Genomic DNA, 41,892 nt, shown 5'->3' with positions numbered 1-41,892 from the left:
TTGACGTGGTAGAGCGAGTTCTGGGACGGCGGCGTCCCACCTGCTTGCAATTGATCGTAATTGAGTACGTAGACGAGGAAAATACTTATCTGTGTCTGATTGATGTGACCGAGAGATGACAATGACAGGCTTGCCACGTTTTACTCACGAGGTCGAGTACTTGGACGGTCTCCACTTCTTAATTGATGTGGTTGAGCGGAAGCCAGAGGCGGCGCCCCCCCCCTACTGACCTGCCTGTTCCTGTCCGCTTCCAAATAATAACTGCATTTCAGCAGTTATTTTAGCCGATTTGCTCCAATAAACGAACAATAACTGCCTTTTTGCAGTTATTCAGGACGACTACGCCCATTCTTGGGGCCAATCTGTCTGAGTAACTGCAATTTGGCAGTTATTTATATTAATTGACTATTTAAGCCCGAAAATAACTGTAAAATTGCATTTATTTTCGGGCAACAATGCAACGGACGAGTTGCAATGGACAACACGCAACACTCAACGAGCAACTCACAACTAAAAACACGCAACAGATAACTCACAACTGAGAATTCGCGACTCGCAACGGACAACTCGCAATGGGCAACTTACGACTCGCAACTGGCGCGATTTCAGCATGCTCGCGCACACTTCACTCCGCTCCACGAATTTCCTTAATCCAGCGCCGGACCTCGTTTTGGAAGCTGCTTCACGTACAGATCTGATATCTCCATAAGCTTCAGCACATAGTCGTAATCGTCTCGATATTGATCTAGGCTTTCCCCGGAAATCAGCTTCATCGTTTTCAGCGAGTATGCCTTTCCGTCGTCAAAGCCTTTACCAGGAATAAACAAAATATCGTTGTTGAAAAACGAGCCTGTCGGCAAATAATATCTCATACCGAAAACATTGCGATCAATGTTCAGCAAATCATGCCCAAACGTCACAACGCCTTCCTCAAAAGGAACGATACCGAGCAAATTGGCGATCGTCGGCATCATGTCGAGCTGACCGCCCGGCTGCTCCACGACTTCTCCAGTTGGTTGATCCGGATTGTGGACGATAAACGGAATGTTAAAACGGCTCAGCCGATCATCATACGTAATGCCAAGCAAGGAGCTGATCTTGTCGGCAGGCGCCTTATCCGGCTGCAGGCCGAAATGGTCGCCATAAACCGCCAGAACCGAATTGTCCCACAGTCCATTAGCTTTCAATTGATCAATAAACGTCCCTAACGCATAATCCGCATAGTGGACAGCCCTCAAGTAATCGCCCAAATGAGTACCGTCCAATTCGTCCGGCAGCTCCAGCTTCTCGAAACCGTCTGGTACATGGAACGGAAAATGGCTCGACGCGGTTACAAATTGAGCGTAAAACGGCTTACCGGATTTCGCCAGCTCGGAAAGCTCTGCAATTCCGGTTTTGAACAGCTGCTCGTCGGAAGGTCCAAAATCGTTAAAATGGTCGTTTTCAAAAAACGGCTTGTCGTAAAAATGGTCAAAGCCTAGCGCCGGGTAAAGCTTGTTTCGGTCCCAGAACGACACATCATTCACATGGAAGGTAACTGCCTCATACCCACGAGACTGCAGTAGCTTCGGTAAGCTGGGAAGCTCGCGGTCCCCATAGTTCGAAGACATCGCCTTTTTCCCTTCCGGGTAAATCGACGTATTGGACATAAATTCAGCATCAGACGTATTCCCTTGACCGATCTGCTGATAAATATGCGGAAAATAGTAGCTCGCTTCTGCAAGCTTATTCAATACTGGCGTAACTTCCCGACCGCCGACAGTCAAATGGAGAGGAAAGTTTTGAAATGCTTCAAGCTGTACAACAATCAGGTTCTTCCCTTGCGCCGAACCGAACTCTCGCGAGGCACCCTCAGAATCCCGGTAAGGATAGGAGGCTTGCAGCGTCATTGCTTCCGAAGTCGTTTCTTCCAAACTTCCCAGTTGGAGAGCAGCAGCTGCACTTCCCGCTTTCCATGCTGCGGCCGCCTGATAATTCAGAAAGCCTACGCTCTCGGCCTGAGCCAGTTCGTTTGGAATGGCGTTCGCCGTATATACAAACCGGGAAGAAAGCAGCACACAAACGAGCATCCCGGCTGCGAGCCAACGAATTTTGAAAAGCCGACGGCGGCCAGCCAATCGCTTGCCTCTTATTTTTCTCACAACATACCAAAGCGCAATCAGAGCCACATCAGCAAAATAAAGGAAATACACGCCTTGAATTAGCGCATTAACGCTCGCCCCAATCTGAGGCAGTTGATTCAGCGCCTTTAATGCCGTGTAGGTCGGAATGGAACCGTAATAGTCGCTATAGATGGTCGAAGCGAACAACACGAGTGAATAAATAACGTTCAGCAGCCAATAGGCTGCTCCCTTAATGCGAGCCGGAACGACAATTTCAACCAGCAGCAGCAGCGACAACACCGCAACCGCATCGGCAAATGCTGCAGAGCCGGTTTCGCCTCCGAATACGAACCATCGAAACAGCATCGACTTCAACAAAAACAAAATAAAAACCGCGATGAGCGGCGAACGTCCGTAACGGTCATCGATGAATCGAATCATAACAATCACCCCACTAATAAAAAGAAGCCATCATCGCATGACGGCCTTCTATCGTTCTATCAATCTATTCTACTATAGTAATGCAAATTGAGAGAAATAGAAAGCGAAGCTGCTACTCTTTGACATGCCAATGCCTGCCTCGAATGCCTCAAATCTATTCATTTATTATAACGTTCAACTATTTAAAAGTATTTATTTTAATGTTAAAATAAAAGCAATAAAAAAATAGATTTCAGTGGAGTGGAAGCTTGTTGGAGAACAACGAAATACTGCATCTCATCCGTTCGGTTGAAATGCTGACGAATGAAGCCGTCGTCAAATGGACGAAGATGTTCGATCATAATATCGGCATCTCTCCTATCCTCGTCCTTCAGGAGCTGAAGGCGGAAAGTCCGCAAAAGCAGACGGTTCTGGCTGAAACGCTAGCCTATACGCCGGGAGCCATAACGAATATTTCTGGAAAACTCGTCAAGTTGGGCTATGCCGAACGCATTTACAACGACGAGGACAGACGGCAAATTTTGCTCGGCATTACGGAAAAGGGCTTGTCCTTTCTTGATGAAGTCCAAGAAAAAGGCGATCAGCTGCGGATGGAGCTCTTCCGTGAATTGAATGATGAGGAAATCAAGCAATACTTGGCGATCAACGAGAAGCTGCTGCAAGCGCTAAGGAAAACAACCTTTACCCCATAAGGAGCGTGTTCAATCATGTCAGAATCCAAAGTTGTCGTTATTACAGGTTCCGCAACCGGTCTCGGCCGTTCCCTCGCTATTAAAATGGCGGAGCAAGGCTACCGTCTCGTGCTCGTCGATTTTAACGAAGCTGCCGGGGCTGAAACGCTGGAGGCTGCAAAGGCGCACGGCGCGGAAGCGATCTTCGTCAAAGCTGACGTTTCATCCGAAGCCGACGTGCAAAATTACGTTAAGCAAGCCGTGGAAGCGTTCGGAAAAATTGATATGTTCGTAAATAACGCCGGCATCATGATTCCGATGCGTCTCCTCCACGAATATGAAAGCAACGAGTTCGACCGTCTCATCGGCGTCAATTTTAAAGGCGCTTTCCTCGGCCTGAAATATGTCATTCCGGTTATGATCGAGAACGGCGGAGGCAGCATCGTGAACACGGTATCCTCCAACAGTTTCAAACCGACCGCCTACAATGGTCTTTACTCTGCGACAAAACACGCGCTGGCCGCTCTAACCAAGTCAATCGGCCAAGACTACCAGGATTTGAACGTTTACGCCGTAGGCGTAGCGCCTAATACGATGAAAACAAATATCGGCGCCAGCGCCGTGACGACGCTGACCGAGGATCGCCTTGCTAAGCTGATAGCTTCAACAGGCCCGAACAATGCGGCTACTCCGGAAGAGATTGCCGACGTCGTTATCTTTGCACTGACTACAGGCGCAGTTATGCTGAACGGTACGGTCGTTAATTGCGCTGGAGGACAGATTTACCAATAAACGATATAATGCTGTCTCAAACTGAGAAGTTCCAGTGAGTCAGTCCTATAAAGGTTGCAAGGAGCCTTCCATACCACGATAAAAGCGGTATGGAAAGCTCCTTTTAAATTAATACCTCGAATGAACATTCCGAAAATAAACTTCTGGGGCAGCTCCATTGTTATTTTCAGCAAGCTAAGTCTAGCCTCAGCAGGATCGAAGGAGCTAGCGGCTGACGCATTTCGTTTCCTTTTAGGAAATCACTTCGCGAATGCGCAAACCTTCCTCTCTGCTTAAATCGACAAACTCGTCGGCTATTCTAACCAAAGGAGTTTCCATGCGATGCGGATTTAGCATGACAACCTCTCCTGTCCGGCCATCCGTTAATATAACTTGCTTCCCGATCATTTTCTTCATCACATTTTCAAGAAATAACGAAACAATATGAGGATTTAACTCTCCGAACTTTCCTCGCGCCATCTGGCTAATGATTTCGTGAAACGGCTCAGGCTCATGATAGGGCCTTTTGGAGGTCATCGCATGAAAAACGTCAGCCACGGCGACTACGGCGCTAAGATAGTCAATTTTATCTCGCTTCAAGCCGAGCGGATAGCCTCCTCCATCCTCACGTTCATGATGCTGCAAAGCGACTCTGGCGACTTTGGGGCTAATGCCAGGGGTTTGCTTCAACAGCTCGTAACCGAAGATCGTATGTTTTTTCACCAGTTCATACTCTTCTTCTGTCAATTTGCCGGGCTTGTTTAAAATTTCAATTGGAATATTGACCTTGCCGACATCGTGCAGAGTCGCAGCAAGCGAAAGGGTCGACAGCTGTTTGTCGTCCATATTCAGCCATCTGCCGATCATGGTCGAGATAACGCCTACGCCGATATTATGCTGATAGGTGTAATCGTCCTTGGCCTTAACCGATTCGAACAATTCAAAAACGCTGGGGTTGGCCGACAGGTCCTGTACAGCGGGAAGAACCTCCGCCCGAATTTCCATTACCGGAACCTTCTTGGAGGTGTATATAGACTCAAACAATTCTTTCGATTTTGCGACGGTACGCCGAACCAGCTTATTAACCGCCTTTTTGTCGGGTTGATTGGCTTCGACTGCGGCAGGGGATGGTGTAAAAGAGAGGGCACGCAAATCGATTTTATGGTTAACGATTAATCTTAACGCTTCATACGTCAGAATGGTATTGGCTGGAACAACTGTCGTACCATAAGCGTTTACAATATCGGTTAGTACCTTTTTGCCGATTAAATGCTCCATATTCCCAGTTCCCCCTAATGGTACTATCTTCACATATAATATACCATATATTGATAGGAAAGCGCTGTCATCAATTTAGGGAAGAAGCCGTTTGTATTTTGCCAAGCTAGAGTAAGTTCTAATCAGTACCTTACTCGAAACGATTCGCAACAAGATAAACCCGCATATAAACAAAATGGCAGCCGACACCTGCATAACAAAGAGGCGGCCACCATTTTTTTATGCCAGTGTCAAAATGCTGTTCTTAACTTGTCTCGTTCTTATGGAATCATCTATTCTCCAAAGCATACGGATGCGCCTGACTCTATAACACCCGCAATATACTTCTGTACTTCCACATGAAAAGGATGGATTAGATAAGCCTCCAAATCCTCCATTGTGGAAAAACGAGTGATTAAGATAATATCATACGAGGATCTTTCATGGCGTATATTCGCCTCAACCTGCAGTCCTTGCAGGACTTCAATTTCACCTTCCATGCTTAAAAGTACAGATCTAGCCTTTTCAATATTTTCAATGCTTTCGTCCTTTAGTTTGATAAGCAAAGTGTTGGTTATCATTTTTTTCCTCCTATTTTTATTTAGTTTCCGTCAACCGCTACTTCGCAATTATACGGAATATAACCTGACGACATCGGGTCAAGTTATTGTTTTTTTATATTTCCCAATCATTTCATCTAATTTACTTTGGATGATTTCGCGTATATTTTGTGGGGCTAAAACTTCGATATCGGTTCCGAACGAGAGGATATAGTGAAAGAGCCACTCGCCTTCCGGTAAAGCAGTTACAATTGTAAAAGAGCCATCTTCATTTCTAGTGATATCCTTTTCATTGAATTCATCAAATACCCGGTAAGCCCCTTGAGGAGCAATCTGCAATTGCAAATCAATCTGCTTTTGGGCACTTTTCACATTTTGAATTTCTGGCTGGGCCTCTGGCGATCTAGTCGTAAAAAAATGCTGTGTTACCCGGATATCGGACATACGTGAAATTTTAAAAGTTCTAAATTCATTTTTTGATAGACAGAACCCTTGCAGATACCATACCTTTATCTTAAAAAGGAGTTTCACTGGCTCTACCTTACGACTGCTTTTTTCTCCAAATGCATTAAAATAACTAAACTCAATGATCTGACGGTTTAGAATAGCGTCTTTGAGAACAGTAAATTGGCTTATGTTATTTTTATCACTGCCCCAAGGAGATAAATCTACTTCGATCCAATTCATATTGCTTTTATTGAACAAGCTGCTTATTTTTGAAAGTACCCTGTCCGTTTCAGGATTTTGCGTTACTGTCAGGCTTTGCAGCGCAAACAATATTTCATTTTGCTCTTTATCTGAAAGAATGGATTTATTAAGAACAAAGCTGTCCATTAACGAAATACCTCCACCTTTCCCCTGGCTTGCATAAATAGGTATCCCCGCCGAAGATAAGGTATCGATATCCCGATAAATTGTTCTTACGGATACTTCAAAACGCTCGGCTAGCTCTTTAGCAGTAGTTATGTTCTTATTTAACAGAATATATATAATCTCAAATAGCCGGTTAATTTGCATATGAATCACCTCAAATACATTATGAAATGTATAACCTGACAACGGCGTGACAAGTATAGCTAATATCAATCATTATGCCCAAGCTGTAATGATGATGAGCCCTAGTTTTGACAAGAATTTGTACCAAATAAAAGAAAAAACCGCATGATATGCGGTCTTAAACGTATTTATATTTGTCATTTGCTCAGCTCATGGCATATTTCACGTTCAACAGGTAATGCAAATTCGCTTTTACTTCGGACCACTCGGTATCAAGGATGCTATAAATAACGTTGTCATGGATCGTGCCGTCAGATTTCATTTTGTGCCTGCGAAGAACGCCTTCTCGGATTCCTCCAAGACGCTCGACGGCTTTTTGCGATCTCACATTGTAACTGCTGATTGAGAACTGCACCCGCAATAGCTCTAGCTCTTCGAAGCAATAATGCAAAAGCAGCGACTTGGCTTCCGTATTGGTTCTGGTTCTCCAAAATTCCGGCGAAATCCAGGTGCATCCAATTTCCGCGTTGCGATGAGCGAGGTCGGGCTGAATGATGCGCGTTGTGCCAATGATACGGCCGGTTTTCTTTTCAAAAATAGTATAGGGAATAGCTGTTCCGTTATTTTTGCTCTCCAGCGCTGCTTCAATTAGCTGCTCCGCCTGCTCCAATGTCGTGATCCTTCTCCAGGTAAACTCCCAAATTTCCCGTCTACCTAGCACCAGAATCAAAGCTGCGGTGTGGCTGGCATCCATAGGAACAAGTTCGATGGACTCGCCTTCAAGTATTCTGGTTTGACTGATATTCACTTCATGCAACGCTCCTTTGTTGAAAGCCGCTTAGGAGCCTATTGTATAACCGCTGCATGAAATAAAAACCTCAATCATGTAAAAATTTGAGTTTACAATTGAACTTACCCTTCTACTACATCAGCACGCAGATCAGTGGCAATTTCAATCATTTTGGGAACGACAGCTTCGTTTGAAACTGCCACATATAAATCGCCCATGTATAGCCGGAAAGGGACTTCTGCGTTCGAAAGCCTCCAAATAAAGAAATCCCCTTCGATCGACATAGTGCTGTCTGCACCTTTTAGAGTAAGTACCTGCGAGTACGTAAAGTCAGGCTTAGATGCAAAGTAATCTTTGCACTCTTCCAAGGAAATGGCTTGCTCCGTTAAATTTTGTTGCATGGATCGTGTTATGCAATATCGCTGACTCATTGATAGGCCTCCTGTTAATGATAAAACTATACAACATTTCTATTTCGTTGCTCACTCTAGTATATCAAAAAAACAACTCGCCCATCTTAGCCTGCTTAGTGATGTACTTATCATTCATTAAAATAAGAGCAGCTTATTAATAAGAAACCCGCACTTCTCTCCTCCACATCATTTTTTTGTACATCCATAGACAAGTGAACGTATATAAAGCTGCCCATAGGGTAGTTAGCGGAAGTGAATGCACAGCTTCCACTGGGAGAATAAACGGAAAAAGCGTAAATGCGTACAACGCTGGCATTCGGACGCGCGTAACGAGCGACAGAAACAACATCAGGAGGATATCCATTAGGATGATCACTGTCCATGAAGAAATAGTTAAATACAACAAGGTTCCGATTGTTGCTGACAGGGTCAAAGTAAAGCCTTGCTTGAAGGCGGTCTGGATACGGTATACCCGCTTATGAATGGCTTCATAGGCAACCACAACGACAGGCGGAATTGCCGCAAGCTGCTCTATGCCAAAGAGCCAACAGACAACAAGCCAGCCGAGCATAATAAGGAGAAAGGCCATAGCCGGACGGCCCTTCGCTGCTTGAGAGTGAGCGCAACTTTGATGAGATATGCCAGCGACAACTGATTAATGGCAAAACCAACTAATGAGGTCATGGTCGGAGCAAGACAAATATACAACGGCTGCCTAAGCCAATTGCTGTCGCGAAATGCCCACATCGCAATTGCCATGGCTGCAAATTCGGGCAAAATAAATTCATGTGTATGGCTAATCTCAGATACCACAACCATTGCAATGATAAAAGCAAATGCCGAGCTATAAGCTAATATTATTCCTCTAGACCTGACGTCACTGCTTCCCATCCTCCTGATCAACATACCTTTTCCTTCTTTCCAATTCGGGCGCTAGCAGCCGGTGTTGTCCTCTTAAGAAGCATTATCGTACCTTGCATTATAAAGTCATTACCTATAAATTAATAATATAGGTTTTTTATATAGGTTTTATTTTTTATATAGAAGGTGTAAAAGATGACATTAAATCTGCATGCGTTAATGCTTTTTCACGCTATCGCTTCGACCGGGAGCGTAACGGCAGCCTCCAAAAAGCTGAAGATTAGCCAGCCAGCTATCTCCGCACAAATCCGCAGCTTTGAACGGCTGCATGAAGTCGTTTTATTTGAGAAAAAAGGAAGAATGCTGGCGTTGACCCCGCTTGGACAAAAGCTGCTTCACCCTACCGAGCAGCTATTCGCGATCGAAGAGCAAATAAGGACTATGCTTGACGATTACCATCGGCACCCGCAAGGAAAGCTCCGTATAGCCGGCAATTACTTGGCAACTAGTACGCTCATCCCTAAATGGGCCTCTCTGTTCAAGCAAAAGCACCCGCAAATTGCGGTACAGATTGCTACCGTCAATTCCGGGCAAGCACTCGAGAGCCTGCTGCAGTATGAAGCTGACGTAGCTATCTTTGGCCATGACAGGCTTTCAGAGGATCGCCTTCAATCCCTTCACTGTGTAGAGCTGTTTAGGGACGAGTTTAAATTTGTCACGGCTCCCTCGCACCGTTTTGCCAATCAGAGCATAACCGTTGAAGAAGTCATGAAGGAGCCTTTTATTATGAGGGAGGAAGGAAGCGCTACCCGGAAGAGGTTGTTTGAATTTTGTCAGCTCGTTAATGTTTTGCCCCCTACAATTGAACTGGAGTTCAACGGCTTAAATGAAACGATTCAGGCCGTCGCAGCCGGCTATGGCCTAAGCTTCGTTTCATCAATTGTAGCTAACCGCTTCATCCGGTCGGGAGAACTGGCGGAGGTTATCGTGAAAGGGATTAAAGGGGTAAATACGACGAACAGGATCATTCTCGCTACACATAAGCCTGCCAAGCTTGAACATTACGTCCGCGATTTTAGTTCAATTGCTCTTCGTAACCGTGAGCTGGATTGAAGTATGTTAAATGAGGAGTGATTTTCTTTGGACATTGTTATTCCTACACGTAGATTAATCTACAACAAAGAACAATTAGAACGCTGGAAAAGCGGGGATCGTAATGATTGTATCGATTCGTATTGTAGGAAACTACCAGGCTCTAAGGGGTTTGGCGAGTATATCGCAGGAAAGTACTACGAATCTTTAGGCTATCAATGGATTCACCACGACTTTAACCTTCTGGGCGGAAACAAATTAGGAAAATATCCCACTGCAGAAATCATTTTACGTAGTCATTTCGGGGATTCAAGATACGAAAGCGGTCGAGCATACTGGCCAACGTTCTCTCCATTTGTAAAAACAGAAGAGCCCGACCTGCTGGTCTATAAACCTGACTATTCAGAAATCCGATTTGTTGAATGTAAACGCCGTGACACGAATGATAAGTTAAGAGAAAGTCAAATTCGAGGCATGGCTATTTTGAAATTGTTATTTAACTGTACAGTTGAAGTAGTCGAGATCGTGGAGGAAAGCAGTCTACATCATTTAGAGGAAGTACAGGCGGTTGTTTGGCGGATGTAAGAGAAAGAAAAGATACATGTGTATCGTAATAGACTCGTCTCTGGGTGAAAAAGACTGAGGCATGATTGAGTTTAACTACAACCAATTCCCAGTCTTCGGTGAATTGAGAATAATAATTTTTGGGCTAGTTAAAACTCCGCTGCCGCAACGCCTCGTACAGCAGTACAGTCGAGGCCATCGCCACATTAAGTGACTCCGCCTGTCCGCGAATCGGAATGATTACCGCCTCATCGGACTGCTCCAGTACAGCGTCAGAAATGCCGTTCGATTCATTGCCGAGCAATATCCAGGAAGGCTGCTTCCAGTCGTACGAATAGCATGTATTCGTGGCCTGGAGGCTGGTCGCTACAAGCTTGATGCCGCGTGATTTTGCTTCCGGCAGCAGCTCCGACAGATCCGCTTCCATAATCGGTAGATGATAAAGAGAGCCCATTGTCGAGCGGACCGTCTTCGGATTGTACAGATCGGCGCAGCCTTTGCCGAGCACGACCGCATCGGCCCCTACCGCATCCGCGCTGCGAATAATGGTACCGACATTGCCGGGATCGCGCACGCCGTCCAGTACAACAACGAGCGAATGCTCACGAAACAGAGCAGATTCGACGCGTTTTAGCTTTTCAGCAATCGCAAAGACTGGCGGCGGCGTATCCGTGCCGGTGCATTTGGCCATCACTTGCGGCGATGCTTGCACCCACCGGATGTTTGGCACATCCAAACAAGGCTCCAGCTCTTTAGGCAGCCCGCGCGATTCGTCATACACAATAGTGTCGACCGCAGATTGCGAACGGATAGCCTCCTGAATGACATGAATGCCTTCGATGATGAAGCGGCTTGTCCGGTCTCGGTATTTTTTATCGAGCAAGGAAGCCCATTGCTTTACCCGCTCATTTTGAATGGAAACGATCGTCTCGTGGTTCATTTCTTCTTTACTCAGCCTTCCGCATAAGCTATTTCCAAATTGGATAAATCTTCGTTTTTGCCTACAATGACCAATATGTCGCTGCTTCGAATCAAGTCTTCCGCGTACGGAGCGATGTTCATATTAGTGCCCGACTTAATCGCCATTACGTTGCACTTGAACTTCTGGCGTATATCAAGCTGGATGAGGCTTTTGCCAATCATTGCTGACGGAGCCTTCAGCTCGATAATGCTGTAATCATTCGAAATTTCGATGTAATCCAAAATATTGGGCGAAATCAAATGATGCGCAACCCGCTGCCCCATATCTCTTTCGGGAAATATGACTTTATCAGCGCCGATTTTGGACAGCACTTTGCCATGCAGCTCGTTTTGCGCCTTCACGACGATAGCCCCGCAGCCTAAATCTTTTAAAATAAGCGTCGTTAATATACTCGACTGAATATCTTGTCCAATGGCGACAACGACGACATCGAAATTGCGAAGGCCAAGCGAGCGCATCGCTTCTTCGTCGGTGGAATCAGCCGTCACCGCGTGCGTTACCTTCTCAACTGCATCCTGAACGCGCTGCTCGCTGGAATCGATCGCCAGCACTTCGTATCCCATGCCGGATAAGGTCGCGGCCACGCTTGAGCCGAACCTGCCCATGCCAATGACGGCGAATTGTTTTTTGGCCATTCGATTCACACTCCCTATTCGCAGTTGCAATCCGCCGGTTCTGCCGCACCGGCCGTTCTCCCATAAAAACTTCCTATATTATAGCACAATCAGCCGCTTCGGATGAAAAACGCCGCTGCCGGACATAGTAAATAAGCGAGCAGTATGCCCGCCCGGCATCGGCTGCACGCACGGTCCGTTAACCTGAAGGAGGGATCTTTTTTGCAACCGCCGATTTTGGATTTGCGATCCGCCATCATTGCCCGAGTTCAAAACAACGACAAGCAGCAGTTGACCGAAGTAATCGAAGGCTCGGTCGGCCATGATGAACGAACACTGCCAGGGCTAGGCGTTTTATTTGAAATGATATGGGGCAAGCTTGACGGCAAAGAGCAGGCAAAACTCGTCGATGTCCTGCATCAGCATCTTAGCCAGCTTGAGCCGGTGCTCAAATCTTAAAACCTGCCCGCCAGGTTCTGCTGCCTTATTAATTGTTGTAAAAGGTATTGGCTTCGTATACCGTACGGCCGCCAACGATCGTTCTCGCTACCCAAGGATGATCATCGAAGCGGTCTACAATAATGAGATCTGCCGCTTTGCCCGTCTCGATGGAGCCGACTTCATCCGCAATTCCGCAGGCCTCGGCCGGATGAAGCGTCGCTAATTTCACCGCTGACGGCAAAGCGGCAATCCCTTCGTCCGCCAATTGAAAAACAGCCCGCAGCAGCGACGAAGAATGATAGTCTGAGCAAATGATCGAAGCCGCTCCTGCCGACACCGCATCCACCGCGCGTAAATTCAAATCGTGAGATCCGCCTCGGACAATGTTCGGCGCGCCGACGCACACATATAGTCCAGATGCTGCTGCATGCAGCGCCGTTTCAAGTGTAATCGGAAACTCCGAAACCGAGACCCCCGACGCCTTCGATTGCTCAACCCGCTCAGGCGTATCGTCGTCATGAGAAGCGAGGGAAATGCCTCGGCTAATCGCAAGATCGCCTAGCTGGCGAAGCTTCTCCCAATCAATCTGCCGTCTCCGTACCAGCAATTCTTCCACGATTGTTTTCACTTCATCCGGTCCTATCCCTTGATTTTTCATCACATATCGCTCGAAGGAGCCTTCTTTGTGATATTGTCCTTGTCCGGGGGAGTGATCCATGTAAGACAAATAATCGATTTTCCGCTCCCGTATGTATTGCTCCACAATGGGAAGTCCCGTTAAATAAGTAATTTCGTAACGCAGATGAATTCGATTGCGGACAACCGATCTCTCAACCCGGTAGCTGTTAATAAGCTCAACCATATCCGTCAGTAGATGATCGCCCCGCAAACTGAGTCCGACGCCTAAAGACAAGGAATGAAACATCGTTGTAATACCGTGCAAAGGCAGCTTTCTCTCAAATTCCAGCAGCGACATTTTTAACGGAAACAGCGTATTCGGCCGCGGCTGAACCTCCTTCTCGATCGCATCGTTATGTATATCGACAAGGCCGGGAAGTACATATCGGCCAGCAGCATCAATGCATTCAGCGTCGGGATGGCTGCGCAGCCACTGTTCCCGCTCTCTCTCTCCAGCTTCTGAGGCAAAAACAGCCTCTATTTCCCCTTCACTTACGGCGATCGAGGCGGCTATAACTTCCTTAGGAGTAACTACCATTCCGTTTGTCACAAGCATGGCTCGCGAGGGCGTGTTCTGTTCATCCATCATCGTTTATTCCTTCCTCCCATCCTCCTATTCCTTCTCATCAGCCGATTACCTTTTGTCTGTCCTTTTACATTATCACTTTTTTAGACTTAGGACAAAGCGACTATGACGGACGACGGATACAAACAACAATAAAGACCGCTCCCGAATGGGGAACGGTCTTATCACGAATAACGAATGGATGAAAGTGGAGGCCATTTTGAACCTGGCCTTAGTCAAGCTGCACGACGACTTAGTCTAAACCGAACGGCTCCAAACCTTGTTTGAGCGGCAAAATCGCCGGTTTCTCGCATGTGCTGGCCATTTCGTAATGCTTGCCGTCACGGGATGCGTCATGGAAACCATGCATCGCCTCTAGAACATGGTAGGCAAGCTCGCCGTTGGCGCGGTGTTTGCGACCCGTCAAAATCGCTTTCGCCATATCGGCAGCGCCGACGCCGCGAGCATTTTGCGTAAACCCGTAAGCGAGCGGAATGTCCTGCCACTCATTCGAGCCTGCGCGGTTCAGTTTAATAACGCCTTCAAAGTTGTTCGGATCGGGAACGAGCAGCGTACCTGCACTTCCGTACACTTCAATGCGCGGCGGTTGATGCGATTGGCCCTTCACGTCAAACGTCGTCAGCACCGTTGCGATCGGACCGGCAGCAAAATCGATAATGCCTGCAACGTGCGTCGGCACCTCCACTTTCACTTTCTGACCATATTTCGGCTGGCTTGTAATCGTCCGTTCAGCGAAGGAGGCTCGCACGGAGCCGGTCACGCGATTGATCGGCCCCAGCATAGCGACAAGGGCTGTCAAATAGTAAGGCCCCATATCGAACATCGGGCCGCCGCCTCTTTGATAATAGAAATCGGGAGCCGGATGCCATGATTCATGACCTCCGGAAACCATAAATGCGGTCGCGCCGATTGGCGTGCCGATCCAGCCGTCCTCGATCAGCTTCACGCATGTCTGAATGCTGCCGCCAAGGAACGTGTCCGGCGCGCTGCCGACACGCAGTCCTTTCCGCTCCGCCAGTTCAAGCACTTCTCTTGCTTCCTCGCGCGTAACGGCAAACGGCTTCTCCGTATACACATGCTTGCCTGCTTCCAGCACCTGCAAACAGACGGCCGCGTGCGCTTGCGGGATCGTCAAGTTGATGACCAGCTGAATTTCAGGATCGGCGAGCAGATCTTCGACTGAGCAGCCGCGAATGCCATGCTCCGCCCCTTTCGCAATTGCGCGCTCTACGTCGAGATCGGCGCAGGCGACAATTTCCATCGAATCGAATTGCGAGCCGTTATTCAAATAAGCGGTACTGATATTTCCTGTGCCGATGATGCCTGCTTTCATTTTTTCCATGTTACGCTTGACCTCCGCTCGCTGCCGCTGATTTTCCTTCTGCGCTCCAAACAAAGCCGCGGCGCATCAATTCTTTCACTACCGGCATATCAATAATGTTCGCTTGATGCCCAAGCGAATTGTAGTAAACTCGTCCAACGCCCCAACGTTTTGTCCATACGACTGGCATATCTACCGATTTGTTCAGCGCATGCGGACCGTCCGCAACAGGGAATCGGGTTGTGGCCAGCACCTCGATAGCAGGATCGACATGCAAGTAATACTGCTCGCTGCAAACGTCGAAATCTTCAATGCCTTCCGTTAGCGGGCTTGTGCTGTGCTTGACGTTCACCTTGTAGTCGGTGCCGTCGTTGCCTGGATGGGCAACCCACTGGCCGCCGGTCATAAACTGCCATTCCACATTGTCGCGGAAAGCGTCACACATGCCGCCGTGACAGCCTGCGAGGCCGACACCGCTCTGTACCGCTTCAGAAACGTTCTGGACGAGCTTCTCGTCGATTTTATCCATCGTCCATACCGGAACGATCAGATCGAGTCCTTTCAGCTTCTCGTCATCAGCGAAAGCTTCCAGCGTATTCGACATTTCTACATCGAAGCCTTCGCCTGTCAGCACCTCTTGAAAAATCTCGGCTACTTCCTTCGGCTGATGGCCGTCCCATCCGCCCCATACGATAAGCGCTTTTTTCATCGTGTCGTCAAACTCCTTTGCCTATTTTGCAATTAGGATACCTGCCTGCGTTGTCGCATTATCATTGAAGCTCCGCCAAAGAAACCCATCTGCGTTCTTCGACCGACCGCTCGACTGCTTCGAGCACTTCCTGGCACTTTACCCCGTCGTAGAAATTCGGTACCGGCTGCCGATCCTCCGCAATCGCCTCCATCAGCTCCAGCATCTCGTGTGTAAACGTATGCTCGTAGCCGATCGGATGTCCAGCAGGCCACCAAGCGTCCATGTAAGCGTGAGGAGCATCGGTCGCAAGCACGCGGCGGAAGCCTTGAACATCTTCAGCGTCGCTCGTAAAATAAACCTGCAGTTCGTTCATCCGTTCAAAATCGAATTTAATGCTGCCAAGGCTGCCGTTGATCTCGAACGCATTCGTGCTGCGATGTCCCGCTGCGAAACGCGTTGCTTCGAAGCTTCCAAGCGCACCATTCTCGAATCTCGCAAGGAACAGCGTCGCGTCGTCGACCGTCACCTCGCCTTTCGGACCGTCTTTGTCGCCTTTGGCACTGAGGCCTGTCATCGTTTGCGGAATTGGACGCTCCTTAATGAACGTTTCGCTGACGCCGACAACATCCTTGATTTCACCAGCCAAATAACGTGCCATGTCGATCAGATGAGCGCCAAGGTCGCCATGCGAGCCGGAACCGGCAATCTCTTTCTGCAGCCGCCAGACAAGCGGGAATTCGGGATCCATAATCCAGTCCTGCAAAAAGGTTGCACGGAAATGGTAGATCCGTCCAATTCGTCCCTCTTCGATCAACTTCTTCGCCAACTTAACGGCGGGCGCAAACCGGTAGCTGAAACCGACCATATGCTTGACGCCGGCTTCTTCCGCAGCTGCCAGCATTTCTCTCGAATCGGCTAGCGACAGAGCCAGCGGCTTCTCGCAAAAAAGATGCTTGCCGGCTTTCGCCGCCTCAATCGCAATTTCCTTGTGAGCGTCGCTCGGTGCGTTAATATCGATCAGATCAATATCGTCTCTTGCAATCAACTCGCGCCAATCTGTAACGGCGTCCTCCCAGCCGAACTGGGATCTCGCTTGCTCAAGCGCTTCCGCATTGCGTCCGCAAATCGCTTTCATTACCGGCTTTGCCTTCGCTTGCGGGAAGAACATCGGCAATGCGCGATATGCGTTGCTGTGCGCCTTGCCCATAAATTTGTAACCAACCATTCCTACTCGAACGTTCCCCATTCTTCAACAACCGCCTTTCGAATAATTGGAATTACGAACTTTCGCGCTGAACGAATTGTACAGGCAGCAGCCGACCTTGCCACTGCTCCTCTTCGCCCTCTTGAGGCTGCAGCAGTCTCTTAGCCGCTTCGCGTCCCATCTCGTAGAACGGAACCGCTACAGTCGACAGCTTTGGACTTACGATCCGCGATCCATCAGAATCGTCGTAGCCGACCAAGGCCAACTGCTCGCCGATCGTGATTCCGCGTTCGCGCAAGCCGTCCATGACACCGATTGCCATCCGGTCATTGGCGGCAAAAATGGCGTCAATCTCTCCCGTACCGAACAGTTCCGCGAGCTCAGCGGAAGCTTCATAGCCGCTTTTGCGGCTATAGTTGCCGGTAAATATCCGCATCGGATCGACCGTCAAGCCGGCCTCCAGCAGTGCTTGCCTGTAACCGGCTAGCCGATCCGCGCTATTGGAATATTCGTCCGGGCCGTTCAAAAAGGCGATACGGCTCCGTCCCTGCGCGATTAAATGCTTCACCGCTTCATAGCTGCCCGACCGATGATCGGCGTCTACCGACAAGTAACCTTGCCCGTCAAATCGCTGATTCACGAGACAAAAAGGATGTCCGCCGGCATGCAGCTCCGCCAGCGCCGCCCGCTCCTCGGGCACATCTTTGGCACCGAGTACGATACAGGCATCGACCTTTTGCGTTTGAAACAGCTTGGCGTAATCGCGCTTGCCGTCCATTTCTCGTAAGATAAGCAGCAAATCGTAGTCGCATCTTTTCGCCATATCGCCAATGCCGCTTAAAATTTCCGAAAAATAATAGGCCGAAAACAAATGCACCTTCGGCATGTAAGGCACAATAACGCCGATATTTCCACTCTTCCGGCGAGCCAGCCGCTGCGCTTGCGCATTAGGCACATAGCCGAGCTCGGCCGCCGCTGCAAGCACCCGCTCGCGAGTTGCCGGCTTGATCGGTCCGACGTTATTTAAGACGCGAGACACAGTCGCTTCCGATACGCCTGCTAGCTTCGCTACTTCTTTTCGAATAAAGCATCATCCTTAATCAAACAAATTGCAGTGATTCATTAATGTACACGCGTACATTATGGCATGCAAACGTTTCCGCGTCAAGAAGCGAAGCGCCAAAATACAAAAATGAACCTCTACAATCGGACGTTTCAAAACGTGCCGCAAGGAAAGGTTCATCACACTTGTACAGTACAGTCTTCATAAGACTCAGAAACTATTGGGCGGTGGGGGATAATTCATACGATCTTTCATCGACGATGCGCTGACCATCAGTAAAATCGCCGACGTCAGATGCATCAACATACCTAAAATCGGAATCCACGCCAGCAGGGAGGTAATAAGACCCATAATGCTTCCGTAAATCGTAGTACGAGCCTGAGTGCTGAATATCAGCGTAAGGATATGAAGAACAAACATAACGAAAAGCGGGGTGTATGCAAACCCCATAACAATCAAACCGCCCATAATCGGGATACCTAACACCAGCTCAAGACTTCCAGTTACCCATTTCAACGTTCTAGCTGTTTCCAAGTAATCACCTCTACAAACAAATTTCGATTATTGAAGGAATAATTGTCCAATATCTATTCAACCATTATAGGTCTATTGTCGAAACTCATTCAACGAAAATGAACCTTCTCAGTCGGACGTTTAAAACGTGCCGAGCCGGAAGGTTCGTCGCTAAATCCTTATAAAGGATTAGAAGCTTTGCGGTGGAGCAGGATGATTTACTTGTTGTTTCGTCTGCGCTGCGCTTACCATGAGCAAAATCGCCGACGTCAAGTGCAAGATCATGCCCAAAATCGGGATCCACGCCAGCAGGGAAGTAATAAGGCCGACAATGCTGCCGTATTTGGACGTTCCCGCTTGGCTGCTAAGAACCAGCGTAATGATATGAAGAATAAACATAATACCGAGCGGAATGTACCAGAAGCCCATAACGATCAAACCGCCGAGAATAGGAATGCCCAAAACGAGCTCAAGCGCTCCCGTAACCCACTTTAACGTTTTTGCCGTTTGCAAAAATATCACCTCCGCAACAAAATTCGAGTAATATCGGAAAAATCATCCAATATTCACTTCACCCATTATAGGCCATATGTCACATTTTAGACAATACTTTTTATGGGTTTTCAGCAAAAAAAATAATCCGATTTTACATAATCGGATTATTTCATACTGTTTTTATATCGAAAACTTAATTTTATGGAGCCGTCTCCAAAAATTTCATCGACGGATTTTTTTCCATTGCAGTACGCATCGCATACTCGTTCTCGAACAGAACGACATAGTTGCCTTTCTTATCCTTCGCCAGAAGCGAGTTAATCCGGAACTTCGACGGATCGACTTTGTCGTCGACAATCCAGCGCGCGAACTGGAACTGCATCCGGTGCAGCTGAATTTCAACGCCGTACTCGCCGCGCATCCGATGCTCGAACACCTCGAACTGGAGGTTGCCGACTACGCCGAGAATCGTCTCTTCGAAGCTGCCTGCGGAATGGAACACTTGAATCGTGCCTTCCTCCGTCAGCTGGTCGATGCCCTTCTGGTACTGCTTATGCTTCAGTGCGTTTTTAACTGTAACTTTAGCAAAAATTTCCGGGGAGAACGTCGGCAGCTCGTCGAACACGACCTCCGATCCTTGCGACAGCGAGTCGCCGATACGGAAAATGCCCGGGTCGAACAAGCCGATGATATCGCCCGGATAAGCGGATTGGACAATATCACGGTCCTGTGCCAAAAACTGCTGCGGCTGGGACAGCTTAATGTCTTTGCCGTTGCGCACATGGCGAACGCTCATTCCGCGGTCGAATTTGCCCGAGCAAATACGCAGAAATGCGATACGGTCGCGGTGCGCCGGATTCATGTTCGCTTGGATTTTGAAAATATAACCGGTGAACTTCTCGTTCGTTGGCTCGATCGATCCGGTTGTGCTCATGCGAGGAGCCGGCTTCGGCGCCAGCTGCAGGAAGTTCTCCAAGAACGTCTGCACGCCGAAATTGTTGACTGCGCTGCCGAAGAAGATCGGCGTCAGTTCACCCGCCCGCACTTTGTCGTAATCGAATGGATCGCCCGCAACGTCGAGAAGCTCCAAGTCCTGCACCAATTGGTCGTGCAAATAGTCGCCCGCCATTTCGCGTATGATGGTGTCGTTGTAGTCGTCCACCTTGCGGACTTCAATCTTGCTATGGTCATTGCCTTGGAACAGCTCCACCTGATTTTTCATCCGGTCGTATACGCCGCACAGCTCGCGTCCCATGCCGATCGGCCAGTTCATCGGCACCGAACGGATGCCGAGCACCTGCTCCAATTCCTCCATCAGCTCGAACGGGCTTTTGCCCTCGCGGTCCAGCTTGTTGATGAACGTGAAAATTGGAATCCCGCGCTTCCGACATACTTGGAACAGCTTGATTGTCTGTGCCTCGACGCCCTTCGCGACGTCGATCAGCATGACTGCGCTGTCCGCTGCCGTCAGCGTGCGATACGTATCCTCGGAGAAATCCTGGTGACCCGGGGTATCCAAGATGTTCACACGATGATCCAAATAATCGAACTGCATAACGCTGGACGTTACCGAAATACCGCGCTGCTTCTCGATTTCCATCCAGTCGGACGTCGCATGGCGGTTCGCCTTGCGCGCCTTGACCGAGCCCGCTTCCCGAATCGCGCCCCCGAACAGCAAGAGCTTCTCGGTCAGCGTCGTTTTACCGGCATCCGGGTGAGAAATAATAGCAAAGGTGCGTCGTTTGTCGACTTCCTGCTTCAGTTCATTGCTTAATGTTTGACTCATCATTGACTTCCCTTCATGGTAAAGCGTCCCATCGGATAAAAAACGATGAGACGCCGTTTCAGACTTCTTATTTGCCGTTGTTGCTGATCCAAATGACATTATCTTCATCCTGCCCGTTGACCGGCCACCAATGGAAGCCGTCCTTCGCCAGCAGCTCGTCGGCCGCCTTTGGTCCCCAAGAGCCAACTGGGTATTGCTGGAGATCGCTCTTCTCCTCGCGCCAAGCGGCTGCGATGCGATCGACGAACTCCCAAGCCTGCGCCACTTCGTCCCAGCGCGTGAAATACGTGGAGTCGCCGCGAACGGCGTCGTAGATAAGACGCTCGTAAGCTTCCGGCGTATTCAGCCCGACCTGGCAGCTTTGGCAAAATTCCATAGCTACCGGCTGCACCGAATTATCGGCGCCCGGCGTCTTGGCATTGATTTTAATATAGATGCCTTCCGTCGGATTAACCCGAATGACTAATAAATTCGGCGCCAAGTTGTGGCGTTGTCCGAACAGCGTGTTTTGCGCAGCCGATTTGAATTCGACGACGACCTCGGTCGTCTTGACCGGAAGCCTTTTGCCCGTACGAATATAGAACGGAACGCCCGCCCAGCGGAAGTTATCAACGGCTATCTTGGCTGCAAAATAAGTCTCGGTAGTCGATTCCTCGTTCACCGATTCTTCTTCACGATACCCTGGAAACGCCTTGTCTTTGACCGTTCCCGCCGAATATTGACCGCGAACGACATGGCTGCGAACCTCGTCGCCGGAAGCGTAAGGACGAAGTGAGCGAAGTACCTTCACCTTCTCGTCGCGAATGTCCTCCCCGTGCAGACGGCTTGGCGGCTCCATTGCAATCATCGTCAGCATTTGCAGCATATGGTTTTGGCCCATGTCGCGAAGCGCGCCGGACTTGTCGTAATAGCCGCCCCGCTCCTCTACGCCGACCGTTTCGGATAGCGTAATTTGCACGTTGGCTATATGATGATTGTTCCACAGCGGCTCGAAGAACGCATTGGCAAATCGGATGACTTGGATGTTCTGCACCATTTCTTTGCCAAGGTAGTGGTCGATGCGGTACACTTCTTCTTCTTGAAATACTTGACGGATTTGGTCGTTCAGCTTGCGTGCCGATTCCAGATCGTAGCCAAAAGGCTTCTCGATCACGACGCGATGCCAGCCGTTGCTTTCCAGCAATCCGCCGTCCCGCAAATTAAACGAAACCGGGCCGAACAGCTCAGGAGCCAGCGCCAAATAAAACAACCGATTGCCCGGAATATCGAATTTCGCATCCAGCTCGTTAGACAAAACGGCCAGATCCTTGAATCCTTTCACATCGGTGCTATCCAGCGACATATATTCAAAATGCTCAGCGAAACGGTTCCAAAGCTCGATATCGTCCGCTTTGTACCGGCAAAATTGCACGATCGAGTCGTAGACGTCGGCGCGGAATTGCTCATTGGTGCGGCTGCGGCGGGCCAGCCCGACTACCGCGAAATTTTCAGAAAGCTTGCCTTCTTTATATAAGCTGAACAAGGCGGGAAACAGTTTGCGTTTGGCCAAGTCTCCCGTTGCGCCGAACAAATAATATACAGCGCCCTGTCCAAGCGTCGGTTCGAGGTTCGTATTCTGGTTCATGGTCCTCATTCTTTCCTATAATTTTTGGAGTTTACATCTTATGTAGTTTAGCATAATAATCCTCAAACTGCCATTCATCCCGTATATAAAATACGAATAAACCGATACAAAAAGCTAATCTCCCGCAGGCTGTGCGTAATCGCCCGTGATGAGCGGCACTCCGGCAATGAGGCGAAGCTGTCCGGTTTCCGAATCGCGATGAACAGCTGCCTGCAAATTCGCTTTTTTACCTTTCCCGGCTTCGACAGATACATACAGCTTCTCCGTATAATAGGTCGTACTGACCGTTCCGCCGTCGTCATAACGATCGACCTTGGACGCGCCAGCCCGCTGCGCCAGCTTCTCCGATGCACTATTATATTCCGTCAAGCCTCTCGATGTCATTCCTATCCGATAATCCGCTTCTAATTGACGCAGCGCGTCTTCCATCCGTTCGATCAATTCAAGCAGCTTGTCCCGATTCGCTCCAGAGCCGCTTGTTGTTCGGAACAATACGACAAGCCGTCTCTCTTTGCCCGAGGGCAGCGCATCCGCCGTAAGGATGCCGCCGTAGGACGGAAGCTCCTTTATAGCTGAACGGACTTGATCGATATAGATCAAATTTTGAGGCGCTTCCTCCAGCTCCGGCTTGAGCGCCTCAAGCAGCCGTTCGACCGTCGCCTCATTTCCTGCCGCATCCCAGCGAATCGACCATTCCGCTCGGGCAGCCCCGCCTTTGTACAAACCGTCCGTCCATTCCCATAACGCCCTCAAGTCATGCTGATCAGCGCTTACGGCTGCCTTGTCAGGCGTGATGCCCGACGCCGGCTTGCCTTTCCCGCTTGCCGCCCAATAACCGCCGATTAGCAAAATAAGCAAGGCGGCAAGCACCGCCGCACGCGCCCCTTTACTGCCGTAAACCGACTGTCCCCGCTTTATACGCTGCTTGACGATGACAACCGCCGCCTTTCTTGCCGTATTGGTCCGGCTAAGCAGCCCGTAGGCTTTTAGCCGAAACTGGGTAAATAACTATACGCATTCGCCCTTGGGTGAATAGACTGTGTCAAACCGATTTATAGGAGGATGGCCAGCTATGGAACAAATTTACCCTCTTCAAGAGGATGTTATTAGCCAGTTTTGCGGCATGCCCGTTTGCGTTATTTTACAGGATGGCAGCCGGCATGTTGGCGTTCTTAGCCGCTGTGGGGGCGGGAAGCTCGTGCTGAACGATCCTGCCGGTGAAATAAGCGAAGAGGAAATTATCGCCGAAGCTACGAAAGCAAGCAAGACGAAAAAAGGAAAACCGGCCAAAGCGAATCCGCCAAAGAAAGACGTTCAGGCCCAGTCCTATCCGTACACTCCATACAGCTACAATTCTTTCTCCCCGTTCGGCGGCGCGCTTGCGATTGATCTTGCATTTATCGCCTTTCTGTTCCTGCTTCTCTAATCGTTCGACAACGGCTTTCGCCAGACATTGCGACGGCTCTTTCTTATGCTGAAACTAAGCCATGCCGGGCAACTCCCGGCGAAACGCCGGCTATTGAAGGAGGAATAGCAATTGAACGTCCGACCGACTCAACGCATGGAAAATGTAAGGCGTCCCGCGCCCGCGCAACCCGCCAATCGAGCGGCCGCTTACCCGTACCGGGAAGAGAAGCCTCAGCTGCCTCCCGAGCTCGGCTTCAAATTGCCTATGGCCGAACAGCTTTCGGACGCTGTCGCTGCCGAATGGCTGCTCAAGCTTCATCATGCTGAAGTGACGCTGCGGCTGCGCCTGAAACGGCTTCATGCCGATGCCGACGGCAAGGAAGGAGCAGCGCTGGAAGCGCTGCGGCTGCTGACAGCCGTTATGAACGAGCTGCTGGCCTATGCCCAGGAGAATCGGAACTACCTGAACAGCCATCAAAAGGAAACGCTGCTGCAAGCGATGCGGGCAAGTGAAGCCTCAAGAATCGGGCTAATAATTGAACAGGAAGCCAACTGGCACATCGACGAAGCCCTTGCCGCTCTCATCCATCGCCAAGAGCCTGGCCGATTAAATGCGCTTGTCAGCGAACGGGGCGGCTTGTATCGCAAGCTGCTGGAGCGGCTTGCCCCAATGTGCGGCGGCACGGTGAGCGATATCGTTATTGAAAGCAGCTCAAACAACCGGCTTCCCTACTTTTATAACTATAATTCGCAATTCTACTGGCCCTTCCCTGCCAGCGGCCGCTTTCTGAACCGAAAATATTAACTTCTTTTTCCACAACAAAAAACACCGAAAACGGATGAATCCGGATTCCGGTGCTCTGGCAGCTGCTCTATGGCTCAGGAACGCCGCATCTGCCCCCGCTCACGCCCTGACTTGCTTATTCGGCAATCCCTTGCTTATGCGCATAAATGGCGGCTTGCGTACGATCGTCCACACCCAGCTTATTGAATATATTCGTAATATGGAATTTTACCGTCTTCACTCCTATGTAGAGCTGGTCGGCGATTTCTTGGTTGGACAAGCCTTGCGCAACCCTCTTCAGCACGTCCATTTCACGTTCGGTCAAATCCTCGTGCAGCGGCGCTTGCAACGGCTGCTTTGGCTGCCGAAGCCGGTTCATCATTTTGGCCGCTACCTGCGATTCGAGAACGGATTGCCCGCGCGAAGCGGCCCGGATAGCGTCGGCGATCTCGTTCGCCCGCGACGTTTTCAACAAATAGCTGAAGGCCCCCGCTTCGATGACTGGGTACAGCTTGCTGTCGTCCAAATAGCTTGTCAGCACGATTACTTTACAGTCGGGGTACAATTCCAGCAGCTTCTCTGTCGTCTCAACGCCGTCCATTCCTTCCATCACCAAATCCATGAGAACGACATCCGGCTTATAAGCTTGCGCAAGCCGTATCCCGTCATAACCGTTGCTGGCTTCGCCGACGACCTCGATTCCTTCCTCGGTATCCAGTACAGCGGCCAATCCGATCCGTACCATCTCATGATCGTCTACCAGCAGCACCTTTATCGATTGATTCAACTGTTCAGTCGGCTCCACACAAATCCCCTGCTTTCCATCATTAATTGTCTCTATTCCTTATCGTTCGCTTGCATTCGCATCCAGCTGCACGAGCGGAACGCGTATATCGATAACGGTGCCTTCTCCCGGTTTCGAGGCCATCTTCAGCGTGCCTCCAAGCTCCGTCACCCGTTCTTCCATCGTTAGCAATCCGTACGATGTCTGTTTTTTCGCTTCCAGGTCGAAGCCGATTCCACTGTCTTTCAACAGCATGCGAACCTGATCGCCTGAACGCTGGAGCTTGATCTCCATGCTGTCCGCTTTTGCGTGCCGAAGCGTGTTCGACAAAGCCTCCTGGGCGATGCGAAACAGATGATCCTCCGCCCCCGGCTGCAGCGCAATCGTATCGTCCACTTCCAGTTGAATCGTCATCGGCACCTTCTGCTTTAGTTCCTCGACAAGCACGGTCAGCGCCAACGCCAAGTTTTTGCCGTCCAGATGCACAGGACGCAAATGAAGGAGCAGCGCCCGCATTTCGGATTGCGCAACGGCTGCCATTTCCTCGATCAGCTGCACCTGTCTGCGCGCACGCTCCCAGTCTCGTTCGATGGTACGGCTGACAGCCGTCGCCGTCATCGAAATGGCGAACAGCTGCTGGCTGACCGCATCATGCAGTTCCCGGGCAAGCCGCTGCCGTTCCTCGATAACGGCCGAAAACTTTACCTTTTCCGTCCAAATCGGATCGGTCTGCGCCGGTTCTTCTGCCGACTCCGCCCCGCTATCGTTCAGCGAGTCGATGGTTACGCGAGGGCGATGCTTTCTCTGCTGCTCCGTCAACCGCTGCAGCGCAGCTTTCAGCTTCGAGTTTTGCAAGTAACCGACCAAAGCCGCTAAAGCCATCGAAGCGCCGATGACGCTTAGCCCGATGACGGCCCACTTTCCTTGCAAGGTGAACAGCTTGATGTAACCGATGCTCTGAAGCACGATGACGACGAGACTGACAATGATGAGCAGCCATAGCACCGTCTCCGTTATGTTTCTTCTGCGCGCCGCTCGATTGCCGCTTTCATGCTCAGGCGGCCTCCGTTCTGCCATCCGGTCCACTCCTTCTTATCATTAAGCAGGCAAGAGCAGACCGGGAATGTCCCCGGTCCGCCCTTTGCTGCCGTGCAATCGATTATTCAGCGTCAAACGATGTTGTCGCCGGAGCCGCCGATTTGTTCAGCTTGCTCTTCAACGCTTCGAGCTGCTCGTCGACTTTCATTTTCTTCTCGGCATCCGCTACGTTAAAAGTAGCAGCTGTCGTTCCGCCGTAGTTGTGTGGCGTGCGAAGTACGTCCGCTTCTGCTTCGAGCTGGATGATTTTCTCTTCCATCCGGTGGAAGCCTCTAGAAGCTGTACCGCTGTCGATCGAATGATTCGACGAAATCTGCGCCATTTGTTTTTGCGCTTTGGCCATTTGAGCTCGCGACGCCAACTCATTCCGTTTGTTGCGGAGCTGATAGAACTCTTCCTTCATCGTGTGAAGCTGCTGCATCAAGCCCTCTGCCTGAGCTTTGGCTTGCGTATGAAGGTCGGTATATTCGATCGTTTTTTGCTCAAAGTAAAGCTTTTCTTCCAGCAGCTTGCGTGCCAATTCCTCATGCTCGGAGCGCAGTGCCGCCTCCGCTTTCGACTCGCGGTCCGCCGCGCTGCGAACCGCTTCTTCCAAACGCTGCTTCATGCGGCGCTCGTTCGCCATTTGCTTCGCTACCGTTACTTCCGCTTGATGAATCTCAGCTTCCATGTCGCGCAAGTATTGGTTAAGCATAACCACCGGATCTTCAATTTTATCCAATACTTCATTCACCGAAGCCTTCGTCATGTCCTTCATTCTTTTAAAGATACCCATTGTTAAATCTCTCCCTTCTCATATTTGGCCAGTTTGGCCCGTAATTCTTCATTTTCTTTGTGCAAAGCCTTTTTCTCCAGATCTTCCATCATCCGGTCGAATTGAGCCGAAGTTTGCTGTTCATTTGCTCCCGCCGATTGGGTGTTAGCGTTAGCGCCCCACGACGGTTTTGGAGGCTGAGGCGGGTTCGTGTACGGTCCGCCTTGGTACGAATTGCTGCCGTAAGGACCGTTTCCGTTTCCATTGCCGTAGCCGCTTCCACCGAAGCCGCCCGGTCCGCCGTAACCTGGACCTGGACCCGGACCCGGACCGAAGCCGTTGTAATACGGCGGTTCCTTCGGTACGACCATACCAGCTAAGAGATAGACCAGAATGACCGTTCCGCTAGTAAGAATCGTGACGACGATGAGCAGAATCCGGATCAATGTCGCATCGACATTAATTAACTCCGCCAAGCCGCCGCACAAGCCGAATAATTTCTTGTCTCGTGACGAGCGGTACAGTTTTTTCAAGACGTCCACCCTTCCTTAGCGAGCTTTTTCTTTAACTGATCTAACTCGCGCTCGATGACGGATTGTACCGTGTTGCCCGCTTCGGAAGCGAACTCCCTTCCCATGCGGCGCAGGTCCTGGAAGCTCTTAGCTTCCAATTCCATATCGCTGATGCGATCTTCCAGTCTTCTGAACATCGTGCCTGGCTGAACGCCCTGCTCGCCGTAACCGCCGGTATATCTTGCGTTCATTCGCTGCTGCAGTCTAAGCGATTCCATACGAGCCGCGTAATACTCGCGCTTATCATAGACGGACTGGTATTCGCTGCGCATTTGGCGAAGCTGATCTTCCAGATCCATCGTATTTTGTTGGCTCTGCTCGTACAAATTACGGTACTGTGCGGAACGTTCCTCCGCATTCGCTTTCTCGTGGAGAGCGATGCGAGCCAGTTGTTCTTCTCCGGCTTTCAAAGCCGTCATCGCCTGATGCTCGCGTTTCTCCTTTTGCTGCTCAGCTTGCAGCCATTGCGCCTTCAAATGGTTGCTGTGGCCTGCGTATTGCTGGTACAGCCTCTCCGCTTGAATAATATCTTCTCTTGTCGCCCATAAAAACTGGTCAATCAAGCGAACCGGATCCTCCGCTTTCTCCAATCGTTCATTCAACGTGGCGACCGTAATGTCGCGCACTCGACGCATAATGCTCATCTTTCGAACCCCTCCTCGCCTATCTCGTTATTAATATCCGCGATTGCTGCCGTTTCTGATTTTCGATACGCCTAGTACGATCAACGCGATCGCGATAGCTAGGAAAATAATGCTTGAGAATTTGCTGACCAGCATCAAAACCCCGATTGCGGCCAGTATGCCGCCAATCCATTTCTTGTCGTTCTTCCAACCGACCACCCCGAGTCCGATTAGAATAAACGGGAAGAAGAACCAGAAAATCGATCCGAAATGAACCCCTATAAAGTTAAGTACAACGATCGCTCCAACAACTACGAGCAAAACGCCAAGCGCTTTTTTGCCATTCATTCTATTATCCACCGCCTTTCTATTATCGTGCAATATGTCTTTCTACTGCCGGGTGCTGCTTGCTCTCTTGCTTATGTTCTTATTCTAGATCGATTCGCCCTTTTCTAAAACGGACCTGCGTCGGTTTTTGCACTAGACCAAGGTCGGGGTACCTGCCCCGTCCCCCGAATTACCCGGTCATCAAGCAAAGAAACCGCCCCTTCCTGCGGGCGATTTCTCTACTGTTACTTTCCCTATTAGACTGCTGACTCTATCCCTTTTCCCGATACAGCATCATTTCACGGTATGACGTTTGGAAGCCTCGTCCAGTACCGTCTGAACAGTATGCTCTTCTAAATAGCGATGAAGCTGCTGTTCCGCGCCGTCCATCACTTTTTTAACTAGGCATTCTCTCTTTTCGGAATGATCGCATTCCGGGTGCGAAGCCTCATTGCCGCTTAACAGCTCATGCTGCCGGGAACTCGAATTGGAACACTCGAACAGCTGCTGTCTGCCTTCAATCACTTGGATGACATCGAGAAAGGTAATGTGTTCGGCCGGTCTAGCCAGCTCATAACCGCCGTTCACGCCAGGTACAGCTCGTACGATTCCATCCTGCCTTAGCTTCGACATAATTTTCGACAAGTAGCTGTCCGAAACGCCCAGCGCTGCCGACAATTCCTTAATTCCAATATTATGACGTCGTTCCGCGTTGCCCAAATGAATTAAAGCATGCAGAGCGTAATCTGTGCTTTTTGAAAATTGCATAAAAGTCGTCCCCCTGTCTACGAGTTTAGATCATAGATGTATGATATCCATATTAAAGGAATCGATTTTCAGATGCAAGAGATGACCGTTTCCAATCCTTCATAAATAATAGAGGCTGTCCCATCATTAATGAAATGATTTTGGACAACCTCTATCTTCGCCTTGCACTCGGCGTATTATTAAATTGTTTTGCACACAATAACGTTGGTGCATAAAACGCCGTTTACTGGCCGGATTATCATTCTAATACAGCTTAAGCGTATCGATTCGCCGGAATGCCCAAGCCAAGATTTCCTCTCAGCGTAGAGCTTTCGTATTCCGTGCGGAACAGACCTCTTTGCTGTAAAATCGGCACGACCTCATTCAAGAAATCATCCAGTCCGAACGGACCGAACGGTACAAACATAAAGCCGTCCGCGGCTCCCGCTTCAAACCACTGCTGAAGCTTATCGGCGATTTGTTCGGCTGTTCCGATAAACGGACTGCGCGGCGTTGTAGCCTCAATCGCAAGCTGGCGCAGCGTCTTTCCGCTTTGCAAATCTTCCGTAAATTGTTTAAAGGTGCCTTCCTGGCCTGGTATAAGGGAAAGCAGGTTCAGCGCCGGCTCATCCAGCGGAAATTGCGATAGATCAAGATGGTTGAAGAATCGGCTCGTATACTTAAGCGCATGCTCGATCGTAACCAAATTCGCGATTTCCTGATATTTTTGCTCTGCTTCTTCTGCGGTCTTGCCGATGACCGGCGAAATATTCGGGAAAACTAGAATATCGTCGGCGGATCTGCCAAACGTCTCGGCTCTTCTTCTCATATCTTCGCGGAAATTGGTCCCTTCCTCGATCGTCTGCGGTATGGAGTAAATGGCGTTGGCGAATTGAGCCGCAAAGTTTCGGCCGGGCTCCGACAGTCCTGCCTGGAAAATAACGGGCTGTCCCTGCGGGGAACGTGCGACGTTTAGCGGTCCTTTTACAGAGAAAAACTTCCCTTTATGATTAAGCGTGTGCATCTTCTCAGGATCGAAAAACACGCCTGTCTGCTTGTCACGAACAAAGGCGTCGTCCTCCCATGAATCCCATAATCCTTGTGCGACTTCCAGATATTCAGTGGCCAGCTCATATTTTTCATCGTGCTGAACCGTTTTTTCATTGAAATTGTGGGCAGCCCCGTCGAGCAAACCGGAGGTGACGACATTCCAGCCAGCGCGGCCGCCGCTTAACATGTCCATACTCGCAAATTGGCGCGCAATCGTAAACGGATCGCTGTACGTGGAAGATACGGTGCCGACCAGACCGATTTTAGAAGTGACTGCAGCCAGCGCGCTCAACAAAGAGATGGGTTCCAGCCGATTTAAAAAATGCGGCATCGATTGCTCGGTAATATATAAGCCGTCCGCAATAAAGACGATATCGAAGAGCGCCGCCTCGGCTTTCTGCGCCCATAGCTTGTAAAGCTCAAAATTGACGCTTGCGTCCGTCTGGGCGTCGGGATGCCTCCATTCCGACATGCTGCCTCCGATGCCGCGCAAATTGACGGCCAGTTTCATTTTCCTGCTTCCCATGTTCACGCCTCCTCCTCTAATCCGTTCAAATCAAGCCGGTAGCCTTCCATAAAATGCTCATCCGAATAAAAGTCCTGATCGGTGGCGCGCGTAAAGCCTAAATGCGTGTATAACCGCACAGCCGGTGCGTTGCTTTCCGATGAAGTATGCAAAAATAAAAAAGCGGAGCCGGACGCCGACGCTCTCCTCGCGCTTTCATGCACAAGACGGCTGGCAATTCCCTTGCCTTGCCATTCCGGCAAGACCGCAAGCCTGCGTAAAATTGGCGTTGCAATGGCATCGTTGACGATGCCGTATGCTTCTTCGAAAGAATGGAACAATTCGCCCGTTCCAACAATAAGGCCGTCCGCTTCGGCAACAAACCGCTCCTGAGAACCCTCTTCCAAATAGGTGAGCAGCGCTTGACGGAGCGCTTCTTCTATTCCGGGGTGTGAGACGGCAAATTGTTCCCAAGCCCGCGTCAGTACATGGATAACGGAATCATAGTCTGCAGGCACTGCGCTGCGGATGCGGATATTTGACTTGCTTGATAAAGGGTTTGTCATACTCATTGCAGTTCTCCTCCAGCTTGGATAGGGTGGTGACATGCCGTAAAGTGCTCTTTGCCGATCTGTTGCCAGACGGGCGCTTCCGCTTGGCATTTGTCCGAGGCTGCCGGGCATCTGGTATGAAACGGACAGCCTGTCGTACGAAATGCCTGTGAAGGCACTTCTCCTTTTAGCGGCACATACTCTTTTTTGCCGGAAGGATCGGCAGCGGGAATCGCTGACATTAACGCCTGCGTATATGGGTGAGCCGGAGAAGCGAACAAGGTTTCCGTCGAAGCAAGCTCAACAAGCTGTCCCAAGTACATCACCCCTACACGATCCGACAAATGTCGAACGACATGCAGATCATGGGCAATAAACAAATAAGTCAGCCCAAGTGTTCGCTGCAGCTCCTGCAGCAAATTAATGATTTGCGCCTGTACGGATACGTCCAAGGCAGATACCGCTTCATCCAGTACGATAAATTTCGGATTTAGAGCAATGGCTCTCGCAATCGCAATACGTTGACGCTGTCCTCCAGAAAACTCGTGCGGATAGCGATTGGCCGAGGCAGGATCAAGCCCTACCAGACGCATCAGCTCCTCCACCTTCTCTTTCCGTTGCTGAGAAGACAGCGAGAGGTGCACGCGCAGCGGCTCTCCGATAATATCCGCAACCTTCCAGTGCGAATTGATCGAGCTGTACGGATCTTGAAACACCATCTGCATTTCGCGGCGCAAGCGGTGTACTTCCTTCGGCTTCGCCCCGGTCAGGTTAAGCCCTTCCCAGTTGATTTGACCGTCCGTTACCTTCTCCAATTGCAGCAGCATGCGACCCAGCGTCGATTTGCCGCTGCCGGATTCTCCGACCAGACCTAGCGTTTCGCCCTTATAAATTTGCAAAGAAACGTCGTTCACCGCATGAACGGCATGCTTGCTTCTTGTCAGCAGCCTGCGGCTGTTTATCGCGAAATTTTTGGTGACATGTACTGCTTCCATTAATACATCATCGCCGTCCATATCTGCGGACGCAGCGGCAACCGTCGCCGTCGCCTTTTCCTGCTCGTACATCTCCCGTTCTGTGCCGAGCGGAAACTCCGCTACTCGTTCTGCATGCCAGCAAGCAACGCTGTTGGCCCCGTCAGCTACGGCAGGCGGTTCTTCGGAGCGGCATTGATCGGTCGCAAACGGGCAGCGAGGATGAAAACGGCATCCCTTCGGTAAATCGGCCAAATTCGGAATAGCCCCCGGAATGTGATACAACGGCTTTGTGCGATCGCTGTTCAATGTCATGACTGACTGCAGCAGTCCTCTTGTGTATGGATGCTGCGGCTTCTCGTACAGCGACTTCACATCCGACACCTCGACCACCTTGCCCGCATACATCACCGCTACTCGATCCGCCATTTCCGCAGCGACCCCCAGGTCATGCGTGATGAGCAGAATCGACATGTTCAGCTCCGCTTTCAGTTCTCGCAGCAGCTGCAAAATTTGAGCTTGAATCGTAACATCAAGCGCGGTCGTCGGTTCGTCGGCAATCAGCAGCTCCGGCCCGCAGGCTAAAGCCATCGCAATCATGACGCGCTGCCGCATGCCTCCCGACAGCTCATGCGGGTATTGCTTCATGCGAAGCTCCGCATCGACGATACCTACTCGTTCAAGCAAGTAAACCGCACGCTTCCAAGCTTCTTCCTTCGTTCCAAGGCCATGGTGGAGCACAATCTCCATAATCTGATGGCCGATTGTAAAAATAGGATCAAGCGCGGTCATCGGCTCTTGAAAGATCATCGCAATTTTCCTGCCGCGGAGCTTGCGGAGCTCGGCGGCGCTTAACTCCGCCAGATTGAGCCCGTTCAACCGGATCGAACCTTCCGCAATCCGTCCGTTCTCATAATCGATAAGCCGCATCACCGACAAGGAAGTGACGGTTTTGCCGCTTCCCGACTCGCCGACCAAACAAAGCGTCTCGCCAGGAGCGATCGTCAAATCAATCGTGTTGACCATGTTTCGGGGGCCTTGCGGCGTCATAAAATCGACAGATAGCTGTTTAATATCCAACAAGTTTTCCATCTGTTATGCGTCCCCCTTTCTGTTAGCCTTTACGCGGACCGACAGCGGCCTGCAATTCGTCCCCGAGAAAATTGATCGATACAACTAGCAGCGTAATTGCGAGCCCCGGGAAGGTTGCAATCCACCATGCCATCGCAATATAGCTGCGGCCCTGGGAAAGCAAGCCGCCCCAATCGGGAATTTCTTCGGCGCTGCCGAGCCCGAGAAAGCTCAGTCCCGAACCCATTAAGATGGCGCTCCCAACGCCAATCGTCCCCAAAACGAGCAAGGACGATAAAACATGAGGCGCAATATGCGAAAAAATAATGCTAAAATGCGAGGTTCCGTTCGCTTTCGCCGCTTCAATGAACGTGCGGCTCTTGATCGACAGCACTTGACCCCGTATAACCCGGGCAAAGCTCGGAATTTGCGCGATGCTGACTGCGATAATCAAGTTGAGCCTGCTTGGCCCGAGCACAGCCGATACCGTCAAAGCTAACAGGATGCCGGGTATCGTCATTAAAGTGTCGATTAACCTCATAAGAATGGTGTCGACCAACCGCCCCGCATAACCGGAAACGGCGCCGATTAATGCGCCGACGCTCCCGCCTAGGAGCACGGCGGAAACACCGATTAACAGCGCGTCCCTGCTGCCGTATACGATCAAACTGAAGATGTCGCGGCCAAAATAATCGGTTCCGAGCCAGTAGCTTCCGCCCGGCGCCTTCAGAATCGCCGCCGCATTCATGTCGGTAGGGGAGTAAGGTGCAAACCATTGAGGCGCGAGCGCAAACAACACGAGACATGCGATAAGAAGAAGGGAACCGGCCATCATCGTTTTTGAAAAGAGTCCTCTGTTACCGCCTGACATTCTCTTCTTTTTTTGCTTCCTTCCGCGCCATACATGCGAGGATGCCGTCGACTCCGTTTGTGTCATCGTTTGCCTCCAAATCCGGCAGCGGAATGCCTGCCGCCTTCACTGCCAATCCAGTTTTATTTCTGCTGACGAATCCTTGGATCGATAATCGCATAGGAAAGGTCAACGATCAGATTTACAATAATATAGATAGAAGCCGTTATAAGGATCGCTCCTTGGACAACGGGTAAATCCTTGGCGAGAATCGCGTCGAGGATCACTCTGCCGACACCCTGTCTCGCAAATACCGATTCAATGACGACGGCGCCTGCGAGCAGTTCGCCCAGCAGCATGCCGATCATTGTCACCGCCGGTATAAGCGCATTGCGCAAGACGTGCTGATACATAACCGCCCGCTCAGGCAGCCCTTTTGCGCGCAGCGTTCTTACAAACGGCTCGTTCACCACTTCTAAAATACTGTTTCGAACCATCCGGGCAATGAGCCCCGCTCCTACAATGCCCATCGACGTCGCTGGGAGCAGAAGATATTGAAATCCTCCAACGCCCGAGGCTGGGAGCCACTGCAACTGAACGGAAAAGAACAGAACGAGCAGAATGGCGACCCAGAACGTCGGCATCGAAATACCAAAAACGGTGAGCAATCGGATGAGATGATCCAGAATGCGATACCGGTAGACCGCCGATAATACGCCCAGCAGCAAGCCAAAAACAACTGATATAGCCATGCTTAGAAGCGTTAGCGACAGCGTTGCGGGAAACTGCGCCATCAGCTTGACCATCACGTTCTCGTTATCGACCAGCGATTTCCCGAAATCGCCGTGAAACATTTTGCCGATATATTGAAAGTACTGCTTGTATAGCGGTTGATCGAGCCCGAACTCGTGCCGCAGCTTTTCCACAACCTCCGGCGATACCGGATTGCCCGCGATTTTAATATTGATAGGATCTCCGGGCAGCAGATGAAGAAGAAAGAAGACGAGCGTTAAGGTACTAAGCAATACGACAATGGAAACCAGCAATCGATTTAGGATGACTCTAAGCATTTCCCTCCGCTCCTTCCTCCTCTCTATTTCGCAATCGCCACATCGTAAAAGACCGGATATCCAGGGAAGTCAAAGGAAAGGCCGCTCACTTTCTTGCTCGAAGCGATCGTGTACGGGAATACATACACCGGAATGGATACCACATTGCTCACAAAATATTGCTGCAAATCTTTATATCGCTCGATCCGCTTGGCCGGATCGGCTTCCTGATAGGCGTCCTTCAGCTGCTGCTCGATCTCAGGATCGTAGAAACGGGCAAAGTTCGAGTTCGCATATTCGTTCGTCGACCAGTTCGCTTTCGAGAACAGCGTTCTTAAAATATCCGGGTCGCCGCCAGCAAAGCTGTGGCCGATCATATCATAGCTGCCCGCTTTCAACGCGTCCACATATGGGCCTGCCGCTGTCACGGTAATGTTCAATTTAATGCCAACTTGCTTCAATTGCTGCTGAACCATCTTAATGATGTCTTCGCGTTTTTCCCGGTTACCGGTTAAATCGATATAGTTGATCTCCAGCGCTTTGCCGTCTTTCGCCCGAATGCCGTCCGAGCCCAGCTTCCAGCCCTCTTCCTCCAGCAATTGATTCGCTTTGTCGATATCGACTTTATACGAATTTTCCAGAGACGCATCGTAGCCTAGCGTGGAAGAAGACAATGGACTCCAGGACCGCGGGAACGTTCCCAAGTACAGCGCGTTGACGATCGAATCGATATCGATGCCCGACTGCACCGCTTTACGCATATTGACATTGTTCCATGGCTCTTTCTCGTTATTGAAGGTGAGCTGGAACACGCCTCCCGGGAGGAGCGCTTTGTCAATTTGATATTTCGCATCCTTCTGCAAGGCTACGATGTTTTGCGCCGGAATCGACTCCGCAGCAAGCACTTGACCGCTTTGCAGACTGCTTACGCGCGTCGCTTCCTCTGGAATCAGCTTCAATACGACCTTGTCCAAATAGGCTGGGCCGCTATGCTCGGCTGCCGGCGAAGGCCAGTTATAATCGGCGTTTTTCTCCAGTACGAGCTCCGCGTTCGGAACCCACGACACAAGCTTGAAAGGTCCTGTACCGACCGGATTTTGTCCGACTTTGTCGCCAAACTTTTTAAAGGAATCAGGAGATTGGATACCTAGAGCCGACTTTGCCGCGTTGCTCAAGAAAGGAGTGAACGGCTCCTTAAAATTCACTTTGATCGTAGATTCGTCGATCACTTCGGACGACTCGTACGGACCAAGCAATTGCTTCGCGTACACCGATTCACCTTGCGGATCGGCGCTGCGGTCGAAATTGACTTTAACAGCTTCTGCGTTAAACGGCGTACCGTCATGGAACTTCACATCTTGGCGAAGCTTGAACGTGTAGCTCTTATTATCAGGCGAAATCTCCCACGATTCCGCCAGCCAAGGCTTGAGCGTATGATCAGGCAGCTCGGCTACCAAGCTGTCAAATATATTGCGGCCGATACGAAACTCAATATCGGACGAGGTTACCCCTACATCCAACGTGTTAGGCGACCCGGCAAGCGCAAACGTTAACTCCCCGCCGTTCGCTTTCGGAGATGCGGAAGCTTCTTCTTTCGAATTTGTATTGGCAGGCGTATTTGTGTTTCCGCCGCTGCACCCTGTGACGATCAATGCAAGACCGATCGCCAAAATCATTAAACGCTGCATACCGCGTAAGGAACGATTCATTTTCTCACCTCATCATGTTTTGAAAACAAAGCTGTGCGATAACTTATTTTAATTATCGCATAGGAATACAAGGAATTAAGTCACAAGTTGACCGCGCGTTCAACTTGTAGTTCATTATATTTCGTTCCCTTATTGCTGTCAATTTTAAATTTTTTGGTTAATTCGGCTTTAAACCGAGGGAACGCTTGCTATGAAGTGAGTGGAAAAGCTGCGTGTCCTTTACCTTCCGTAAGAGGGTTGTGCGATCAACCGCCTCAATCGATCCACAAGACAAGCTTGTGGAAAGGAGTGTTTTAATGGTTCACAATGGACAGCAGCGTTATCGTATCCATCAAGCGGTCAAATCTGACCGTTAGAGCAAAAAACAAAGCCTATTCCCTTTCTTTAAGGACATTAGTGACCGTTAGAAGATGATTTCACGCTATTCTCCGCCCCTATCCCATGCTTAGGGACATTAATGTCCCTAAGCGAGCCAAAATTTCGAATAATCGGTGCTAACGGTCACTACTGTCCATTAACTAGGCTCAAACCCGAAAATCAGTGCTTGGCTCAAACCATCACTCCTTCTTTTCGAATGCAAAGTCTTGCTATAACGGTCACTTGTGGAGCAGACCTCACTAATTAGAGTGTCAAGCACTGACTGATTATGGTGTAGAGCCGAAATTTCATACCTATTGAAAAACGCCAAACCAAAGAAACCCGTCGTTATGGAAAACGACGAGTTCTACTCAACAATCTGGCTGCACCGCCCCGGCGCAGCCTTCTTATTATCTATTTTGCGAAGCCGCCGAGCATCCGCCCGAGCGCAGTAGAGCCGGAAGATGGTCAAGCAGCTTCTCTTGGGTAAAAGCGTCACCGAAATTCCACTTGGCCTCCTCGACCAAGTAGGCGCGTCCTTCTCGAACGGCCTTCAGGCCTTGCCATCTCTCGCTTTCCATCAGCGTCTCTGTGGACTCGCGGGACTTCGGATTGTCAGGCAGGATGAGGAAAATCCGGTCTCCCGCATAGTCCGCCAACGCTTTCTCGGATATTTCCTTATAAGCCCTTTGCTGCTCCAATAGCGTTCTGACCCGTTCCGCCGGTTGAAATCCAAGCCCATGGTAAAGCGTCTCCGTCAGCCCAATTGTCCCCATAACGAACAACCGCTCACCCCGATGATAGATGAAAACGGTAGCAGTCTCTCCTTCTCGCACCTCCGTCCGCAAGCTCTTCCACATCTCGTCGGCCCGAAGATGATAGCGGCGAAGCCACATCTCTGCTTCTTCCCGCATGCCAAGCAGGCTGCCCAGCTTCTCCATTCTTTCCTGCATGGAGCCGTAGCTGTCAAATGCTGCGGTCGGCGCGATTTTGGCCAGTGAGCCATATTGCTGCTCATCCGCGCTCGAGAAAATAATCAGATCAGGTTTCAACTCCGCAACGGCCTCAAGATCGAACGGACGGCCAATGTCAGCGACATCCGCCAATTCCTCCTCGTACCATGCGGCTCTCGACTCGCCCAAATCACTGCCAACCGGCTTCATCCCCAGCGCAAGAAGATCACCTATCGTTTCACCGAAGCAGACGATTCGGCCGGGATTCGCCGGAACAAAAACTTCATGCCCTCTCCAATCCAATACGGGAACACGGCGATTCATCGTTTCGGCGAATTGCCGGGGAGCCAATCCCGTCGCCTGGCGAAACTTCCGGGACAAGTAATATTCGTCCAAAAACCCGGATTGCCGGGCAATCTCCCTGAGAGGATCCTCCGTATACAGCAGAAGCTCCTTCGCCCGCTCGACTCTCAACTCCGTTATATAATCATTCGGCTTTTTGCCCGTCAGTTCCCGGAATACCTTCGCATATTGCCAATACGGTACCTCGGCTTGAGCAGCCAACTGCCGAACTGACAGCGCTCCGTCGTAATGCTCCTTGACATATTGAATCGAGTCTTGTACCGCTCTCAGCGGGAAGGCCAGGTGGTTCGTCTCCTTGTTGCTTTCAAGAAGAAGCCCTAGCAGCTCCTGAAATAGAAGGTTGCGTTTAAATACACCCAGATCGCCCATCGAAACATCCATCTCTGCGAGCCGTTCCGCAATCTGGGCCGCTCGGGCAAAGGGGTAGGCTTGAAGCGGCCCGGGGTAAGGCCAGATGGCTTCGGTAAAACACTCTGCATGGCCCGCCTCGAGCTTCACGGCATGGTGGGCTATCCGATAATAGTTAACGGGCCGATTCGCTCCGCGATCGATCGAGTACTCCGTTCCTGGCGGAAGCCAGAAGATTTGCTCACCCTCTAGAGAATAGAACCGTTCCCGAACATGGAGAGCGCCCTCGCCGTCCAGAAACAAAAACAACAGATGCGATTCGGCTATGCCCTCCTCGAACATCTCCCGCTCCGTCCCTCGGATCACACAAGCGCCCTCTAGTTGAAATAACAAGCTGTCAAACGAAATAGACGGTTTCCTCATAGCAGGGCGCTCCTTCGTTTTTAGTGAGAATGGTTATCATTTATATCATTATAAAATAAAAGAAAGAAGCTTTTCAACGTCTTTCCGTGAAAAGCTTCTTTCCGAGAGAAGTTTAATCCATCGATTTATTACGGCTTGGCGAGAAGCTTTGGCAGCTCCTCCAGCAGCCACTCGCGCGAGACTGCGTCGCTCAAAGACTTCATGATTGGAATTTCATAGACATATCCGTTACTCACCGCAGGAAGGGATTTCCACACGGGACTATTCTTCAAATCCGATGTACTCTGCTGAGCATCCTCCGACACTGGGGTCAGAACAAAGATCCGGTCTCCCGCGTATTCCGGCAGTTTTTCCAACGAAACCTCTACAAAGCCGACCTCTTGCTTCATCGTGCTCTCAATAATTGCGGTCTTTTTGAATCCGCCTTCGCTGTAGAGAAGCTGCGGCAAACCTGCCGACATCATGACGAACAACCGATTGCCAGGATAAAAGGTCACCACGGTTGCCGTCTCGTTCTCGCCGACTCCTCCTGCGTGAATCTCCTTCCACATCGCTGCTTCCCGCTCACTGCTTTTCGCCAGCCAAGCGGCTGCTTCATCCTTCTTGCCTAGCATGTCGCCTAACGTCGTCAGCCTGTCCGTAAGGGAAGCGAACGAATCATAGCTCACGGTAGGCGCCACTTTAGAGAGCTGTTCGTACACAGCTTCATCGCTATTTCCGAATACAATCAGATCCGGTTCCAATGTTATCGTCTTCTCCACACTGATAGGCAAACCCAGATCCTCTGCGGAAACAACTTTATCCTCGAAGACGCTCGCTTTGACGTTGTCCTTTAATATGCCGATCGGCGTGATGCCGAGAGCCAATATATCTCCCGTCGTATCCGCGTAGAAGACGACCCGCTTCGGATTGACCGGAATTTCGACTTCGTGCCCCGTCCAATCCTTGAACAACCGGGTCGTCGCATCGTTCGAAGTCTCTGCGGGCGCCGTTGCGGCAGCGTTTGCCGTCGCCGGGCTTGGGGATGTTCCGCTCGCCTCCCCGGAGCTATTCGAATTGCCGCATGCGCTCAGGGCAAGCGCCGCCGCGATAATCAGTATGGCTAGCTTGCCTGTATGTTGCCTATAACTCTTGTTCATTCTATTTCTTCCTTTCGTCGTATCGTTCACTAATCGATAATGATTTTCATTATCGTATCTGTTTATTATAGGAGGCAACCCCCTACTGTTCAATGGACAAATTAAAATGCGCGATTTGATTTTGTCCATTCCCCTGCACAGCTTGAGGTTCAAATTGACAGCCAACGGAATGCTCGTTATAATGTTTAATAAATTGACCCATTGGTCAATTTGTGGAGTTTTATATTTTTAAATCCAAGTTTACTTATTTGAATTTGTTTATATAGTCAGGAGGATCTTACGTGAGCCGAAACAAACTAAAGCTTGCAGTCAATTTACTCGGTGTCGGGGACGGCATTTCCGAATGGAAGCATCCCAATGCCTGAACAGGTCACGGACAAGCTGCAGGAGTGGTTTGAGGCGGGGGCTGCCGACGGTTTTATGATCGGTTCCTTTTAGGCCGTTCGGACTCGATGATTTCTTGAACGAATTCGTTCCAGTCTTGCAGAAACGCGGCTTATTCCGGACGGTTTACGAGAACGATACGCTTAGAGGAAATCTGGAATGAACGATTCCGAAAAATCGTTATAGCTGAAGTTGATTCTGGAAAAAAACAAAAATCCGCGAAAAGCTTTTGCCGGGGCAGCGACTTTCGCGGATCTTTTATTGGCGGAGAAACAGCTTTAATGCATTCTCGACGCTTGTCTCGTCAAACTGTTCTTCGTTTCTAATATTTTCGATAAACATGCCAATAACGACAGAGGAATAATGAACCGAAATCTGGTGTGCGTCTCCTTCGATGAGCTGCCCGGCAGCTTGTCCTTGTTTAATTAACTCCGTAATCGTTTGCTGGTTAAACCTGCGGGCTTGATCCACCCTGCTTTTATAAGGCTCAGGCAGCTGTTCAAAGCTTAAAAACTGCATCGAAAAGGCCATATTTAACTGCATCCCTACCGGGT

The 41,892-nt window shown here is 50.1% G+C and carries 42 protein-coding genes and 1 pseudogene (1 of these 43 running past the window's edge); 8 read left to right on the top strand and 35 right to left on the bottom strand.

The genetic code is table 11. The features are described from left to right. Positions 1–647 precede the first annotated feature (647 nt). Positions 648–2,543, bottom strand: coding sequence for an LTA synthase family protein (locus ACFVTB_RS12275; protein ID WP_387748884.1), 1,896 nt, complete (start codon positions 2,541–2,543; stop codon positions 648–650). 251 nt (positions 2,544–2,794) lie between these two features. Between ACFVTB_RS12275 and ACFVTB_RS12270 the strand changes: the two genes are divergently transcribed. Next, positions 2,795–3,235: a MarR family winged helix-turn-helix transcriptional regulator gene (locus tag ACFVTB_RS12270; RefSeq protein ID WP_387748882.1), complete on the top strand. Its 441-nt coding sequence runs from the start codon at positions 2,795–2,797 to the stop codon at positions 3,233–3,235. Positions 3,236–3,250: 15 nt separating this feature from the next. Then, on the top strand, positions 3,251–4,006 hold the full coding sequence (locus ACFVTB_RS12265; protein WP_387748880.1) for an SDR family NAD(P)-dependent oxidoreductase: 756 nt from the start codon (positions 3,251–3,253) through the stop codon (positions 4,004–4,006). Positions 4,007–4,237: 231 nt separating this feature from the next. Here ACFVTB_RS12265 and ACFVTB_RS12260 read toward each other — a convergent pair whose 3' ends face one another. The 6 genes from ACFVTB_RS12260 to ACFVTB_RS12235 form a co-directional block, all read right to left on the bottom strand. Next, on the bottom strand, positions 4,238–5,263 hold the full coding sequence (locus tag ACFVTB_RS12260; protein WP_387748878.1) for an HD-GYP domain-containing protein: 1,026 nt from the start codon (positions 5,261–5,263) through the stop codon (positions 4,238–4,240). Positions 5,264–5,535: 272 nt separating this feature from the next. Continuing rightward, positions 5,536–5,823 (bottom strand): Dabb family protein, encoded by a 288-nt coding sequence (locus tag ACFVTB_RS12255; RefSeq protein WP_387748876.1) that lies wholly within the window; start codon positions 5,821–5,823, stop codon positions 5,536–5,538. A gap of 78 nt (positions 5,824–5,901) precedes the next feature. Beyond that, on the bottom strand, positions 5,902–6,819 hold the full coding sequence (locus ACFVTB_RS12250; protein ID WP_387748874.1) for a helix-turn-helix transcriptional regulator: 918 nt from the start codon (positions 6,817–6,819) through the stop codon (positions 5,902–5,904). A gap of 184 nt (positions 6,820–7,003) precedes the next feature. Continuing rightward, positions 7,004–7,606, bottom strand: a complete 603-nt coding sequence (locus ACFVTB_RS12245; RefSeq protein ID WP_387749383.1) for a GNAT family N-acetyltransferase — start codon at positions 7,604–7,606, stop codon at positions 7,004–7,006. A gap of 104 nt (positions 7,607–7,710) precedes the next feature. Continuing rightward, the gene (locus ACFVTB_RS12240) at positions 7,711–8,019 is read right to left on the bottom strand and encodes a hypothetical protein (RefSeq protein WP_387748872.1); all 309 of its coding nucleotides are present in this window, start codon (positions 8,017–8,019) and stop codon (positions 7,711–7,713) included. Between the two features lie 136 nt (positions 8,020–8,155). Further along, on the bottom strand, positions 8,156–8,590 hold the full coding sequence (locus tag ACFVTB_RS12235) for a hypothetical protein (protein ID WP_387748870.1): 435 nt from the start codon (positions 8,588–8,590) through the stop codon (positions 8,156–8,158). A gap of 467 nt (positions 8,591–9,057) precedes the next feature. On the opposite strand from ACFVTB_RS12235, the gene ACFVTB_RS12230 reads away from it, so the two are divergent. Together ACFVTB_RS12230 and ACFVTB_RS12225 are read left to right on the top strand one after the other, a co-directional pair. Continuing rightward, the gene (locus tag ACFVTB_RS12230; protein ID WP_387748867.1) at positions 9,058–9,975 is read left to right on the top strand and encodes a LysR family transcriptional regulator; all 918 of its coding nucleotides are present in this window, start codon (positions 9,058–9,060) and stop codon (positions 9,973–9,975) included. A gap of 27 nt (positions 9,976–10,002) precedes the next feature. Further along, positions 10,003–10,539, top strand: coding sequence for a hypothetical protein (locus tag ACFVTB_RS12225; protein WP_387748865.1), 537 nt, complete (start codon positions 10,003–10,005; stop codon positions 10,537–10,539). Positions 10,540–10,663: 124 nt separating this feature from the next. Here the strand turns inward: ACFVTB_RS12225 and ACFVTB_RS12220 are convergent, their stop codons facing one another. Next, positions 10,664–11,458 (bottom strand): TrmH family RNA methyltransferase, encoded by a 795-nt coding sequence (locus ACFVTB_RS12220; protein WP_387748863.1) that lies wholly within the window; start codon positions 11,456–11,458, stop codon positions 10,664–10,666. Positions 11,459–11,469: 11 nt separating this feature from the next. Beyond that, complete coding sequence (locus ACFVTB_RS12215; protein ID WP_387749380.1) at positions 11,470–12,159, bottom strand: potassium channel family protein; 690 nt, start codon at positions 12,157–12,159, stop codon at positions 11,470–11,472. Positions 12,160–12,336: 177 nt separating this feature from the next. On the opposite strand from ACFVTB_RS12215, the gene sspI reads away from it, so the two are divergent. After that, positions 12,337–12,573 carry a small acid-soluble spore protein SspI gene (gene sspI / locus ACFVTB_RS12210; protein WP_387748861.1) on the top strand — a complete coding sequence of 79 codons (237 nt, stop codon included), beginning with the start codon at positions 12,337–12,339 and terminating at the stop codon, positions 12,571–12,573. Between the two features lie 28 nt (positions 12,574–12,601). On the opposite strand, the gene ACFVTB_RS12205 is transcribed toward sspI, so the two are convergent. The 10 genes from ACFVTB_RS12205 to ACFVTB_RS12160 all read right to left on the bottom strand — a co-directional run bounded on the left by ACFVTB_RS12205 (position 12,602) and on the right by ACFVTB_RS12160 (position 23,386). After that, positions 12,602–13,822 (bottom strand): alpha-D-ribose 1-methylphosphonate 5-triphosphate diphosphatase, encoded by a 1,221-nt coding sequence (locus ACFVTB_RS12205; RefSeq protein ID WP_387748859.1) that lies wholly within the window; start codon positions 13,820–13,822, stop codon positions 12,602–12,604. A 229-nt stretch (positions 13,823–14,051) separates the two neighbouring features. Next, a complete protein-coding gene (locus ACFVTB_RS12200; RefSeq protein WP_387748857.1) occupies positions 14,052–15,161 on the bottom strand; it encodes a Gfo/Idh/MocA family protein in 1,110 nt (369 codons plus the stop codon). A gap of 1 nt (position 15,162) precedes the next feature. Further along, on the bottom strand, positions 15,163–15,849 hold the full coding sequence (locus ACFVTB_RS12195; protein WP_387748855.1) for a ThuA domain-containing protein: 687 nt from the start codon (positions 15,847–15,849) through the stop codon (positions 15,163–15,165). A gap of 61 nt (positions 15,850–15,910) precedes the next feature. Next, positions 15,911–17,077, bottom strand: a complete 1,167-nt coding sequence (locus tag ACFVTB_RS12190) for a Gfo/Idh/MocA family protein (protein WP_387748853.1) — start codon at positions 17,075–17,077, stop codon at positions 15,911–15,913. A gap of 31 nt (positions 17,078–17,108) precedes the next feature. Beyond that, positions 17,109–18,119, bottom strand: coding sequence for a LacI family DNA-binding transcriptional regulator (locus ACFVTB_RS12185; protein WP_387749378.1), 1,011 nt, complete (start codon positions 18,117–18,119; stop codon positions 17,109–17,111). A 189-nt stretch (positions 18,120–18,308) separates the two neighbouring features. Then, entirely contained in the window at positions 18,309–18,632 is a 324-nt protein-coding gene (locus tag ACFVTB_RS12180; protein WP_387748851.1) for a hypothetical protein, read from the bottom strand. Positions 18,633–18,800: 168 nt separating this feature from the next. Continuing rightward, positions 18,801–19,124: a hypothetical protein gene (locus tag ACFVTB_RS12175; RefSeq protein ID WP_387748849.1), complete on the bottom strand. Its 324-nt coding sequence runs from the start codon at positions 19,122–19,124 to the stop codon at positions 18,801–18,803. 181 nt (positions 19,125–19,305) lie between these two features. Beyond that, positions 19,306–20,892, bottom strand: a complete 1,587-nt coding sequence (locus ACFVTB_RS12170) for a peptide chain release factor 3 (RefSeq protein WP_387749375.1) — start codon at positions 20,890–20,892, stop codon at positions 19,306–19,308. A gap of 67 nt (positions 20,893–20,959) precedes the next feature. Further along, positions 20,960–22,516, bottom strand: coding sequence for a glucose-6-phosphate dehydrogenase (zwf, locus tag ACFVTB_RS12165; protein WP_387748847.1), 1,557 nt, complete (start codon positions 22,514–22,516; stop codon positions 20,960–20,962). 114 nt (positions 22,517–22,630) lie between these two features. Continuing rightward, positions 22,631–23,386: a YwmB family TATA-box binding protein gene (locus tag ACFVTB_RS12160; protein WP_387748845.1), complete on the bottom strand. Its 756-nt coding sequence runs from the start codon at positions 23,384–23,386 to the stop codon at positions 22,631–22,633. Positions 23,387–23,588: 202 nt separating this feature from the next. Between ACFVTB_RS12160 and ACFVTB_RS12155 the strand changes: the two genes are divergently transcribed. Together ACFVTB_RS12155 and ACFVTB_RS12150 are read left to right on the top strand one after the other, a co-directional pair. Beyond that, positions 23,589–23,942, top strand: a complete 354-nt coding sequence (locus tag ACFVTB_RS12155; RefSeq protein WP_387748843.1) for a hypothetical protein — start codon at positions 23,589–23,591, stop codon at positions 23,940–23,942. 111 nt (positions 23,943–24,053) lie between these two features. Continuing rightward, on the top strand, positions 24,054–24,728 hold the full coding sequence (locus tag ACFVTB_RS12150) for a hypothetical protein (RefSeq protein WP_387748841.1): 675 nt from the start codon (positions 24,054–24,056) through the stop codon (positions 24,726–24,728). Positions 24,729–24,843: 115 nt separating this feature from the next. On the opposite strand, the gene ACFVTB_RS12145 is transcribed toward ACFVTB_RS12150, so the two are convergent. The 15 genes from ACFVTB_RS12145 to ACFVTB_RS12075 form a co-directional block, all read right to left on the bottom strand. Then, positions 24,844–25,494, bottom strand: coding sequence for a response regulator (locus tag ACFVTB_RS12145; RefSeq protein WP_387749372.1), 651 nt, complete (start codon positions 25,492–25,494; stop codon positions 24,844–24,846). A 57-nt stretch (positions 25,495–25,551) separates the two neighbouring features. Next, positions 25,552–26,568 (bottom strand): sensor histidine kinase, encoded by a 1,017-nt coding sequence (locus ACFVTB_RS12140; protein ID WP_387748839.1) that lies wholly within the window; start codon positions 26,566–26,568, stop codon positions 25,552–25,554. Between the two features lie 82 nt (positions 26,569–26,650). Beyond that, positions 26,651–27,364, bottom strand: a complete 714-nt coding sequence (locus ACFVTB_RS12135; RefSeq protein WP_387748837.1) for a PspA/IM30 family protein — start codon at positions 27,362–27,364, stop codon at positions 26,651–26,653. Between the two features lie 2 nt (positions 27,365–27,366). Then, entirely contained in the window at positions 27,367–27,885 is a 519-nt protein-coding gene (locus ACFVTB_RS12130) for a PspC domain-containing protein (protein WP_387748835.1), read from the bottom strand. Continuing rightward, positions 27,873–28,559, bottom strand: a complete 687-nt coding sequence (locus ACFVTB_RS12125; RefSeq protein ID WP_387748833.1) for a PspA/IM30 family protein — start codon at positions 28,557–28,559, stop codon at positions 27,873–27,875. Before ACFVTB_RS12125 ends, ACFVTB_RS12130 begins: the two co-directional genes overlap by 13 nt. A 30-nt stretch (positions 28,560–28,589) precedes the next feature. Next, entirely contained in the window at positions 28,590–28,886 is a 297-nt protein-coding gene (locus ACFVTB_RS12120) for a LiaF transmembrane domain-containing protein (protein ID WP_387748831.1), read from the bottom strand. Positions 28,887–29,159: 273 nt separating this feature from the next. Continuing rightward, positions 29,160–29,633, bottom strand: coding sequence for an RrF2 family transcriptional regulator (locus ACFVTB_RS12115; RefSeq protein WP_387748830.1), 474 nt, complete (start codon positions 29,631–29,633; stop codon positions 29,160–29,162). Positions 29,634–29,886: 253 nt separating this feature from the next. Then, positions 29,887–31,188, bottom strand: coding sequence for an LLM class flavin-dependent oxidoreductase (locus tag ACFVTB_RS12110; protein ID WP_387748828.1), 1,302 nt, complete (start codon positions 31,186–31,188; stop codon positions 29,887–29,889). 2 nt (positions 31,189–31,190) lie between these two features. Beyond that, positions 31,191–31,739 (bottom strand): GNAT family N-acetyltransferase, encoded by a 549-nt coding sequence (locus ACFVTB_RS12105; protein ID WP_387748825.1) that lies wholly within the window; start codon positions 31,737–31,739, stop codon positions 31,191–31,193. Further along, entirely contained in the window at positions 31,736–33,784 is a 2,049-nt protein-coding gene (locus ACFVTB_RS12100; RefSeq protein ID WP_387748823.1) for an ABC transporter ATP-binding protein, read from the bottom strand. The genes ACFVTB_RS12105 and ACFVTB_RS12100 overlap by 4 nt, the downstream gene beginning before the upstream one ends. 22 nt (positions 33,785–33,806) lie before the next feature. Next, positions 33,807–34,700: an ABC transporter permease gene (locus ACFVTB_RS12095; protein WP_387748821.1), complete on the bottom strand. Its 894-nt coding sequence runs from the start codon at positions 34,698–34,700 to the stop codon at positions 33,807–33,809. A gap of 56 nt (positions 34,701–34,756) precedes the next feature. After that, positions 34,757–35,683: an ABC transporter permease gene (locus ACFVTB_RS12090; RefSeq protein WP_387748819.1), complete on the bottom strand. Its 927-nt coding sequence runs from the start codon at positions 35,681–35,683 to the stop codon at positions 34,757–34,759. Between the two features lie 23 nt (positions 35,684–35,706). Then, on the bottom strand, positions 35,707–37,371 hold the full coding sequence (locus ACFVTB_RS12085) for an ABC transporter substrate-binding protein (protein ID WP_387748817.1): 1,665 nt from the start codon (positions 37,369–37,371) through the stop codon (positions 35,707–35,709). Between the two features lie 767 nt (positions 37,372–38,138). Further along, positions 38,139–39,815: an ABC transporter substrate-binding protein gene (locus ACFVTB_RS12080; protein WP_387748815.1), complete on the bottom strand. Its 1,677-nt coding sequence runs from the start codon at positions 39,813–39,815 to the stop codon at positions 38,139–38,141. A 128-nt stretch (positions 39,816–39,943) separates the two neighbouring features. Then, positions 39,944–40,954, bottom strand: coding sequence for an ABC transporter substrate-binding protein (locus ACFVTB_RS12075; RefSeq protein ID WP_387748813.1), 1,011 nt, complete (start codon positions 40,952–40,954; stop codon positions 39,944–39,946). Between the two features lie 345 nt (positions 40,955–41,299). On the opposite strand from ACFVTB_RS12075, the pseudogene ACFVTB_RS12070 reads away from it, so the two are divergent. Then, a pseudogene (locus ACFVTB_RS12070) lies at positions 41,300–41,501 on the top strand (LLM class flavin-dependent oxidoreductase); the annotation flags it as partial. A 95-nt stretch (positions 41,502–41,596) separates the two neighbouring features. Here ACFVTB_RS12070 and ACFVTB_RS12065 read toward each other — a convergent pair. Then, positions 41,597–41,892, bottom strand: partial view of a TetR/AcrR family transcriptional regulator gene (locus ACFVTB_RS12065; RefSeq protein WP_387748811.1) — the 3' portion only. The gene runs 328 nt beyond the window's last position; 296 of the gene's 624 nt are visible here — the last part of the coding sequence; its start codon lies beyond the right edge, outside the window — the gene reads right to left on this strand; its stop codon occupies positions 41,597–41,599.

It is taken from the genome of Paenibacillus sp. NPDC058071 (assembly GCF_042885235.1).
Classification (GTDB): domain Bacteria; phylum Bacillota; class Bacilli; order Paenibacillales; family Paenibacillaceae; genus Pristimantibacillus.
This window is presented reverse-complemented; position numbering and strand designations above follow the sequence as displayed.

What these genes read in the sequence shown, in the direction of transcription:
- ACFVTB_RS12275 (WP_387748884.1), bottom strand. Translation starts at nt 2,543, where the DNA reads ATGATTCGATTCATCGATGACCGTTACGGACGTTCGCCGCTCATCGCG.
- ACFVTB_RS12265 (WP_387748880.1), top strand. Translation starts at nt 3,251, where the DNA reads ATGTCAGAATCCAAAGTTGTCGTTATTACAGGTTCCGCAACCGGTCTC.
- ACFVTB_RS12260 (WP_387748878.1), bottom strand. Translation starts at nt 5,263, where the DNA reads ATGGAGCATTTAATCGGCAAAAAGGTACTAACCGATATTGTAAACGCT.
- ACFVTB_RS12255 (WP_387748876.1), bottom strand. Translation starts at nt 5,823, where the DNA reads ATGATAACCAACACTTTGCTTATCAAACTAAAGGACGAAAGCATTGAA.
- ACFVTB_RS12250 (WP_387748874.1), bottom strand. Translation starts at nt 6,819, where the DNA reads ATGCAAATTAACCGGCTATTTGAGATTATATATATTCTGTTAAATAAG.
- ACFVTB_RS12240 (WP_387748872.1), bottom strand. Translation starts at nt 8,019, where the DNA reads ATGAGTCAGCGATATTGCATAACACGATCCATGCAACAAAATTTAACG.
- ACFVTB_RS12235 (WP_387748870.1), bottom strand. Translation starts at nt 8,590, where the DNA reads ATGGCCTTTCTCCTTATTATGCTCGGCTGGCTTGTTGTCTGTTGGCTC.
- ACFVTB_RS12230 (WP_387748867.1), top strand. Translation starts at nt 9,058, where the DNA reads ATGACATTAAATCTGCATGCGTTAATGCTTTTTCACGCTATCGCTTCG.
- ACFVTB_RS12220 (WP_387748863.1), bottom strand. Translation starts at nt 11,458, where the DNA reads ATGAACCACGAGACGATCGTTTCCATTCAAAATGAGCGGGTAAAGCAA.
- ACFVTB_RS12205 (WP_387748859.1), bottom strand. Translation starts at nt 13,822, where the DNA reads ATGATGGATGAACAGAACACGCCCTCGCGAGCCATGCTTGTGACAAAC.
- ACFVTB_RS12200 (WP_387748857.1), bottom strand. Translation starts at nt 15,161, where the DNA reads ATGGAAAAAATGAAAGCAGGCATCATCGGCACAGGAAATATCAGTACC.
- ACFVTB_RS12195 (WP_387748855.1), bottom strand. Translation starts at nt 15,849, where the DNA reads ATGAAAAAAGCGCTTATCGTATGGGGCGGATGGGACGGCCATCAGCCG.
- ACFVTB_RS12190 (WP_387748853.1), bottom strand. Translation starts at nt 17,077, where the DNA reads ATGGGGAACGTTCGAGTAGGAATGGTTGGTTACAAATTTATGGGCAAG.
- ACFVTB_RS12170 (WP_387749375.1), bottom strand. Translation starts at nt 20,892, where the DNA reads ATGAGTCAAACATTAAGCAATGAACTGAAGCAGGAAGTCGACAAACGA.
- zwf (WP_387748847.1), bottom strand. Translation starts at nt 22,516, where the DNA reads ATGAACCAGAATACGAACCTCGAACCGACGCTTGGACAGGGCGCTGTA.
- ACFVTB_RS12155 (WP_387748843.1), top strand. Translation starts at nt 23,589, where the DNA reads ATGGAACAAATTTACCCTCTTCAAGAGGATGTTATTAGCCAGTTTTGC.
- ACFVTB_RS12140 (WP_387748839.1), bottom strand. Translation starts at nt 26,568, where the DNA reads ATGGCAGAACGGAGGCCGCCTGAGCATGAAAGCGGCAATCGAGCGGCG.
- ACFVTB_RS12135 (WP_387748837.1), bottom strand. Translation starts at nt 27,364, where the DNA reads ATGGGTATCTTTAAAAGAATGAAGGACATGACGAAGGCTTCGGTGAAT.
- ACFVTB_RS12125 (WP_387748833.1), bottom strand. Translation starts at nt 28,559, where the DNA reads ATGAGCATTATGCGTCGAGTGCGCGACATTACGGTCGCCACGTTGAAT.
- ACFVTB_RS12120 (WP_387748831.1), bottom strand. Translation starts at nt 28,886, where the DNA reads ATGAATGGCAAAAAAGCGCTTGGCGTTTTGCTCGTAGTTGTTGGAGCG.
- ACFVTB_RS12115 (WP_387748830.1), bottom strand. Translation starts at nt 29,633, where the DNA reads ATGCAATTTTCAAAAAGCACAGATTACGCTCTGCATGCTTTAATTCAT.
- ACFVTB_RS12110 (WP_387748828.1), bottom strand. Translation starts at nt 31,188, where the DNA reads ATGGGAAGCAGGAAAATGAAACTGGCCGTCAATTTGCGCGGCATCGGA.
- ACFVTB_RS12105 (WP_387748825.1), bottom strand. Translation starts at nt 31,739, where the DNA reads ATGAGTATGACAAACCCTTTATCAAGCAAGTCAAATATCCGCATCCGC.
- ACFVTB_RS12100 (WP_387748823.1), bottom strand. Translation starts at nt 33,784, where the DNA reads ATGGAAAACTTGTTGGATATTAAACAGCTATCTGTCGATTTTATGACG.
- ACFVTB_RS12095 (WP_387748821.1), bottom strand. Translation starts at nt 34,700, where the DNA reads ATGACACAAACGGAGTCGACGGCATCCTCGCATGTATGGCGCGGAAGG.
- ACFVTB_RS12090 (WP_387748819.1), bottom strand. Translation starts at nt 35,683, where the DNA reads ATGCTTAGAGTCATCCTAAATCGATTGCTGGTTTCCATTGTCGTATTG.
- ACFVTB_RS12085 (WP_387748817.1), bottom strand. Translation starts at nt 37,371, where the DNA reads ATGAATCGTTCCTTACGCGGTATGCAGCGTTTAATGATTTTGGCGATC.
- ACFVTB_RS12080 (WP_387748815.1), bottom strand. Translation starts at nt 39,815, where the DNA reads ATGAGGAAACCGTCTATTTCGTTTGACAGCTTGTTATTTCAACTAGAG.
- ACFVTB_RS12075 (WP_387748813.1), bottom strand. Translation starts at nt 40,954, where the DNA reads ATGAACAAGAGTTATAGGCAACATACAGGCAAGCTAGCCATACTGATT.